Consider the following 55,734-nt stretch of genomic DNA (forward strand, 5'->3'; position numbering starts at 1 on the left):
GCAGATTGGGCAAGCAGGCAGCATCACCACGCATGGCTGTGGAAAGCTGTGCGAAGTCTCTTGCACCGCACCGAAATCCTCCACGCGATTGGCAGGCCCCCTTGCCTTTTCCTTCAAAACTCTGCCATTTTGCCCGTCCACATCGTCCGACCACCCTGACGGACAAGCATAACTTCCGGTCCTTCCGGACCGGCACGGTCGAAAGCGGTAGCGTCCATGCGTATTACTCTTGAGCGGTCCAACCTTCTTAAGTCGCTGAACCATGTTCACCGGGTCGTGGAACGCCGCAACACGATCCCGATCCTGTCCAACGTCTTGATGCGCGCCTCCGGCAACGAGCTGGCGCTGAAGGCGACCGACCTTGATCTGGAAGTCACGGAAGAAGTGCCGGCCATGGTGGAACAGGCGGGTGCGACCACCGTTCCGGCCCACCTTCTCTACGAAATCGTCCGCAAGCTGCCGGATGGCGCGGAAGTGCGCCTCACCACCAATCCGGATGGCGGCAGCATGATCGTCCAGTCCGGCCGCTCGAAATTCTCGCTGCAGTGCCTGCCGGAATCGGACTTCCCGGATCTGACGGCCGGCACCTTCAGCCACACGTTCAAGATCAAGGCGACCGAGCTCAAGATGTTGATCGATCGCACCCAGTTCGCGATCTCGACGGAAGAGACGCGCTACTATCTGAACGGCATCTTCTTCCACACGATCGAGGCCGGCGGCGAGCTGAAGCTGCGCGCCGTGGCGACCGACGGCCACCGCCTGGCGCGCGCCGATATCGTTGCCCCCTCCGGTTCTGAGGGCATGCCCGGCATCATCATTCCGCGCAAGACGGTTGGCGAGCTGCAGAAGCTGGTCGATGATCCGGAACTCGTCGTCACCGTCGAGGTATCGGATGCCAAGATCCGCCTGAACATGGGCACGATCGTGATGACCTCGAAGCTGATCGACGGCACCTTCCCGGATTACCAGCGTGTCATCCCGACCGGCAACGACAAGGAAATGCGCGTCGATTGCCAGAGTTTTACCCGCGCCGTCGATCGCGTCTCGACCATCTCCTCGGAGCGCGGTCGGGCGGTGAAGCTGGCGCTCAGCGAAGGCCAGCTGCTGCTCACCGTCAACAACCCGGATTCCGGTAGTGCCACGGAAGAAGTGGCGGTCGGCTACGAAAGCGATCCGATGGAAATCGGCTTCAACGCCAAGTATCTGCTCGACATCACCGCGCAGCTGTCCGGTGAAGATGCGATCTTCATGCTGGCGGATGCGGGTTCACCGACACTTGTCAGGGATACGGCGGGCGATGACGCCCTTTATGTTCTGATGCCCATGCGCGTTTAAGCTAAAATCAAGGGATCGGTTCGCCGGTCCCTTTTTTTGCCGCATTTTTGGATGCGACATTTTTCCTTGCTTTTGCGTCATCAAAAGCCACTTAGTTCAGTTAGGCCTGCCGGGAGATCAGAATGCAATTGCGTTTCAAGGAGCGGCTGGGCCGCAAGTTTGACGAGGAAATCCGCTTCTTCAAGGGCTGGATCGACGGACCCAAACGGGTCGGCGCTATTCTGCCCACCTCCGGCATCACGGCGCGGCGCATGGCAAGTGTCATCACGCCGAAGACGGGCCTGCCGGTGCTGGAACTCGGCCCCGGAACCGGCATCATCACCAAGGCCATCCTGCAGCGCGGCATCAAGCCGGAGAACCTGGTCTCGATCGAATTCTCGACCGACTTCTTCCAGCATCTCACCCGCAATTTTCCGGGCGTCCACTTCATCAACGGCGACGCCTTCGACCTTCAGAACACGCTCGGCAGCTTCAAGGACGTGCAGTTCGATGCGGTCATCTCGGCCATCCCCATGCTGAGCTTTCCGATGGAGCGGCGGATCGCGCTTCTGGAAGACCTGCTGGACCGCATGCCGCACGGCCGCCCGGTGATGCAGATCACCTATGGTCCCGTCTCGCCGATCGTCGCCAAGCCGGACAGCTACCGGATCAAGCATTTCGATTTCGTCGTGCGCAACATTCCGCCGGCGCAGCTGTGGGTCTACACCCGCCCCTGAGCGAGGCGCCTGCGCATGTTCGGCGTCTACATCACCCATCCGCAGGTCACCATCGATCCGGCGGTTCCGGTTCCGGACTGGGGACTGTCGGAGACCGGCCTTGCCCGCACCCGGCAGGCGGCGGCGCTTTCCTGGGTTCGGCACCTTCGCCGCATCGTCTCGAGTGCCGAACGCAAGGCGATCGAGACGGCCGAGATTCTGGCCGATGCCGCCGGAGTGGCGCCGGATATCGACCCAGCCATGCATGAAAACGACCGCTCCGCCACGGGCTTCCTGCCGCCGCCGGCCTTCGAAGAGGCCGCCGACTGGTTCTTCGCCCATCCGGACGACAGTTTCCACGGCTGGGAACGCGCGGTCGATGCGCAGGCGCGGATCGTGAACGCCGTCTCGAAGGTCTTGGCCGGGCACGACCCGAACCTGCCGATCGCCTTTGTCGGGCATGGCGGCGTCGGCACGCTGCTCAAATGCCATCTCGCCCGCCGGCCGATTTCGCGCGATTGCGACCAGCCCGGCGGCGGCGGCAATCTTTTCGCCTTCCGTCTCTCCCGCTCTCTTGCCGAGTGCCGCCTCGCATGCGACTGGACGCCGATGGAATTCTGGCAAGGAGACATATGATGACCGCACGCGACCGCTTGATCGTCGGGCTCGACCTTCCCACCATAACCGAAGCGGAAGCCGTGGTCGGTACCCTGGGCAACGAGGTCTCCTTCTACAAGATCGGCTACCAACTGGCTTTCGCCGGCGGCGTGGAATTTGCCCGCGACCTCGTGCGCGACGGCAAGCAGGTCTTTCTCGACATGAAGCTGCTCGACATCGACAACACCGTGGCAAAGGGCGTCGAAAACATCGTCAAGATGGGCGTCACCATGCTGACCCTGCATGCCTATCCGAAGGCGATGCGCGCGGCGGTGGAGGCGGCGAAGGGCTCGAACCTCTGCCTGCTCGGCGTGACCGTTCTGACCTCCATGGACGATGCGGACTTGCGCGAGGCGGGTTACGAATACGACCCGCACACGCTGGTGCTGACGCGCGCCGAACAGGCCCACGCCGCCGGCATGGGCGGCATCGTCTGCTCGGCGGAGGAATCGTCCGCCGTGCGCAAGATCATCGGCCCGGACATGGCGCTCGTCACCCCCGGCATTCGCCCGAAGGGGGCCGATGCCGGCGACCAGAAGCGGGTCGTCACCCCCTTCGATGCGATCAAGGCGGGCTCCAGCCATCTCGTCGTTGCCCGGCCCATCGTCAAGGCGACGGATCCGTTGTCCGCGGCGCGGGCCATCCTTGCCGAAATGAATGAAGCGCTCTGAAGAAAAGCCGCGAAAAGGGAGAGAAGCATGCCCAAGGGATACTGGATTGCCCGCGTCGATGTGCGCGATGCGGAGCGCTACAAGGATTATGTCGCCGCTGCCAAGCCGGCGTTCGAACACTACGGCGCGAAGTTTCTCGCCCGTGGCGGCCCCATCACCACGCTGGAAGGCCCATCGCGCGCCCGCAACGTGGTGATCGAATTTGCCTCGATGCAGGATGCGGTGGATTGCTACAATTCGCCGGTATACCAGATCGCCGCCAAGATCCGCCAGGAGGCGGCGGACTCCGACATGCTGGTGGTGGAAGGCGTCTGAACGCCTCCTCTCAGCACTTCCTTCACCAGCAACCGTTTTTGCTGCGCCGTGCGGCCTTTCGACCGGCGCTTGACACTTCACCTCGGCCACGCTTTGGGCTAGAGGAAATCTCATGATCCTTCTGGCTTTCGGAGCATTCCCATGACCATGTCCAATCTTCCGCCGCTCGTCACCGTGTTCGGGGGCTCGGGCTTCGTCGGCAGGCATGTGGTTCGGGCGCTCGCCAAGCGCGGTTACCGCATCCGTGTCGCCGTGCGGCGTCCGGATCTTGCCGGGTTCCTGCGGCCGCTCGGTTATGCGGGCCAGATCCAGCTGGTTCAGGCGAACCTGCGCTATCGCAAATCGATCGACCAGGCAGTGGCCGGCGCCGATTACGTCGTCAACTGCGTCGGCATCCTGTTCGAAAGCGGCAAGAACTCGTTTGACGCGGTGCAGGAATTCGGTGCCAAGGCTGTTGCCGAAGCGGCCCGCGCCGCCGGTGCGAAGCTGACCCACATTTCCGCCATCGGCGCCAATGCCAAGTCCGAATCCTCCTATGGCCGCTCCAAGGGCCGTGCGGAGGAGTCGATCCTGCAGACGCTGCCGGATGCCGTCATCCTGCGCCCCTCGATCGTCTTTGGCCAGGAAGACAACTTCTTCAACAAGTTCGCGGATATGGCCCGCACCATGCCCTTCCTGCCGCTGATCGGCGGCGGCCACACGAAGTTCCAGCCGATCTTCGTTGAAGACGTGGCCGAAGCGGTGGCCCGCTCGGTGGATGGCAAGGTCGAAGGCGGCAAGATCTACGAACTCGGCGGGCCGGAAGTCCTCACCTTCAAGCAGTGTCTCGAGGAAGTGCTGCGCGTGACCTATCGCAAGCGCGGCTTCATCTCGATCCCGTTCGGCATCGCCTCGACGATGGGCCGCGTCGCCTCGATGATCCCGCTGATTGCACCACCGCTGACCGCCGACCAGGTGACCCTGCTGAAGACAGACAACGTGGTGTCAGACGAAGCCATCAAGGACGGTCGCACGCTGGAAGGCCTCGGCATCAAGGGCACGCTCTTGTCCAGCATCCTGCCAAGCTACCTCGTGCGTTTCCGCATCCACGGCCAGTACACCAATGCCGGAAAGGCCGCCTGAGGCCATTGCAGGGGCCGCAATGGCGGCTCGCTGCGCTGCACAATCCAAGGCAGGGCCGGCGCCCTGCCTATTTTTTGTTAATCTAATGTGACACAAATGCCGCAGTCAGCGTCAAGCAGGCATTAACCGCGGATTCAACAACTTGCTCTATTGAATTCAAAGGTGGCGGCTCGTAAACCCGCACAACCGGTTCTGGAACAGTTGGCGCCGTGACATCTCTTTTTTCCTCCGAAAGGCAATCCTCCATGGGCAAGTCGATCGCACTGTTTTTTGCGTGTGCGGCAATGGTTATTCTTGCAGGCTCCTTCCTGGCACCGGGCACGGTTGCCGCCAACAAGGGCACCTGCGCCCCCGCTTACGGCGTCGACCCGTGCAGCACGGGCTCGATCAGCAACGCCTCGCGCTGATCCGTTTGATCTGGGCGGACCGCTGACGATCCGCCCTGTCCGCGGGTGATCACCCGAAGATCAAGAGGCCTGCCAGGCCGGCGAATCCGACCAGGATTCGCCAATAGGCGAAGGGCGCAAAGCCCCGGCTCGACACGAAGTTCAACAGACCCTTCACGACGACCAGCGCGGTGACAAACGCCGCCACGAAGCCGATCGCGATGATGCCGAGATCGTCGAAGCTCAGGATGTCCCGGTTCTTGTAGAGATCGAGCACAAAGGCGCCCACCATGGTGGGCATGGCGAGGAAGAAGGAAAATTCCGCCGCCGAGCGCTTGTCCGTTCCCATCAGCAGCGAACCGACGATCGTCGCCCCCGAACGGGATGTACCCGGAATCATCGCGAGGCACTGGAAGAGGCCGATCTTGAAGGCGAGCGACGGCGGATAGGTCATCGCATCCGTATAGCGCGGCTTGAAATTCATCCGGTCGACCGCCAAGAGAATGAAGCCGCCGAGGATCAGCATCACGCAGATCAGCATCGGCGTTTCGAACAGAACGGTCTTGATGAAGTCGTGCGCGAAGGCGCCGATCACGGCCGCCGGCAGAAAACCCATCAGCACCGTCAGCACGAAACGCCGCGAATGGGCGCTCGTCGGCAGCGTCAGGGCGACCCCGAGAAGCTTCTGGAAATAGACGAGCAGGATGGCGAGGATCGCGCCAAGCTGGATGAGGACGGCAAAGGTGTTGCCGGGTGATTCGAAGCCGAGGAAGTGGCCGGCAAGCAGCACGTGGGCTGTGGAGGAGACCGGGATGAATTCGGTCAGCCCCTCGATCAGGCCGAGAACCAGGGCGCTGACGATGGATTGGTCCGCCATTCTTGATCCTTTGTTAAGAGAGATGGGAATTATAGTGGGAGGAAAATGAGCGCTTCGACCTACTAAACCTTCGTGGCTGCCTTATGTCAGCCACATTCGGGCATTGGTGATCGCGTCCGTCGCAGGCTTATCATAACAATCTTCATTTTCGAGTATCAATGCCCACGCTTTATCACCACCCCATGTCCTCCGCCTCGCGTTTCGTCCGGTTGATCCTGGCCGAATACGGCTTCCAGACGGATTTCGTGGAGGAGCAGCCCTGGGAAAAGCGCCGCGAATTTCTCGCCCTCAATCCGGCCGGTTCGCTGCCGGTCTATGTCGATGACAGCATGCGCGTGCTGTGCGGACCGAGCGTGTTGCTGGAATTTCTCGACGAGACGCATGGTGTCCTGAAACGGGACCGCCGGCTTCTGGCCGAAGATCCGTTCCAGCGCGCCGAAATCCGCCGGCTGACCGAGTGGTTCCTGCAGAAGATGGAGCAGGACGTCACCAAGCCTCTGACGCGCGAGCGGGTCTACAAGCTGCAGATGACGGCGGCGCAAGGGGGCGGCGCACCGGACAGCAAGGTGCTGCGCACCGCACGCGCCAATATTCGCCAGCATATGAAGTACCTCGCCTGGCTCGCCGGATCGCGCACCTGGCTTGCCGGCGACCGGCTGAGCTATGCGGATCTTGCCGCCGCCGCCTCGATCTCGGTTCTCGATTATCTCGGCGAAATTGATTGGCAGGAGACACCGGTCGCCAAGGAATGGTATCAGAGGCTGAAATCGCGGCCCTCGTTCCGTCCGCTCCTGGGCGAACGTATCCGCGGCATCACGCCGGTATCTCATTATGCGGACCTCGACTTCTGATCAGGACAGACCGGCATCCGCACGACCGCCGAAAGCGGAGGAGCGGAAACGCAAGCTGACGGCCTTTCTGCGCCAGGAAGCGCTTGCCCAGGGGTTTGACCTCTGTCGCATCACCCTGCCCACCAGCATTCCCGAGGCGCCGGCCCGCCTTGCCGAGTTCGTCGCCGCCGGTCGCCATGGCACCATGGCCTGGATGGAGGAGACGCTGGAGCGGCGCGGCGATCCGCGCACGCTGTGGAGCGAGGTCCGCTCCATCGTCATGTTGGGCCTGAACTACGGGCCGGATGAGGATCCGCGGTCCATTCTCGACAAGCCGGACCGCGCCGCCATCTCCGTCTATGCCCGCAACCGCGATTATCACGACGTCATCAAGGGCCGGCTGAAGGAGATCGCCACGCGCTTTGCCGCGCGCGCCGGTGCGGATGTGAAGGTGTTTGTCGATACGGCCCCGGTGATGGAAAAGCCGCTCGCCGCCGCCGCCGGTCTCGGCTGGCAGGGCAAGCACACCAACCTCGTGTCGCGCAGCCACGGCTCCTGGCTTTTCCTCGGCAGCCTGTTCACGACGGAAGAACTGGAGATCGATGCGCCCGAGCGCGATCATTGCGGCTCCTGCCGCGCCTGTCTTGATGCCTGTCCCACCGCGGCCTTCCCGGCGCCCTACCAGATCGATGCGCGACGCTGCATTTCCTACCTCACGATCGAGCACAAGGGGCCGATCGATCCCACCTTGCGACCGCTGATCGGCAACCGCATCTATGGCTGCGACGACTGTCTTGCCGCCTGCCCGTGGAACAAGTTCGCGGCAGAGGCCTCCGAAATGAAGCTCAAGGCGCGCGAAGACCTGAAGGAGCCGTCGATCGCCTGTCTGCTGACGCTCGACGACGGCGCCTTCCGCAGCCTATTCAGCGGCTCGCCGGTCAAGCGCATCGGTCGCGACCGCTTTGTCCGCAACGTGTTGATCGCGGCTGGAAATTCCGGCCGAAGTGATCTGATCGCGCCCTGCATGCGTCTTCTTGATGACACCTCCCCCGTGGTGCGCGCCATGGCGGTGTGGGCCCTGTCGCGCCTGATGCCGCCGGAAGGCTTTGCGGCTCTGCGTGCCGGCAGGGTAGAGGATGAGGACCCGGACGTGCGGGCGGAATGGCAGATGGTGGAGCAGGGCTGATGCGGATGATGATCTTTGGAGCCGGTTATTCCGGCCAGGCCATTGCGGCGGAAGCGCTGAAGGCCGGGACACATGTCTCCGGCACCACCCGCAGCCCGGAAAAGGCGACGCTCCTGGCGCAACAGGGAATAAAGCCCTTTCTATTCGACGGAACGACACTCTCTCCCGCACTGCGCCAGGAGATGGCGGAGGTCACGCATCTCGTCCAGTCGATTGCGCCGGGTGCGGAGGGCGACAGCCTTCTCACCCTGAGCAAGGGCGATCTGCGGGCGCTGTTTCCGAGGCTCGAATGGGCGGCCTATCTCTCCACCGTCGGCGTCTATGGCGATCATGGCGGGGCGTGGGTGACGGAGGAAACGCCATGCCGCCCCGTGTCGCAGCGTTCGGTGGAGCGCGTGGCGGCGGAGGAGGGTTGGCAAGGAGCGGCAGAGGCCGCCGGCATTCCCGTTGCCATCCTGAGACTTTCCGGCATTTACGGTCCTGGCCGCAACGGCTTCGTCAACCTGGCGCAGGGCACGGCACGACGGCTGGTGAAGCCCGGTCAGGTGTTCAACCGCATCCGGGTGGAGGATATCGGCCGCGCCTGCCAGTTCCTGATCGAGCACCAGTTGGGCGGGATCTTCAACATCACCGACGCCGAGCCGGCGCCGCCGCAGGACGTGGTGACGGAGGCCGCCCGCCTGATGGGCGTCGAGCCGCCGCCGGAACAGGCCTTCGAAACCGCCGAGCTCAGCGCGATGGCGCGCTCTTTCTATGGCGAGAACAAGCGGGTCTCCAACGCCAGCATACGCAACCTGGGGTTTGAATTCCTGTTTCTGGATTACAGGGTCTCCCTCCGGCAGCTCTGGTCCGACGACGTCTGGAAGCCCTGATTTCCGGGCTTCTGCGGAGCCCAAAATAGGTGCCTTCTTCGGGTGAAAATTCCATTTTTGGCACATGACAGAGTGACAGTTTCTTTACCTCTGCGGCAATCTCGCCAAAATTTGCGCGATATCGGCAGAAAAACGACCGTCACGATAAAAATATTTCCGCCGATTTCGTGAGCGCGAATCCCGGCGCGATTCACCGGGAAGGATATTCCAATTCCGGTCTGTTTTTCCTAAACTTTTTCCACTTGCATCGCCGCCGATCATTAGCCGGCTTTTCATCACGAATCTTACAGTCTGAAACATTGCGTGATTGCAGAGTCCACGTTTCTGCCTTTTTTGCCCCTGCCTTAGCCCGCCGCACACGCATTTTTGGGCTCACCACAGGGGACAACAGGATTTGAAGTTCACACAACGCACACTCTTCGCCGCGGTTGCCATCGCATCCATTTCTTTTTTGGGAACCGCTCCCGCCAATGCCGCGCCAGGTTGTGGTCACGCCTCCTGGTATGCACTGACCTCGAAGACAGCGTCCGGCGAACGGATGAACCCGTCCAAGCTGACGGCCGCGCACAAGTCGCTCGGCTTCGGCACGAAGTTGAAGGTCACCAACAAGCGCAACGGCAAGAGCGTCGTCGTCCGCATCAACGATCGCGGTCCCTTCATCCGCGGACGCGTCCTGGATCTGTCGAAGGCCGCAGCGCAGAACATCGGCATGGTCGCCTCCGGCACGGCGCAGGTCTGTTACGAGGTGATTGGCTGAGGCGGGCACGATCGCCCGGCGAAACCCGAACAGCCTTGCCCTTGCGGCGGAAGGCGGATACACGCCGCCTGACAAGCAAGGAGATTGACGATGCGACTGGGCGGACGGATGGCGGCTGCCATCGAGGTGCTGGCAGATATCGAGGTGCGCAGGCGTCCCGTCGCCGATGCGCTGAAGGACTGGGGCCTTGCCCACCGCTTTGCCGGCTCCGGCGACCGCGCCGCGATCGGCAACATCGTCTATGACGCGCTGCGCATGCGCCTCTCGCATGCCTGGCTGATGGACAATGACAGCGAAACGGCCCTCGTTTATGCCGTCCTCCTGCGCCAATGGGGTTTTACGCCCGAAACGCTGGCCGCAGAACTGGCCGATGACAAATTCGCGCCAGAAGCGCCGGACCTTGCACCGCTTGCCGCCCGGGATCTCTCCGATGCCCCGCCGCATGTGCAGGGCGACATTCCGGACTGGCTGGTCGGTTCCTTCGAAGCGGCCTTTGGTGACCGCTGGCTCTCCGAGGCCGTGGCCATGGCCGGCCGCCCGACGCTGGACCTGCGGGCCAACACGCTGAAGGCCACGCGCGACAAGGTGGTGAAGGCGCTCGACCGCTCCGGCGCTGTCGCCACACGGCTTGCCCGGTTCGGCGTGCGCATTCCCGCCGGCGAAGGCGCCTCGCGCCTGCCGAATGTCACGGCGGAACTCTCCTTCCAGAAGGGCTGGTTCGAGGTGCAGGACGAAGGCTCGCAGATCGTCGCCGATCTGGTGCAGCCGGCTGAAGGCCAGCAGGTTCTCGACTACTGTGCCGGCGGCGGCGGCAAGACGCTCGCGCTCTCTGCCGCGATGAACAATAAGGGCCAGGTGCATGCCTATGACGCCGACCGGAAACGGTTGGCGCCGATCATCGAACGGCTGCGCCGCGCCGGGACCCGCAACGTCCAGGTCCATGACAATGCGCGGGACCTCGCCGCTCTGGAGGGCAAGCTGGATACGGTGCTGGTCGATGCGCCCTGCACCGGCACCGGCACCTGGCGCCGCCGCCCCGACACGAAGTGGCGCCTCACCGAGAAGAACATCGAGGAACGCCTCGACCAGCAGCGCGACGCGCTGTCGTCCGCCTCCCGTTATGTGAAGCCGGGCGGGCATCTCGTCTATATCACCTGCTCCATCCTGCCGCAGGAAAACGGCGGCCAGATCGAACGCTTCTGTGCCGAGAATTCGGAATTTTCCCCCGTCGACAGCCTCAGCACCTGGACATCACTGTTCGGCGCCGATGCGGCAAGACCCTATTCGACCGACGGTACCAGCCTGACGCTGACTCCCGGCTCGACGGATACGGATGGCTTCTTCTTCTGCAAGCTGAAGCGGAACGCCTGAAACCGGTCCTGCGGCTTGACGATCGTCAGGTTGCGGGACGCGCTTCAAACCGTTCTAAACTAGATTATTTGACACCAGTATCCGTATGCGCGATGACAGCGCGAACGGCCTCACGCTGCTGCAGGAGAGAATATGATCCGTAGAACGATTTTGAACGCGAGCTTCGGCTTGCTCGCCGCATCCGCCGCTTTCGTCGTCACCCCGGCCCTCGCGGCAGAACCGGCCGCGGTGCTGACGCATTACGCAGACCTGGGGCATGCCAAATTCGAGGATGCTCTGACCACGGCCAAGGCACTCGACACGGCCATCGACGCGCTGATCGCCAAGCCGTCACAGGAGACGCTTGCAGCCGCCCGCCAGGCCTGGATTGCGGCGCGCATTCCCTACCAGCAGTCGGAAGTCTACCGTTTCGGCAACCCGATCGTCGATGAGTGGGAAGGCAAGGTGAATGCCTGGCCGCTGGATGAAGGCCTGATCGACTACGTCGATGCCGCCTATGGTACCGAAAGCGACAGCAACGCCTACTACACCGCCAACGTGATCGCCAACAAGAAGCTGTCGATCAACGGCGAGGAGATCGACGCTTCCAAGATCACGCCGGAGTTCATCCGCAGCCTGCACGAGGCCGGCGAAGTGGAGGCCAATGTCGCCACCGGTTATCACGCGATCGAATTCCTGCTCTGGGGCCAGGACCTGCACGGGACGGGTCCCGGCGCCGGTGAGCGCCCCTACACCGATTACGACAAGGCCAATTGCACCCATGGCAATTGCGACCGCCGCGCCGATTATCTCAAATCCGCCTCCACGCTCCTGGTGCAGGACCTTCAGGACATGGTGGTGGCCTGGGCACCGGATGGCGAAGCGACGAAGGCGGTGACCGCCGATCCGAAGGCCGGCATCACCGCCATCCTCACCGGCATGGGGTCTCTTTCCTACGGGGAACTGGCCGGCGAGCGCATGAAGCTCGGCCTCTTGCTGCATGATCCGGAAGAAGAGCACGATTGCTTCTCCGACAATACCTATGCCTCGCATCTGAACGATGCGATCGGCATCGCATCGGCCTATAACGGCACCTATACCCGCGTCGACGGCACCAAGATGGCCGGGCCGTCGCTCTCCGAACTCGTCAAGGAGAAGGATCCGGCGCTGGACCAGGAAATGACGGCCAAGCTCGACAAGACGCTGGCCGCCATGAACGCCATGGCCGACCGCGGCAAGAAGGTCGAAGCCTATGACCAGATGATCGGTGAAGGCAATGCGGCAGGCAATGCCGTTGTCCAGGCTGCCATCGACGGCCTGATCGACCAGACGAAGACGGTGGAGCGCATCATCGCCAAGCTCGATCTCGGCGCGATCAAGCTCGAAGGCTCCGACAGCCTCGACAATCCGAACGCCGTTTTCCAATAATCAGCTTGGAGCAGGCCGCCCCCGTTCGCGGGCGGCCTGATAGTCTCATGCGCCAGTCTCAGGTCCGCACTCTCTTGCTCTCGGCGACAGCCGGTGCGTGCCTGCTTCTTCCCGCACTTGCCGATGAAGCCGGCCTGTTTCCCAAAACCCGCACCGATCTGTCCGTCAAGGACATGGCGCGGGTCGCCGCCGTCACACGGCCCACCACTGATTTTTCCAAGCCGGAAGACTTCGAGGCGATGCCAGGGGGTGCCGCCACCTCGACGGCGCTCGTCAACGGCGACGCGTTCTCGCATTTTTCCGCCAATATTAGCTTTGCCGAAGAAGAGCAGTTCAAGCTCGGCAATGCGCTCTTCACCAAACTCTGGGTCGCGGCCCCCTCCTCCACCCAGGCCTCCGACGGGCTGGGGCCCCTTTACAATGCCCGCGCCTGCCAGAGCTGCCATGTGAAGGACGGCCGCGGCCATCCGCCGGAAGGGGCAAACGACCGCACATCGATGTTCCTGCGCCTGGCGCGGCCCGCACGCACGCCGGAGGAAGAGGCACGCCTTGCCCGCCACGAGGTGCTGACCTTTCCCGACGCCACCTATGGCGAGCAACTGCAGGATCTTGCCGTTCCCGGCCTTGCGGCGGAAGGCGAGATGGAGATCGCCTATACGGAAGTTCCGGTGAGGTTGGCGGACGGCACCACTGTCTCGCTGCGCAAGCCCACCTATTCCGTGGCGGAGCTTGCCTATGGCCCGCTTGGGTCCGACACCACGCTGTCGCCGCGCATCGCCCCGCCGATGCTCGGCATGGGGCTGATCGAGGCGATCCCCGAGGCTGATATCCTCGCCCATGCCGATCCGGACGACCGCAATGGCGATGGCATTTCGGGCAAAGCCGCCATCACCCGCGATCACCGCACCGGCGCCCTTGCGCTCGGGCGTTTCGGTTTCAAGGCGCAGACCGCCAGCGTACGCGATCAGGTCGCCGCCGCCTTTTCCGGCGACATGGGGCTTTCCACCCCTGACCGGCCGAACCCGTTCGGCGACTGCACGATGGCGGAGACTGCCTGTCTTGCACTGCCAACCGGCGTGCAGGCACGGCTCGGCGACAGTGAGGCGCCCGATCCGGTGATGGATCTCGTGACCTTCTACTCGAAGAACCTGGCGGTGCCGATGCGCCGGAGCGTCGAGGCGCCGGATATGCTCGCCGGCAAACAGGTCTTCTATGCGATCGGCTGTGCCAGCTGCCACGTGCCGAAATTCGTCACCCGCCGCGATGCGGACAATCCCGCCCAGGCCTTCCAGCTGATCTGGCCCTATTCGGACTTTCTGCTGCACGACATGGGCGAAGGCCTCGCCGATGGAAAGCCGGTCGGTGTCGCAACCGGACGCGAGTGGCGCACGCAGCCGCTCTGGGGTATAGGACTGACCGAGACCGTCAATGGTCACACCTTCTTCCTGCATGACGGGCGCGCACGCAACCTCACCGAAGCCATTCTGTGGCACGGCGGCGAAGCGCAGGCAGCCCGGGATGCCTTTGCTGGCCTCTCCGCACAGGATCGCGCCGCGCTCATATCGTTTCTGGAGTCCCTTTGATGCGCAAGCTCATCTCCGCCCTCGCCCTCTCGGCCCTGTCTGCCACCGGCGCCTTCGGCCAGGACGCCAACCTTGCGCCGCCAAAGCCTATCACCCTGGAAGAAACGAAGACGCTGATGGCGCATGTGGTGGATGATTTCATCCGCCCCGGCTACCGCACGCTCTCGACCTCCAGCAGCCGGCTGACCAATGCGATGATGGAGCTCTGCTCCAAGCCCTCGGATGACACGCTTGCGGCGGCACGCGCCGCCTTTGAGGCGACCGCCATCGACTGGGCCCGTATCGAGGTGGTGCGGGTCGGGCCGGTGATCGAGGAGAACCGTTTCGAACGCATCCTGTTTTATCCGGACCGCAAGGGCACCGGCCTTCGCCAGGTGCAGGCGCTGCTCGCCAATCCGGATGAGAGCGCCACCTCGCCCGTCAGCCTGCGGGACAAAAGCGTTGCCATGCAGGGGCTCGGAGCGCTTGAATTCGTGCTCTACGGCACTGGTTCGGAAGAATTGCTGGCAAAGCCGGACAGTTTCCGCTGCCGCTACGGCCTCGCGGTTGCCGGCAGCGTGCAGCGGGTAGCCACCGAACTCTCACAGATCTGGGATGACCCGCAAGGCATCCAGAAGGACTGGAAGAACCCTGGACCGGACAGCGCCGCCTACCGCGACCAGAACGAGGCGGTGACCGGCGTGCTCGGCATCCTCGTCCATTCGGCGGAAGCGCTGCGCGACCAGCGGATCGAAAGCTTCTACAAGGGCGAGGACAACAACACCTTTGCCAAGCAGGCGCTGTTCTGGCGCTCCGGGCTGACCTTCCGCATGCTGACCGGCAATCTGATGGGCGTGCAGGCGCTCATCGACCGCTCCGCGATCCGTGACCTGCTGAACGACGATCAGCGCTCTATTGTCTCGTCGATCGATTTCGTGCTGAAATCCCTGATCAGGGTCTCGCAGAATATGGAGCCGAATGTGGAGATGGCCGTCAGCACCGAGGCTGAGCGCCAGAAGCTGGACTTTCTGCTGCTCAACACCCGCGACCTGATCCTGCGGCTCAACGACGATCTGGGCGGCGGGTTGGGGCTCGGCGCCGGCTTCTCCTTCTCCGATGGTGACTGAGCCGTGGCGATGAGAAGCGGCCTGATCGACAGACGAAGTTTTTCCCGGGCCGCCGGCATCGGCTTCCTGGGGTCGCTGCTGCCACACCAGCTTTTCGCGCTCCAGCAGGCCGAAGCCGTCTTCGCCTCCGGCTTTCGGGCGCCCGACGGCACCTATGGGATTGCCACCGTCAGCGTCCGTGGCGAGGTGATCGACCGGATCACGCTTCCGGCCCGCGCGCACGGGCTTTCCTATTGCAAGGCCACGGGCCGCGCCGTCGCCTTTGCCAGGCGGCCGGGCACCTTCGCGATGATCTTCGATCCTTCGGGCCGGGCAGAACCGGTGGTCATCCATGCGCCGGAGGACCGACACTTCTACGGCCACGGGCATTTTTCGCCGGATGGCCGCATTCTCTACGCCAGCGAGAATGATTTCGATGGCAACCGCGGCATGATCGGCCTCTATGACGCGACGGACGGTTTCCGGCGGATCGGCGAGTTCGACGCACACGGCATCGGTACGCATGACATGACCGTCTCCGATGAAGGCAAGCTTCTCGTGATCGCCAATGGCGGCATCGAGACGCATCCGGATTTCGGCCGCACCAAGCTCAATCTCGACCGCATGGAGCCGACGCTCGTCATCCTCGAGGCCGCCACCGGCACGCTTGTCCAGCGGCACACGCTGCCGGCACGCCTCAGCCGACTTTCCACCCGCCATCTGGACATCGATGCGAAGGGCCGCATCTGGTTTGCCTGCCAGTATGAGGGACCGCGCAACGACCTGCCGCCGCTGGCCGGCCATTTCGCCCCCGGCGAAGACCTGACCTTCCTGCAACTGCCGCAGCAGACGACGGAGCTGCTCGCCAATTATGTCGGCGCCATCGCCGTCAATCGCGGGGAAAACCTCGTCGGCCTTACCTCGCCGGTCGGCGGCGCGGCCGTCATCATCGATGCGCGCAACGGGCGCGTTCTCGCCGAACAGGTGATCCGGGATGCGGCGGGCGTGGCCCCCGCACCGGAAGGCATCGCCGTCTCCTCCTACACGGGCGAACTCTGCCGCACCCGCTCCAATCTCGCCTGGGACCAGCATCTCATCCGCATCGGCTGATGCCTCTGGCGGAGGGGCCGGCCACGCCCTAGATCTGAGCCATGAAAAAGATCCTGATCCACCTGCTGTTCATCGCGCTCGTCACCGGGCTCGGCGCGCTCATCGGCGTCGCCAATGTCCCGGGCGAGTGGTACCAGTCGCTTGCCAAACCGCCCTTCAACCCGCCCAACTGGATTTTCGGCCCGGTCTGGACGGCGCTCTACGTGCTGATCGGTATTGCCGGCGCCCGCACCTGGCTTGCGGCACCGGCCTCGGCCTGCATGCAGATGTGGTTCGGGCAGATGGCGCTGAACTTCCTCTGGACCCCTGCCTTCTTCGGCGCCGAGAGCACCGCGCTCGGCCTTGCCGTGATCCTGCCGCTGCTGTTGTCGATCATCGCCTTCATCCGCATGAGCTGGAATCCGGACCGGCTGAGCGCCATCCTGTTCCTGCCCTATCTCGCCTGGGTGGGGTTCGCGTCCCTCCTCAACCTGTCGCTCTTCCTGCTCAATTAGCCATGAGCCGATGCGAGGCTTGCGGGTGAGCGTCCGGCATGCCAGTTTCGCATCTGCAAAAGGGTGGCAGGCATGGACGGAATTGATGCGGGCGATTTCCGCGAACGGGTGAAGCGCAGTTTCGAGAGGCAGGAGGCCATGCGCACCATCGGCGCGGAGCTGACGCGCGTCGAGCAGGCGATGATCGAGATCGAAATGCCCTTCGATGCCAAGCTCACCCAGCAGCACGGTTTCCTGCATGCCGGCGTAATTGCCGCCGCGCTCGATTCCGCCTGCGGTTACGCCGCCTATACGGTGATCGAGCCGGAGGCCTCCATCCTCACCATCGAGTTCAAGATCAACCTTTTGTCGCCGGGCCGCGGCGAACGGTTTCTGTTTCGCGGCGAGATCACCAAACCCGGCTCCACCATCATCGTCGCCGATGGCCGCGCCTATGCGTTAAGCGACGGCCCCGCCAAGCTGATTGCCTCGATGACCGGCAGCATGATGGTGATCCGCGGCAGACAGGATGTCACCGGATGAGCTTCGACCTGAAGTCCGTGGCGAACAAACGCCTGCTCTTCGTCATGGCGGTCGATGCCGAATATGGCCCGCATCTGAAGGCTCGGTTTTCGCCGCTAATGACCGGCGTCGGCCCGGTCGAGGCGGCGATTTCCCTGACGCGGACGCTCTCGCATCTGGCGCTTGACGGTGCGCTGCCCGATCTCGTCGTCTGCCTCGGTTCCGCCGGCTCGCGCATACTCGAACAGACAGAGGTCTACCAGATCACGTCGGTCTCCTACCGCGATATGGATGCCTCGCCGCTCGGTTTCGAGAAGGGCCGCACGCCCTTCCTCGATCACCCGGCGACGATCCCACTGCCCTATCGCATCCCCGGTGTGCCGGAGGCGCGTCTTTCGACCGGCGCCAACATCGTCTCGGGCGATGCCTATGACGCGATCGATGCGGATCTCGTGGAGATGGAAACCTTTGCGGCGCTCCGCGCCTGCCAGAGTTTTGGCGTGCCGCTGATCGGCCTTCGCGGCATCTCGGACGGCAAGGCGGAGCTTCGCCATGTCTCCGACTGGACCGAATATCTGCACGTCATCGACGAGAAGCTGGCAGACGCCGTCGATCGCTTGACGCAGGCGCTGCAATCCGGCGATTTGCGGATCTGACGCAGTTGCCAAAACGAGCATTCTTCATTAAAGGCTCGCCATGACCCAGATCGCCCATCACGACCGCCTCCTCATCATCGATTTCGGCTCCCAGGTGACGCAGCTGATTGCGCGGCGCCTGCGCGAATTGAACGTCTATTGCGAAATCCACCCCTACCAGAACGTCACGGACGACTTCCTGGCATCGTTCAAACCGAAGGCCGTGATCTTCTCCGGCGGTCCGGATTCGGTGACGCGCGAAGGCTCGCCTCGCCCGCCGCAATCGGTCTATGGGCTCGGCGTTCCGGTGCTCGGTATCTGCTACGGCCAGCAGGTGATGATGCAGGATCTCGGCGGACAGGTGGACGGCGGCAAGATTTCCGGCGGTGGCGGTACGGCAGAATTCGGTCGCGCCTATGTGACGCCGGTTGATGAGACCGATCCCTTCCTCGCCGGCTGGTTCGGGCAAGGCCGCGAGCAGGTCTGGATGAGCCATGGCGACCATGTGAGCCGCATTGCGCCGGGCTTTGAGGTCTACGGCACGTCGCCCAATGCACCCTTTGCCATCACTGCCGATCCGAAGCGTCACTTCTACGCCGTGCAGTTCCACCCGGAAGTCCACCACACGCCGAACGGCAAGACGCTCTACGAAAACTTCGTCAAGCTGGCGGGTTTCAAGGGCGACTGGACGATGGGCGCCTACCGCGCCGAGGCGATCGCCAAGATCCGCGCCCAGGTGGGCGACAAGCGCGTGATCTGCGGTCTCTCCGGCGGCGTCGACAGCTCGGTGGCCGCCGTCCTCATCCACGAGGCGATCGGCGAGCAGCTCACCTGCGTCTTCGTCGATCACGGCCTTCTGCGCCAGGGTGAGGCCGAAGAGGTCGTCACCATGTTCCGCGACCATTACAACATCCCGCTGATCCATGCCGACGAGCAGGAGCTGTTCCTCGGCGCGCTGGAAGGCGTGACCGACCCGGAAGTCAAGCGCAAGACCATCGGCAAGCTCTTCATCGACGTGTTCCAGAAGCACGCCAACTCGATCGACGGCGCCGAATTTTTGGCGCAGGGCACGCTTTATCCGGACGTGATCGAAAGCGTCTCCTTCTCGGGCGGTCCGTCCGTCACCATCAAGAGCCACCACAATGTCGGCGGCCTGCCGGAAAAGATGGGCCTGAAGCTGGTCGAGCCCTTGCGTGAACTCTTCAAGGACGAAGTGCGCGCGCTTGGCCGCGAACTCGGTTTGCCGGACAAGTTCATCGGCCGCCACCCCTTCCCCGGCCCCGGCCTTGCGATCCGGTGCCCGGGCGAAATCACCCGCGCCAAGCTCGAGATCCTGCGCAAGGCGGACGCCGTCTATATCGACCAGATCCGCAAGCACGGTCTTTACGACGAGATCTGGCAGGCCTTCGTCGCGATCCTTCCCGTGCGCACCGTCGGCGTGATGGGCGATGGCCGCACCTACGACTACGCCTGCGCGCTCCGCGCCGTCACCTCCGTCGATGGCATGACTGCGGACTATTACCCCTTCACCCACGACTTCCTGGGCGAAACGGCAACCCGCATCATCAACGAGGTCGAAGGCATCAACCGCGTGACCTACGACATCACATCCAAACCGCCCGGTACGATCGAGTGGGAATAAGCGGAGCATCCTGTCTGAGGATCTCGGACATGGTGTCTTCGTTTCAACGGTCGTGACGTCGCGATTGATCCGTCATGATCGCGTCGCTCTCGTCGCCAGACCCGTCAACGGTCTTGGCGCTCCCGAGCGGGCGGGCCAGGCTGGAGACGGTCCGGATCAGGCGAGCAACTGCGCGGGGATACCCAGTGCTGGACCGGCCTCCGCCAGCCGCTGGTCGAGCGTATACACGGTCGCGCCATGCTCGGCCGCGATGGCGAGATGCAGCGCGTCTCCCGCCCGCAAGCCAAGCACATGGTGATCAGCGAACCTTGCCGCTGCCCTGAACTGACCGACTGTCACGGGCAAGACTGTGAAACTTTCGGCAACCAGCATGTTGAACATGGCCAGTATTGCAGCGCGTTGCTCAAGGGTGATCTGTCCGGTCCGCAGCTTGATCGCCAAGGCAGACGACATCTCGGTGACTGTCCAGTCGCTGATCGAGAGCCGCGCCAGGTCCTGCTCCGCGAGCCAGCCCTGGATGTGCGGCGTCAGCGCTTCGTTGGAGGGCGCCGCAACGATCAGCGACGTGTCGAGATAAAACATCAGGAGCGATCGCCATCCCGCATCGACCGCACGAGATCGGCTGCAGTCTGGGACGGGGGAGTCATCGTCGCCGTCAGCGATTGAAGCAGTGCCGCATCAATCGGCTTGCGCGGCCTCTCCACCGCGGTCAGGCGTGCTACCGGCTTGCCGTGGCGGGTGATATCGATCGAGTCGCCCGCTTCGACCCGGTCGATCAGTTCGCTGAGATGGGCTTTGGCATCTGCGAGATTGATCGAAGGCATGTCACGCTCCTGACCATGTAATAGTCATATAGCCGATCAAGCGGATAGATTCCAGCTGGGCTTGCCGGTTTGCCTCTTCACCTGGATCAACCGGCCCGCGGCGGGTCCAGCGGCGAGAGGTCGAGCGGCTTGACGAATTGCCGACGGAAGGTCTGCAGCGCCTGTTTGCGGGCCAGCTTCGGATCCTGAAAGCCGCCGATATCGCCAAACCAGGAGCGCAGCATGCTGAGCGCCATCCGGTAACGGCCATCGATGCGGGCGCCATCCGCCGTCACGCCCGCATAACTGATCGGGATGGTGCGCGAGGCAATCTGAAAGCGCGCCTGCAGTTCCGCCTCCTCATCGCGGCCATGTCCCGCAACGACGGATTTCAGGTGCTTGCCGACCGGACGGGTGTGATGAACCGCCACCGCATCCAGGATCGCCGAACGATAGGGGCCACTCTCCGGCCAGCGGCACCAGACATAATCGAGGCCGAAGCCGGTCATGGTATTCTCAAACAGCGGCAGCGCCCGCTTCAGCATCGCGCGGTTCAGGCAGGGCACCATGATTTCCACCAGATTGGTGTAACGCAGGCGAAAGGCACGGCACTGCAGCAGCGGAAAATAGCTGTAATAGCTGCCTTGCGTCAGCGCCGGCTGGCTGAGCGCCAGTTCGTAGCGACGTGACAGCGCGAAGATCTGCTCGATCGCCGCGCCGGTCGTGGCAATGTCATCATCCGGCAGCCAGACATAATCATAGGCGTCGAGATCGAGTGCCAGTTGCTGAAAGCTCCTGTAGAGCCCATCCCATTTGCCACCCTTGACCAGAACGGCAAAGACGCCCTCTTCCGGGCGATGCCGTTCGAAGGCGGCTTGCGAATAATAGCTCACCAGGCAGTCGAAGGATCGCTCGGCATAGGGGCGATCAAGCCAGGCGGCATGCAACGAGGTGTCGCCGGCCCGAACGGCCACGAGATGTTTCTTGCCGCTGTCGCTCATGCCTTCACCCCGCCGCCCGTCTTGAGCGGCAGGCTATATCGCCGCGCCCAATACTTGGCAATGCGGGCGTATCACAGCGCTTGGTAGACGAAATGGTCGAAATCGGCAGGTCTTGCCCGCCCGGTGATGTCGAAGGCCAGCAGGCCGATGAAGGCACCGGTGAAGGAGCCGTGCTCACCCCGCCCGCCCTCGTCCGAGATGACCCCGGCATCCAGCACCGGACCGATCGGCTGCCAGTCGTGACTGCCCTCGCTGCGCCAGAAGAATTGCAGGTCGTTGTCCCGCACCTCCGCGGCGAGATGCACCGGACCATCGGGGATCGACACGCCGCTTTCGACCGGAAACGCCATGCGCCCATGCGGAAAATCGCCGGGGCAGGAGAAGATCGTCACCACGCGGCCCAGTTTCTCGTGCATCGTCACCACCAGCGCATGGAACTTGTGCCGGTTGTAATAATGCGTCAGCCCCGCGGCCTGCTGATAGGTCTCCGGCGCGAACTCAACCACCGTCTCGGCGCGAAAAGAGTGGTGTTCCTGCCGGCGCGCCACCAGGGCCTGCTCGAACCAGGAACCAAGGCTTTCGCGGCCATGCAGCCGCAAATGCCCTGCCCGGTCCGTCAGCGAGAAGATCCGTTCCGGTTCCGGCGTGCGCAGCCACTGGAAATCCTGCGGCAGAAGCTTGCTGTCGAAGTTATAGATCACCCGCGCCGGCTTTCCCTCCGGCATGGCATCGGTCGGTGCAGCCACGTCCACTGACGGCACGACGCCGCCGCCGGCCAGATAAAGCCAGTCGTCTTCCCGCCATTCGCATTTCTGCAGCGCCGTTTCGCGACCGAGCGTGCATCGGCGATGCGGCGGCAGCGGTCGGCCGCAGAGATGCGTGTGATAGGCCTCGCCCTCCGGCGTTTCGACATATTGTCCGTGGCCGGCCCGCTGCAACACGGCGTCGTGCGCATCCTTCGACGTAATCAGATGCCGGTCGGGATGCATCTCGTAGGGTCCCTCGATCCGCCGCGAGCGGGCCATGGTCACCGCGTGGTCATAGCCCGTGCCGCCTTCGGCCGTCGTCAGGTAATACCAGCCATTGCGCTTGAAGAGATGCGGCCCTTCCACCAGCCCGAGCGGGCTTCCGGCAAAGATGTTGCGCACCGGCCCCTTCAACTCACGCGTCTCCGCATCCCATTCCTGCAGCAGGATGCCATCGAAGGCCGGATGTTTCGGCGTACCGCCAAAGCTCTCCGTGCGGTGGTTCCACTGCATGTTGAGAAACCATTTTCGCCCGTCGTCATCGTGAAACAGCGAGGGATCGAAACCGGAGGAATTGACATACACCGGTTCCGACCAGTCCGCCTCGATGCTTCCCGCCGTGACGATATAGTTGTGCGCATCCTTGAAGTTGCCGTCGAAGCGCTTCACGTCGGTATAGACCAGCCAGAACTGCCCGTCCGCATAAGAGAGGCACGGCGCCCAGATGCCGCAGCTGTCCGGGTTGCCGCGCATGTCGAGCTGGCTTTTGCGCTCCAGCGGGCGGCGCACCAAGGTCCAGTTCACCAGATCGCGCGAATGATGGATCTGCACGCCCGGATACCACTCGAAGGTGGAGGTCGCGATGTAATAATCCTCGCCGACACGGCAGATGGATGGATCGGGGTTGAATCCCGGCAGAATGGGGTTCTTGATCATCGGGTGCTCCTCCGGCTCGCATGAAAAAAGCCGGCCGCGCCTCTCCCGAAGGACGCGACCGGCTCCCCACTCTCAACGCAACAGCGCAAGCGCCTCATCGACACCCAGCGCCGCCGGTTGGGTGCAGGTCGTGGCGAGGTCCACGAAGCACCCGTCCTGACCGGATTTCAGAATGCTCGTCATCACGTCGATGCCGTGCAAGGTCCGCTCAAGGGAACAACGCGGATCGCGACCCGAAAGCAAGGCCATCGCCATGTCCGCCAGGCCGGCCGTGCGGTAATTCGCGCGCGGGCCCTGCGGACTTTCCTGGTTAGCCTTGCCGAACGGATGATCCCATTCCTCCAGTGGTTGAATATCCTTGTTTTTACCTGAAGCTTCAACCTTTCCGCCAAAGAAATTTGGATCCGGAACGAAAATAGATCCCTCGGTGCCGTATAGTTCCATATTGTTATGACGATGTGACCACACATCCCAACTTGCAGACAGGGTCACCGTTGCACCGCTGGCGAATTCCAGCAGTGCATGAATATTGGTGGGCGTCTCGACGGGGATGACCGTTCCTGCCAGGGGCTGACTGGTGATGGTGCGGGTCGGGTTCGCCATGGAGGTCAAAGCCGCGACACGCTTCACCGGCCCGATCAGGTTGATCAGGTTGGCGATGTAATAGGGGCCGAGATCGAGGATCGGCCCGCCGCCGGCGAGGAAAAAGAAGCCGGGGTTCGGGTGCCACATCTCCATGCCGGGGCTCATCACGTGGCAGGTTCCCGACGTGATGCGGCCGATGCCGCCTTCGTCGATATATTTGCGGGCCAGCTGGTGCGCCCCGCCGAGGAAGGTATCGGGCGCACAGCCAATCGCGAGGTTCTTCGCTTTGGCAAGCGACCGCAGTTCCTCACCCTCTTCCAGGGACAGAACCAGCGGCTTTTCCGAATAGACGTGCTTGCCCGCCTCCAGAATCGCCTTGGAGACGGAGAAGTGCGTGGCGGGAATGGTGAGGTTGACGATGACGTCCAGGTCGTCGTTCTTCAGAAGGTCGTCCACGCTCTGCGCCTTCACCCCGTATTCCTCGGCCCTCAGCTGGGTCGCATTGGGATTCAGGTCCGCGCAGGCGAGCATTTTCAGCCCCTTGAACATCGGCGCGAGCGAGAGATAAGTCGTTGAAATATTGCCGCATCCAATGATGCCGACACCAAGTTCCTTGGCCATGTGGCGCTCCGGAGAAATCTGTTTCAGTAGGTTTCGAAGGCAGCAAGCGAGCGGCTGATCAGCCGGTCGAGATCCTTCGGATTGTCGTGTTCGAGGACAAAATGTTTGGCGGGCGTCTTGCGGAGCGCATCCATCAGGTCCTTCCACGGCACCGTGCCATGCCCCACATCCGCCCAGCCGTCCTCATCGGTATTTTCGCCGGCCGGCGCGATGTCCTTGACGTGCACGGCGCGGATGCGCTTGCCGTAGCTTTCGATCCAGGCGAAGGGATCGGCCTTGCCGCGCACCACCCAGGCAATATCCGCTTCCCAGGCGAGATCCGGCCCGCCGGCAAAGATCTGTTCCTGCGGCGTCGAGCCGTCGGCCAGCGTCTGGAATTCAAAATCGTGGTTGTGCCAGCCGAACACGTAACCGGCATCCTGGTATCGCTTGCCGGCCTCCGCCAGCCGCTGGCCGAAGGCGAACCAGCCACCGGCATCGCTGGGGCGCTGGTCGGGCATCAGGAAGGGGCAATAGATCGCCTCCATGCCGAGGATCTTGGCGATCTGCAGGGCGCGTGCCGGCTCGCGCTCCAGCATGTCGAGACCGAAATGGCCGGTCGGCATGGTCAGCCCGCCCGCCTCAAGGTCTGCCTTCAGCGCGTGCAGTCCTGCTTCGTCAAGGTTTGCATAGATGCCGCCATAGCCTTCCACCTGGGAATATCCGGCCTGCGAAAGCTTGATCAGCACCTCCGACAGCGTCGGAAAATTGCGGGCGCTGTAAAGCTGGAAGCTGAGTTCGGTCATCATTGTCCTCCCGGGCCATATGGCCCTTCATTGCCAAGGAATTCACCCCGCCATGCTGCAGGCGTGAAGATCGTAGAGGGTGAATGTGGGTTCGCCTTCACTGTCGGAAGACGGGGTGAACGTCACGCGGCGGCTTTCCCCCGCCGCGAGATCAAAGGCGTTGTCGGAAAAGCGGCCCGGCCGGTCGCTTTCGATGACGACGTAAAGGCCAAGACCGGCCGCCTGCACCGTCACGTCATAACCGCCGGTCGGCGCCGGCTGAACGTCGAGGGCAAGCCCTGCCGGCTGAAGGTCGAGGGCCTTGTAGGTGCCGGTCACGTGATGGCCCTCGCCCCCCATGCCGTTGCTCGCGGTGAAACGCCAGGCGAGCAGGCAATCGGCCGGGATTTCGGCGAGATCCAGCGTGGTCGCCACCACCGCCGCATCCGGGGAGCAGAGAATGTCGAGGCTCTGAAATTCGCGCCGGTCTCCGGAGAGGGTGAGCAGCGACAGGGTCAGCGTCACGGTCACATCGCTTGCCGTGTCGTTCACCACCGACATCTGAATGGAAGTTCCGTTGTCGGAGGGAATGGCCGCCACATTCACCGGCTGGAAGAAGCGTCGCGCCATGTAATGCAGGACTTTCCAGCTGCCGCCATAGTCGAGGCTCGACCAGGAAGCGACCGGCCAGGTGTCGTTGAGCTGCCAGTAGAGTGTGCCCATGCAATGGGGTTTCAGCGACCGCCAGTAATCCACGGCGGTGCGGATGGCGAGGCCCTGCTGGACCTGGGACAGGTAGACGAAGTTGGCAAAGCCTTCCGGAAATCGGAAATAACGGAACATGGTGGCGGCGATGCGTTCGTTGCCACCGACATTCTTCTGGTGCAGTTCCATCACCGGCGAGGCGATGTTCATGTCGCTCTCGCTCGCATAGGTGCGGATGACCGGCAGCGAGGTGTAGGACTGGAAGCCGAATTCCGAGCAGAAGCGCGGACGAACCTTGCGGTAGTCCTCGAACGGCTTGTTCTCGTGCCAGACGGACCAGTAATGCATGTCGCCGGAACCGTCCGCATGCCACGCATCGCCATAGTCGAGATAGCCGGAGGCGGGGCTGGAGGGCCACCAGAGCGCATCCGGCGCCACCTTCAAGAGCGCCTGTTCGATGGTGCGGTTTAGCCGGTCGTAGGACACGAGGTACCGGTCGCGGTTCTCGATCGATGGCTTGAACCAGGTCAGCGCGCCGACCAGTTCGTTGTCGCCGCACCACAGGACGATCGAGGGATGCGAGATCAGCCGGCGCACCTGATCATCCACTTCCGCCGCGACATTCTCCAGGAAATCCGGCGTCGAAGGGTAAAGATTGCAGGAGAACTGGAAATCCTGCCAGACCATCAGGCCCATTTCGTCGCAGAGATCGTAGAACCAGTCCGCTTCGTAGAAGCCGCCGCCCCAGACACGGATCATGTTCATATGGGCATCGACGGCGGACTGCAGCAGGTCGCGGGTCTTCTGCGGGCTCGTCAGCGAAAACAGCGCGTCGGCCGGAATCCAGTTCGCGCCTCGGCAAAAGATCTCGCGGCCGTTGAGACGAAAGGCAAACCGGCTTCCCGCTTCGTCCGGATCGGTTAGCAGTTCGGCGGTGCGCAGGCCGATGTTGCGGGTGACGGTTTCCGATGCCGTCTCGACCGAGAGTGTATAGAGCGCCTGCTCGCCGCTGCCGGCGGGCCACCAGAGGCGCGGCGCATCGATATGAAAGACGTGACTGACGGTCGTCTCACCCGGCCGCACGCCGACATCGAGCCGCACCTCGTCATCGCCCAGCGACAGGATGAGCGGCGTTGCTCCCATCTGCTTGGCATGAAGCGTGACGGTCACCGTCACATCAACGCCGTCCTCGCCATGATGCTGCCGGGTCGTGACGTGTTCGATCCGCGCCGCTTCAAGCTTGCGCAGCGCGATCGTGCCATAAAGGCCCAGCGGTGCCAGCGCGATATTCCAGTCCCAGCCGAAATGGCACTGCGGCTTGCGCAGCATGTTGCCATTGGCAATCGGCGAGTTGCCCTCGTGATAGGGCACATAGAACGGCTGCCGGGCCTGGCGCTTTTCCCCTTCGCGGATGCTGGAATAAAAGACAATGCGGATGCGGTTGTCGCCCTGGCGCAAGACATCGCTGACATCCGGCCGGTAGCGGCGAAAGCAGTTATCCGCTTCCAGCACCACCTGTCCGTTGATCTCGATCGTCGCCACCGTATCGAGGTCGGTCACGTCGAGATACCAGTCGCCGTCGGTCTCGGTCAGCTCGAAATCCTGCTCGATCTGCCAATCCTGCTCGGCGACCCAGCGCAGGTCGAGTTCGTTGCGGCCGACATAAGGATCCGGAATGAAGCCAGCATTTTTCAGCGCCGTATGCACATCCCCCGGTACCGGCATCAGCGCCACGGTCTGCTCGTCCAGCGATGAAAGCCGCCAGGTGCCTGCGAGGTCAAGGCTGGTCATGATGTCACTCCTGTGGGCCTGCGCATGTGGGGCGAAAGACCCCCTCTGGCTGCCGCCATCTCCCCCACAAGGGGGGAGACGACGCGCCGCGCCGTCCTGCCCACATCAGGGGTCGGCGGTGCGACCGGGTTAGCCCCTCCCCCCTGTGGGGAGGGGTTGGGGAGGGGTCTTTTCCTGTCGCCAATCGCATCAGATCCGGTCTTCCGTCTCGGCATCGAAGAGGGAGGCCATGCTCATGTCGAAGGCCATGCGGACACGGGCGCCCGGCGCATAGCGGCGTGCGCCGCCGATGCGCACCGACATCAGGTGACCGGCATGGTTCAGCCAGAGAAGATTGTCGGCCCCCATCGGTTCCTCGATATCGACCACCGCCTCATGCACTTCCTGCTGCTGCGTCTCGTCATCGACGGCAATATGTTCCGGCCGCACGCCGAGCACCACCTTGCGGCCCGCCTTCAGCGGTTCGGACGTGTCGTAGCCCGCGAGCGAGAAATCGACGCCATGGGTGCGGAAGACCGCACGACCGGCCACCTCGGCGATTTCGCCCTGCAGGAAATTCATTGATGGCGACCCGATGAAACCGGCGACGAACAGGTTCTTCGGTCGGTTGTAGATGACGATCGGGTCGTCCAGCTGCTGGATGACCCCGCTCTTCATGATGGCGATGCGGTCGGCGAGCGTCAGCGCCTCGATCTGGTCATGTGTAACGTAGATCATCGTGTTCTTGAGGCTCTGGTGCAGCCGCTTGATCTCCACACGCAGTTCGGAACGCAGCTTGGCATCGAGGTTAGACAGCGGCTCGTCGAAGAGGAAGACATCGACATCGCGCACCAAAGCACGGCCGATCGCGACGCGCTGGCGCTGGCCGCCGGAAAGTTCCGCCGGCTTGCGCTTCAAAAGCGGGCCGATCTGCAGGATCTCGGCGGCACGCGCCACCCGCTTGTCGATCTCCGCCTTCGGCACCTTGGCCACCTGCAGGCCGAAGGAGAGGTTCTTCTCCACCGTCATCTGCGGATAGAGCGCATAGGACTGGAACACCATGCCGATGCCGCGGTCCTTCGGTTCCTCCCAGGTGACATTGCGATCCTTGATGAAGATCTGCCCCTCGGTCGGCTCCAGCAGGCCGGCAATGCAGTTCAAAAGCGTGGACTTGCCGCAGCCGGACGAGCCGAGCAGCACGATGAACTCGCCATCGCGAATATCGAGGTTGAGATCCTTCAGAACCGTGATGGCCCCGAACGACAGCGAAAGATCACGAATGGAAACACTGTTGGCCATGGAAATCAGCCCTTTACTGCGCCGGCGGCAATACCGCGGACGAACAATCTGCCGGAGACGAAATAGACGATGAGGGGAACGGCACCGGTCAGAAGCGTGGCGGCCATGTTGACATTGTATTCCTTCACGCCCTGCACCGAATTGACGATATTGTTGAGCTGCACCGTCATCGGGTAGCTGTCCGGGCGGGTGAAGACGACGCCGAACAGGAAGTCGTTCCAGATGCCGGTGACCTGCAGGATCATCGCCACGACGAAGATCGGCAGCGCCATCGGCAGCATGATGCGGACATAGATCTGCCAGAACCCGGCACCATCGATGCGCGCCGCCTTGAACAATTCCTCCGGCAGCGCGGTGAAATAATTACGGAACAGCAGCGTCAGGATCGGCATGCCGAAGATGGTGTGCACGATGACAAGCCCGGTCAGCGTGCCGTAGATGCCGAGTTCGCGCAGCAGGATGACGATCGGGTAGATCATCACCTGGTAGGGAATGAAGGCGCCGACCACCAGGATCGAGAAGAACAGGTCCGCACCCTTGAAGCGCCAGTTGGCAAGAGCGTAACCGCTGACTGACGCAACGGCGATGGACACGACCACCGATGGCAGCAGGATGCGGACCGAGTTCCAGAACCCGCGCGAAAGACCGTCGCAGTTCAACCCGGTGCAGGCGCTCGCCCAGGCCTTGGCCCAGGGTTCGAACGTGATTTCCATCGGCGGCGAGAAGATATTCCCGAGTCGGACTTCCGGCATCCCCTTCATCGAGGTCACCATCATCACGTAAAGCGGCAGAAGATAATAGAGCGCCGCCAGGCCCAAGAGGCCGTACAGGATGATGTTGCGGCGCGACAGAACCTTGCGCGGACGGCGGCCGCGCGGGCCGGAAACGTCGGGGGCGACGGCATCGAAACTCGCCGCGGTGGTGTTGAGAGCGGTCACGTTAGCCACGCTTCTTGCCTCCGAATTCGAGATAGGCCCAGGGGATGATGATGATGGCGACCGTGATCAGCATCATGGTGGAAGCGGCAAACCCCTGCCCCAGGTTCTGCGCCTGGAACATGTAGTCGTAGACGTATTTTGCCGGCACTTCCGACGCGATACCGGGCCCGCCGCTGGTTTGCGCCACCACGAGGTCGTAGACCTTGACGATGCCGGAGGCGATCAGCACCAGCGTGGTGATGAAGACGGGCCGCATCATGGGAATGACGATCAGCAGGTAGGTCTTCCACATCGGGATGCCGTCCACCCGCGCCGCCTTCCAGATGTCCTCGTCGATGCCGCGCAGGCCCGCCAGCATCAGGCACATCACCAGCCCCGTGCCCTGCCAGAGGCCGGCAATCAGGATGCCGTAGATGACGATATCGGCATTGTAGAGCGGATCGAAGGTAAACGTCGTCCAGCCGAGCGACCGGACGATCGACTGGACGCCGAATTCCGGATTGAGGATCCACTGCCAGACGAGGCCCGTCACGATGAAGGACAGAGCGAAGGGATAGAGGAAGATCGTTCGGAAGGTGTTCTCGAAACGGATCTTCTGGTCCATCAGGGCCGCCAGGACAAAGCCGATGACCAGGCTGAAGATCAGCGTCAGGATACCGTAGATCGCGAGATTCTGGATCGAGATGATCCAGCGCGGCGCCGACCACAGGCGCTCATACTGGTCGAGCCCGACGAAGGACAGGCGCGGCAGGAGGCCGGATCGGGTAAAGGAATAGACGACCGTCCAGATCGTGCCCCCGAGAAAGACCACGAGCGCGATCAGGATCATCGGAGTGAGGGCGATCTTGGAATTCAGATTGCGAAAAAGCTGGTTCGGTCGGCCTTTATGCGCGAGACCCGCCATCTTTTTATCCTTCTCAATCGCGGCGAAGCGAGGAGGCGCAGATGGTCGGTCCGGCGCCGTCTCGGCACGTCGGGTCTGCCATCCAGGCCAGCAAGGTTCGGCCGAGGTTGCCAATGGACCGGCCGGTGCTGGGCTTGCACCGGCCGGCTTCCGTCACCGGGACGCGTGTCAGTCGGCGGCGGCAATGATATCGGAGAACCGTTTCTGCGCGGCTTCCGGCGTCATTGATTCATTGGCGAAGAACTGCGAGAACAGGTCTTCCTTCTGTTTCTGGGTATCCGGCGAGAGAAGCTGGTCGGTGCTGGAGAGGATGTTGCCCTTCGCCAGAACCTCGAGACCCTTCTTCATGCAGTCGTTGGCAGCGGACAGATCCACGTCACCCCGCACCGGCAGCGAACCTTTCTTCAGGTTGAAAGCAACCTGGGTTTTCGGATCGACGATCACCTCGGCCAGCGTCTCCTGCGCCTTGGACTTTGCCTCGTCCTTCAGCAGCGGGAAATAGAAGGCGTCGCCGCCGGCCGTCAGATACTGGTTCAGGCCAAGACCGGGCAGGCAGGTATAATCCGTTCCGGCCACCTTGCCGGCCAGCTGGAATTCGCCCTGCGCCCAGTCACCCATGATCTGGCCGCCGGCCTTGCCGGTCACGACCATGTTGGTCGCCTGGTTCCAGTCCTGCACATTGGTGCCCTTGGCGAGCTTGCGCGCCTCGTCGGCCGCCTTGAAGATCGCCGCCATTTCCGGGCCGGCAGCTGCCTTGGCATCCTTGTCCTTGAAGACCTTCATGTAGAGGTCCTTGCCGCCCAGCGAAATGATGAGCGTATCGAAGGCGCCCGTCGCCTGCCAGGGCTGACCACCCATGGCGAGCGGCTGGATGCCGGCCTTCTGCAGCGCGGGGCCGGCAGCGACGAACTCGTTCCAGTTCTTCGGCACCGGAACACCGGCGGTCTTGAAGGCGTCGTTGGACAGCCACAGCCACTGCCAGGAGTGGATGTTCACCGGCGCGCAATAGATCTTGCCGTCGATGGTGCAGCTTTCCAGAAGGCTCGCCGGTTTGATGATCTCTTTCCACTTGCCCTTTTCGGCAACGCTGGTGAGATCCCGCATCAGGCCAGCCTGCGCCAGTTCCTGCGCCTGACGACCATGGTTGAACTGGGTGGCACCCATCGGATCGCCGCCGGTGATACGGCTGATCATGATCGGTCGGGCGGTGCCGCCGGACCCGGCAATGGCTCCGTCGACCCATTTGTTGCCGGTCGCATCGAACGCCTTTGCCAGTTCCTTGACGGCTGCGGCTTCTCCGCCGGATGTCCACCAATGGGTGACTTCGAGGTCCGTTGCGCTTGCGTAGGTGGCCGGCAGCATCACGCTTGCCATGGCCATGGCTTTCATTGCACGCATATTCATGAGTCTCCTCCCTCACTGAAACGTTGCCGTAAAAAAGCTATGACAAGAAATCGCGGGGCGCAACCGTGTCTGGTGAAAATTTATTTTGATCAGTCGAAATACAACTTTAAATGTTCATCCAGACCTAAGCCGAGCTTGTGATGATGTCTCATCAATTCGGAATATACGCCTGAATAGCCCCGTTTTTCGGCCTATTTGTGCTCTCCCGCTTCTCGCATCCGCAAAATCAATGCCGCGCATGCGTTGTGCTATCCAGGGTCGCAAAAATTCCATCGCCCCTCAAAAAGGACTCGACATTTTTACTGCAACGTTTCAGTTTTTCAAAAATGAGGCTGCCATCGGGAGGAGGCATCCGTTTCCAGGCGAGCGAAAAATCATCTATAGTCTCCGGCCTGACTCGGGTGGACGACGCATGGACGACAATACGATCACAAAAGCCAGGCGATCGCCGGCGCCGGCCACTATGCGCCCGACGCTGAAGACGATCGCCTTCATGACGGGTCTCGGCATCACCACCGTGTCTCGCGCCTTGAAGGACGCGCCGGATATCGGTGCGGAAACCAAGGAACGGGTCCGCCTCGTGGCAAGCCAGCTTGGCTACCAGCCCAACCGGGCCGGTGTGCGCCTGCGGACCGGAAAGACCAATGTCATCGCGCTTGTGCTGAGCATTGATGAGGAGCTGATGGGCTTCACCAGCCAGATGATGTTCGGCATTTCCGAGGTTCTGGCGGGGACGCAGTATCACCTCGTGCTGACACCGCACATGCACCAGAAGGATCCGATGGCGCCGATCCGCTACATTCTCGATACGGGTTCTGCCGATGGCATGATCATCTCGCGAACGTCGCCGGATGATCCGCGGGTCGCCCTGATGATGGAGCGGAATTTTCCGTTTGCCACGCATGGCCGCACCGATATGGGCATCGTCCATCCTTTCCACGATTTCGACAACGAGGCCTATGCCTTCCAGGCGGTACAGAAGCTCGCCTCACTGGGGCGCAAACGCATTGCACTGCTCGCGCCGCCGGCAAAACTGTCCTACTACCTGCACACCCGCATCGGCTTCGAAAAAGCGCTTGCCGCCTTTGGCGCCACGGAAGTGGCGATGGGCCGCATCACCAGCGAAGCCTCACTCGACGAGGTGCGCACCCAGATGCAGGTGCTGATGCAGTCCGCCGATCCGCCGGACGGCGTCATCTCCATCAGCGGCAGCGCCAGCATCGCGCTTGTCGCCGGTCTGGAGGCCGCGGGGCGTCGGCTGGGGATCGATGTGGATATCGTCTCGAAACAGTCGGCGGAATTCCTGAACTGGGTGCGGCCGGAAATCTACACGGTCAACGAAAGCGTGCGTCTGGCTGGCCGCGAACTGGCCAAGGCGGTGATCGCCCGCATCGATGGCGTAGCGCCGGATCTCCTGCAGAGCATCAGCGATCCGGTCTGGTCGACCATGGCGCCCCGGTGAGCCCTCGGATCAGGCCTTGATGGCAAGCCGCACACCGCCCCAATGGCGTCCGTTGACGATGACGGGCGCGGAAATGTCCTTCATCAGCACGAACTGGCCGCCGCCCATGTCGCGGCGATAGGTCTGCAGCAGGAACGGTTCCGTGCTGCGGCCGGCCGCAAGTCCCACCCGGTCATTGAAGATGCGGCGGTTTCGGCAGTTGGCCGTATTCCATGTCGCATCGCCGCGCCGTTGTGGCTGCGAGAATTTGCGATTGTGGGTCGGCAGGTAACCATTGTTGTCGACGGCAGCGCAGAAGGCGATCCGCTCGTCGCCCTCGACGACACGCTCCAGGATGGCGGGCAAGACGGCGTCGGTGAACTCGGTGAACCGTGTCATGTACTGGACGGGATCCGTGCCCTGGATGGCACGGTAATCCCTGTCAAAGAGCGCGCCCGTGTCGATACGGCCGGTTCGAACCGATTGCTCGAAGAGCTGGCTGATGGTGTCGGCCACGCCCATGACCTGCTCGATATACGGTGTATCCGGTGTGCGAATGCCGGCACTGGCGGTTGCCTGGATCATCCGTTCGGAGATCGTCACCACATCGCCGACACGCGCCGACGTCTGCTGCAACTGATCGTTGGATTTCAGGACGGCGCTGGCGGTGGCAGCGATGCTGCTGGCAAATTCGCTGCACTGCCGGTCGACGGCTTCCGTCGTGCTTGCAAGCGTGGAGGCACCGTCCAGGATCTTCGACATCACCTCTTCCACCTCGTGGAAGGAGCCCTGCACGTCCTGCGCCGTGGTCTTGACGCCCTCCGCCGACACGCGCGCGCCTTCGCCGGCCGCGATCAGCTTCTCGATGCGCTGACTAAGGTGCAGAAGGGTTTCTTGGATGGAGGATGTCGTCTGCGAGGTCTGCAGGGACAAAGCCCGCACTTCCGCGGCCACGACGGCAAACCCCTTGCCGGCATCCCCGGCGCGGGCCGCTTCGATCGCGGCATTGAGGGCGAGAAGGTTGGTCTGGCGCGCGATGGTGCCGATCTCTTCCGCCAGCTTTCCCACATCGGCGAGCGCCGAGGAAAACGAACGGATCTCGACGCCCATTCCGCGCGACGCGTCCACCATATGGTCGATCGCATCGATGGAGCCGTTCAACTGCTGGGCCTGAAGGGTGAGAACCTGACGGGCATTGGTCGCGAGCTTGTCCGTCTCGCCCAGCGCATAGGCGATCTGGCGGTTGGCGTCGGCGATCGACTGAGCCGATCCGGTGATCCGCGTCAGAAGTTTCGCCTGCTCGGAGGATTGCGACGCCGTGTCCTGGATCGCGCCGGCAATATCCACCAGGTGAATGCCCAGCGCTGACGCTTCGGCAGCAAGCCGCGTCACGGCCTCTTGAAGAACGTCGTTCCGATCGGTTCCGCCCGTGGAAAAGGACGCCTGCATAACAGTTGCGTGCATAGTACCTCTCTCCCAATGCGGGAGATTGTGCACGCACAGCGTTAACGAGTGGTTGCGAGCCTCACTATACAACCGGCGTTAGGGGCGGCCCGGAGCCCGGATGGCCTGGGCCGCAACGCCTTCAGGATTAGCGACGCTCAAACGCGTTCGGGTCGATACCCAATGTCACCAGATCACGCTTGGCCGGTTGGCGGCCCGCTTCGAGGGCGGCGGACGCATGGGCGGCAGCACCGAAAACAGCCAGGGCACGACCGAGGAAACCACCACGCATGCTGTTGTTTTTCGTAGACATTGTCATCTCCTTTTGTCTGTCCCAAATATCGGACTGATCGCCGGATTCCGCAATGCACAAGAACCGATGGGAGGCATGCAGCGAGCGCATGCGAGTAGCCACAAGCTTTACCATTTGGTAATTCCTCGCGCGTGGAGAGATGCTAGTCTCCTGCCGATCGAGAGGGTGATGCATGACGACGATCTACGGAATCAAGAACTGCGACACGATGAAAAAAGCCCGGACCTGGCTGGACGGGCACGGCATTGCCCATCGTTTTCACGACTACAAGGCAGAAGGGATCGACCGCGCGCATCTCGAACGCTGGTCGGACGACAAGGGCTGGGAGACGCTTTTGAACCGGGCCGGCACCACCTTCCGCAAACTTTCCGATGCCGAGAAGGCGGATCTCTCCCGCGACAAGGCCATCGACCTGATGCTGTCACAGCCTTCGCTCATCAAGCGTCCCGTTCTGGAGACCGACGGCGGGATCACCGTCGGCTTCAAGCCGGAGCTCTATGCCGCGCTGTTTTCCCGCTGACGCGTTTTCCAAGGAAAGCACCCCATGTCCAGGACCACGCGCGGCACCCAGATGCTCGGCAAGGCCGGCATCGCCTTTACCGTCCACACCTATGACTACGACCCGAATGCGGAGCGCATCGGCCTGCAGGCGGCGGAAGCGATCGGCGAGCCACCGCACCGCGTGCTGAAGACGCTGATGGCGGAGGTGGATGGCAAGGCGGTCTGCGCCGTCGTGCCGTCGGACCGCGAGGTGTCGATGAAAAAGCTGGCCGCGGCCTTCGGCGGCAAGTCGGCGGCGATGATGAAGCCGGCGGCGGCGGAGAAGGCAACCGGCTACGTGGTCGGCGGCATCAGCCCCTTCGGCCAGAAGAAGAGCGTGCCGACGGTGATCGAGGAAGCCGCCATGGCCGAACCTTATGTCTACATGAACGGCGGCCAGCGGGGGCTGCAGGTGCGGCTGTCGCCGCAGGATGCCAAGAACGTGCTCAATGCCATCGCCGCCTCGGTTGTTGCCGAGGCCTGAACGGCGGACTATGTCTGTGAGACATCACGATCCTCAAAGACAGGCTTTCTTTCCATGACGATCCATTCCGCCATCAACACGCCCATCGATCCGGTGAAACTCGACAAGCTGGCGGAAGTCGCCGTCAAGGTCGGCCTGCAGCTGAAGGCAAACCAGGATCTCGTCATCACCGCGCCGATCGCGGCCCTGCCGCTGGTGCGCGAGATCACCAAACATGCCTACATGGCCGGCGCCGGTCTCGTCTCCACCTTCTATTCCGACGAGGAGACGACGCTCGCCCGTTACCGCCACGCACCGGATGCGAGCTTCGACAAGGCGGCGAGCTGGCTGTATGACGGCATGGCCAAGGCTTACGAGGGCGGCGCGGCTCGCCTTGCCATCTCCGGCGACAATCCGATGATGCTCGCCAACGAGGACCCGCAGAAGGTGGCGCGCGCCAACAAGGCAAATTCTATCGCCTACAAGCCGGCGCTCGAAAAGATCTCGAACTTCGACATCAACTGGCACATCTGCTCCTATCCCAACCCCTCCTGGGCGCGGCAGGTGTTTCCGGATCTGCCGGAAGAGGAAGCCGTGCACAAACTGGCGGAAGCGATCTTTTCCGCCTCGCGCATCAACACGCCCGACCCGATCGCCGCCTGGGCCGAGCATAATGCCAACCTGAAAAAACGCTCCAGCTGGCTGAACGGCGAACGTTTTGCTGCCCTGCATTTCACCGGCCCCGGCACGGACCTCACCGTCGGCCTGGCGGACGGCCACGAATGGCACGGCGGCGCCTCCACCGCCAAGAACGGCATCACCTGCAACCCGAACATTCCGACCGAGGAAGTGTTCACCACGCCGCACGCGCTGAAGGTGGAGGGTGTCGTTTCTTCCACCAAGCCGCTGTCGCACCAGGGCACGCTGATCGACAATATCCAGGTGCGGTTCGAAGCGGGCCGGATCGTCGAGGCAAAGGCGTCCAAAGGCGAATCGGTGCTGAACAAGGTGCTCGATACCGATGAGGGTGCCCGCCGTCTGGGCGAGGTGGCGCTTGTGCCGCATTCCTCGCCGATCTCGGCGTCGGGGATTCTCTTCTACAACACGCTGTTTGATGAGAACGCCTCCTGCCACATCGCGCTTGGCCAGTGCTATTCGAAGTGCTTCCTCAACGGCGCCTCGCTGACGCCGGATCAGATCAAGGCGCAGGGCGGCAATTCCTCGCTGATCCACATCGACTGGATGATCGGCTCCAACCTCGTGGATATCGACGGTATCCGCGCCGATGGCTCGAAAGTCCCCGTCATGCGCAAGGGCGAATGGGCCTGAGCCGACCGTTTCTCTGATCTGCCCCGTCGCGGAGGAGCGGCGGGGTCTTCGTTTGTTTCGCATTCCATCGGCGGCCCGCATCGAACAAGCATGCCAAGCGGTCGCCCTCACACATCCCCTGGGAGGATCTCATGTTGCGTTTCGGAATTCTGTCCACCGCGCGTATCGGCCAGAACGCGGTAGTCCCGGCCATCCAGGACGCGGAAAACTGCGTCGTCACCGCCATTGCCAGCCGCGATGTCTCCCGCGCCCGTGCCATGGCCGACCGCTTTTCCGTGCCGCATGCCTTCGGCTCCTATGAGGAGATGCTGGCCTCGGATGCGATCGACGCCGTCTACATTCCGCTGCCGACCAGCCAGCATGTGGAATGGACCATTAAGGCCGCCAATGCCGGCAAGCACGTGCTCTGCGAAAAGCCGATCGCGCTGAAGGCTGCCGAGATCGATCAACTGATCGCCGCGCGCGACCGAAATAAGGTGTTGATCGCCGAAGCCTTCATGATCACCTATGCGCCGGTCTGGCGGAAGGTGCGCGAACTTCTGGCCAAGGGCGCGATCGGTCGCCTGCGCCATGTGCAGGGCGCCTTCACCTATTTCAACCGAGATCCCGGCAACATGCGCAATATTCCGGCACTCGGCGGCGGCGGCCTGCCGGATATCGGCGTCTATCCTACGATGGCCACGCGCTTTTCCACGGGCAAGGAGCCGCTCCGCGTCCAGGCAACCACCGAACGCGACACGGAATTCGGCACCGACATCTACTCGTCCGTGAAGGCCGATTTCGGTGATTTCGACCTCTCCTTCTACATCTCCACCCAGATGGCACATCGCCAGGTGATGGTCTTCCACGGCACCGACGGCTTCATCGAGGTCAAATCCCCGTTCAATGCGGATCGCTACGGCGCCGAAGAAGTGGAACTGACAGACCAGTCGCATGGCCGCTCCGAAGTCTTCCGCTTCCAGGACAGCCGGCAGTACAAGCGCCAAGCGGAAGCCTTCGCGACAAAGGCGATGGGCGGCGAAGCGGAGGTGGTGTCGCTGGAAAGCTCGCGCTTCAACCAGCGCTTCATCGACGCGGTCTACCGCGCCAGCGACAAGGACGGCTGGGAAACTGTCTGAGCCTCAGCGGCTCTCGTTGTCCCTCCGCCGATGGCGGAAGACGAAGCGGGAATAGCCAAAATAGGTATAGGCCATCGCGCCCAGCGAGGCGAAGACCACGGCCACCACCGGCTGCAGCATCGGCAGCCGGTGGATGAGCAGTGAATAGATCGCATAGTTCAGGAGCGCCGAGGTGACCCCCACCGCCCAATAGCGAAAACCTTCCGCCACCAGCGAATGCTGCGACCGGCCGAAGGTAAAGGTGCGGTTGATGAACCAGGTGAAGGCCATGGCCGCAAGGATCGCCGGGATGCGTGCGGCAAACGGGCTGAGACCGGCAAGAATCAGGCCTTGCGTCAACCCGGCATCAATGACGAAGCCTGTCCCCCCGGCAAACAGGAACCAGATCAGCTTTCTCACGCGGCCCGCGCCCCGCTTGCCGGATTGACCTTGTCGCTGGATGAGGCCTCGCGTTCCCCCAGCCGGTCCGGCTGGTTGAGATAGGCAAGCCGCAGCATCTCGTTGCGGCCGCGCGCCACCGAATCCAGGATAACGCCGGCGGTCAGGGCGACGGAGGAGAGGCTGATCAAGGCCAGCGACAGCATCCAGGTCGGCATGCGCGGCACGAGCCCCGTCTCGAAATATTCGATCAGAACCGGGATCGAGAGCAGGCTTCCGCTCGAAAACAGGACCGCGGCAATCAGGCCGAAGAAGATGAAGGGCCGGGTTTCCTTCATCAGCATGGCGAACATGCGCAGGATGCGAAAACCGTCGCGGAAGGTGGAGAGTTTCGAGAACGACCCCTCCGGCCGGCGCCCGTAATTCAGCTCCAGCTCCGCCACCGGCAGTTTCAGCCGCGAGGCGTGCACCGACATTTCCGTCTCGATCTCGAAGCCGCCCGAGACCGCCGGGAAGCTTTTCACATAGCGGCGGGTAAAGGCGCGGTAGCCGGAAAAGATGTCGGAAAAATCCGGCCCGAACATCTGCCGGTAGAGAATGTTGAACAGCCGGTTGCCGGCGGCATGGCCCTGGCGCCCCGCATCGTCATGCACGCCGCGCCGTGTGCCGACCACCATGTCCACCCGCTCCGTCAGAAGCGTGCGGATCAGTTCCTCGGCATCGTCCGGCGCGTAGGTGCCGTCGCCATCGGCCATCACGTAGATGTCGGCGTCGATATCGGCAAACATGCGCCGCACCACATGGCCTTTGCCCTGGCGGCGCTCGCGGCGCACCTCGGCCCCGGCCAGCATCGCGGCAAGCGCCGTCCCATCGGTGGAATTGTTGTCGTAGACAAAGATGCGGGCCGTTGGCAGCGCCAGCCGGAACCCCCGCACGACCGAAGCGATGGTGGCCGCCTCGTTATAACAGGGAAGAAGAACGGCGATCGAAAGATCACCCGTTGCGGCCTGGTCCATGACGTTTACCCGCTACTCGGTACAGTGCGGGCCGAAGTCTTCCGGCCCCGCGCGCTTTACTATTTCTTGAGAAGGTTAAGGCTAGGTTTCCGGGGACAAGATGTGGCCTGCCGGCCCGGCCGCCGAGGACCAGAATATGACAGCTTTCCTGCGACACAGCCCCGTTGTGCCTGACCAGCGCCGCCGCCCGGCAGGGTTCTGGGATCGCTTTTTCCCCTCGCTTCTGGCCTATGCCATCGTGGTGATCGCGGCCCTGCTCGTTTTCCACGTGCCGAGCGCCACCGATTATGTCGGCAAGGACAATGACGACGTGATGCGGCTTGTGGAGGTGCGCGACTGGCTGTCCGGGCAGAGCTGGTTCGACCTGATGCAATACCGCCTCGGTCTGGAGGGCGGCACGCTGATGCACTGGTCGCGGCTGGTCGATCTGCCGATCGGCGGTCTGATCCGGTTTTTCTCGCTGTTTGCCGCCTCGCCCGAACAGGCGGAAGCGCTGGCGCTCACCGTCTGGCCGCTGCTTCTCGGTGCTCTGTTCATTGCGGCTGCCGGCTTCGGTGGCCGGCGCATGGGCGGCGTTTCCACCATGCATATCGGCTTCGGCCTCGCCTCGCTCTTCGTCTTCACCTCGGTGCGCTTCTATCCGGGCTCGATCGATCACCATAACCTGCAGCAGGTGCTGATGGTGTTCCTGGCCGCCTGCCTGATCGACCGCCGCCGGGGGGGACTGAGCCATGTCATGGCCGGCGTCACGGCGGCGATTGCGATTGCCATCGGCGCGGAAACCGTGCCGATCGTCGCGGTCGCCTGCGCCTGTGTCGCCGTGCAATGGGCCTGGCATGGCGAAGCCTTCGGGGCTCCGGCCCGTGCCTTCGGCCTCTCGCTGAGCCTCTCCATAACCGCACTCTTCGTCGCGACGGTGCCCCCGGCACATTATGGCATGGTGACCTGCGACAACCTCTCGCTTGGTTTCTATTCGCTGACAGCCCTTGGCGGCGCCGGCCTGTTTTTGCTGGCACTTGGGGTGAAGGGCGCAAGCCAGAAGCAGCGTTTCCTCGCTCTCGGCGGCCTCGGCATCGCCATGCTCGCCGCCGCCGTCCTCATTGCGCCGCAATGCCTCGGCAGCCCGCTCTCCGGCCTCGATCCGATGCTGCGCGACCTTTGGCTCAACAATGTGACCGAAGCCCAGCCCTTCCTGTCGCAGCTCAGGTATGAACCCTCGACCGTCGGCGGCTTCTATGCGGTCGGCCTGTTTGCCATTGCGATCTGCGCGTTCCGTGTCCTCGACCGGGAGAAGACCGAGATCCATCTGGTGCTCCTGGCGCTGATCGGGATCGCCTGGATCATCTCGCTCATCCAGGTGCGCGGGTCATTCCTGGCCAACGCCCTCACCATCCTGCCGCTATCGCTGATCATCGATGATCTTCGCCGCCAGTCACATGCGGAGCCGGAAAACATCAATGCCGGCTTCGTCTATGTCATAACGGTGCTGATGTCGGTGCCGGTCGTCTGGGTGTTCTTTGGCGCGGTCTCTACCAAGGGCATCGGCAACTCCATCAGCATCAGCGCGCTCACCGAGGCGAGCGCCCCGAAACGGACGGCGGAAGCCTGCACCAGCCGCACCGATATGAAGGCGCTGGCTGCCCTTCCCCCGGGCGTGATCGCCGCACCCTCCGAAAGCGGCGCAACCATCCTGCGCTACACGGCCCACCGCGTCCTCTCGGCTCCCTATCACCGCAACCAGGGCGGCATGCTGACGGAACTGCATATCGGGCTGGCAAGCGCCAAGGAGGCGGAAGCGTTCCTGAGGGGCGCACAGGTCACGGTGCTCGCCTTCTGCGCGACCGATCCGCAGACGCAGGCCCTCAAGCGGCTGAAGCCGGATGGTTTGTATGCCGATCTCTCCAACGGCAAGGTTCCGCCCTATCTGCAGGCGCTTCCTGTTACCGATCCGGACGGCTTCCGGCTCTATCGGGTCATCAGCCGCTGATCTTTGTTGAAAGCACGTACTGCCGCCTGTATCCAAGCAGGAGGAGCATCGCCACCGACAGCATGAGACCGGCGTTGACGCCGCCGATTGCCAGAAGCAGCGGCCAGAGCGAGAACTGACCCGAGACGACCACGCTGATGGCAAAAAGGACCGGGATCGCGACGGCGAGGCTGATGATGACGAAAAGCGAACGCAGGTGAGCCGCGGCAGTCCCCAGCAGGCAGGCAGTCAGAAGCACCACGGGCAAAGATCCTTCGTCTGGACGTCTGCCCCCTCCCATAACGGCAAAATCCCAACAAAGCCCCGCTGCCGGCCTCAGCCTGCCGAAAACCGCGGATCAGCCTTAAGGCCAGATGAAGCATGAGGATTAACGCTTGCCTTACGCACGGATTTTGCAACCTGCACAGGGTGAAACCTCGACTCAAATCGGCTAGAACAGATCCATGAACAGGCCCTTTTTCAGCGAGACCCAGACCAACCTTGCCGAATTGTCGGTGTCGGAACTCTCCGGCTCGATCAAACGGACGGTCGAGACCGCTTTCGATCATGTGCGGGTGCGCGGCGAAATCTCCGGCTATCGCGGCCCGCATTCCTCCGGTCATGCCTATTTCGCGCTGAAGGACGACAAGGCGCGCATCGATGCGGTGATCTGGAAAGGCTCCTTCTCCAAGCTGAAATTCCGTCCGGAAGAGGGCATGGAGGTGATTGCCACCGGCAAGGTCACCACCTTCCCCGGCTCCTCCAAATACCAGATCGTCATCGAGACGCTGGAACCGGCGGGTGCCGGGGCGCTGATGGCGCTGATCGAGGAGCGCAAGAAGAAGCTTGCCGCCGAAGGCCTGTTCGATCCGGCCCGCAAACGGCCGCTCCCCTTCCTGCCGACGGTGATCGGTGTTGTCACCTCTCCGACCGGCGCCGTCATCCGCGATATCCTGCACCGCATTTCCGATCGTTTTCCGGTGCATGTCATCGTCTGGCCGGTCAAGGTGCAGGGCGAAGGCTCCGGCGACGAGGTGGCCAATGCCATCCGCGGCTTCAATTTTCTTGATCCGCTGGGGCCTGTGCGGCGGCCGGACGTTCTGATCGTGGCACGTGGCGGCGGCAGCCTGGAGGACCTCTGGAGTTTCAACGACGAGGCCGTGGTGCGCGCGGCGGCCGACAGCGCCATCCCGCTGATTTCCGCCGTTGGCCACGAAACGGACTGGACGCTGATCGACCATGCTGCGGACGTGCGGGCGCCGACGCCGACAGGGGCTGCGGAAATGGCCGTGCCGGTGAAGGCGGAACTCGAAGCACAACTCGCGAACCTGTCGGCTCGGCTGCGGGGCGCCTCCAGCCGCCAGATGGACAATCGCCGCCAGGCGCTGCGTTCGCTGATGCGGGCGCTTCCCTCGCTCGACCAGTTGCTCGCCCTTCCCCGCCGGCGTTTCGACGAGGCCGCCGCCGGTCTCGGACGCGGGCTGGAGCGTACGGCGATTGCCAAACGTCGCCAATTCGAACGGGCAACCGCCGGCCTGAGGCTCGACCTTCTCTCAAACCGCATCGCGGAACGCCGCCGCCATATCGGCGAACAGGTGCTGCGCCAGGATCGCTGCCTGGAGCGGCAGTTGCTCGGCGCCCGCAGCCGCATCCAGCGCGCCGAGGCGCAACTGTCAGGATTGCCGCAGCGCCTCACCGGCCAGATCGCCCGGGAGCGGCAACATACGGCAGCGCTGGCGCGGCAGGCGGAAACGGCGATCCGTCACGCCATGGCGCGCCACCGGGCAACGCTTGTGGCACAGGACCGGGTGCTGCAGTCGCTGTCTTACAAGAACGTGCTGAAGCGCGGTTTCGCCGTCATCCGCGGCGAGGACGATACTCCTCTCACACGCGCCGCGGCGGTTGCCAGCGGGCAGACCCTTTCCATCGAGTTTGCCGATGGGCGCGTGGCGGCCACCGCCGGTGACGGTATCGAACCGCCGGCCTCGCCCGGGCCCACGGCTCCGCCCGCTCCCCGCAAACGCGCGCCCAAGCCAGCAACTCTGGACAAGAAGCCGGAACAGGGGACCTTGTTCTGAACCATGGCCCTGCGGTTTCTCGTCGTTCTCGCACATCCGCTGCCGGAGAGTTTTGCCGCTTCGGTGGCCAATGCCGTCGTCGAAACCCTGCGGCAGAACGGCCATGCCGTGGACCTGCTCGACCTTTACGGCGAGGATTTCGACCCCAGGCTGTCCGTCCGTGAGCGCCGGACCTATTTCGACACGCCGTCCGATACGAGCGCTGTTGATCCGGTCATTGCCCGGCTGCAGGCCGCTGACGGGCTGATCCTCGTCTTTCCGCAGTGGTGGTTCAACTTTCCGGCCATCCTCAAGGGTTTCTTCGACCGCATCTTCGCACCCGGCGTCGCCTTCCATCACGACCAAGCGGGTGGACGCATCCGCCCTGCGCTCGGCAATATCAAGCATCTTTATGCCTTCACCACCACCGGTTCGCCCTGGTGGGTGGTGAAACTCTATATGGGCGACCCGGTCCGGCGCCTGCTGAAACGCGGCATCGCCGCCTTCTGCGCACAGCACCTCGATTTCAGGATGCTGGCCCTGCACGACATGGACCGCGTCACCCAACGGACGCTCGCGACGCATCTGCAGCGGGTCCGCCGCATGGTGGAGCGGCTCTGATGTCCTCCTTCCGCGTGTCGCAGGCCTGGCAGGCGAGCTATGCCGATCCGATCACCGTGCGCGAAGGCGACGTGCTGACCCTGACCGGCCGGACGGATCTCTGGGAGGGCCATCTCTGGCTCTGGGCCCGCAATCCGACGGGCCAGGAAGGCTGGATACCGGACCGCCTGGTGGCGCAGGACGGCGAAACTGCCCGGGCCGCTTTCGATTATTCGGCGCAGGAACTGACCTGCGAGGCCGGTGCGATTGTCTCCGGCACATGGCATCTTAATGGCTGGATCTGGTGCCGGCGGGCCGACGGCGCCGAGGGCTGGGTACCGGAAAAGCACCTCGCCCCCTGCTGAGCCGATCCTCGATCCGCTCCAACATGGCCGTCCAATCGTCAGCACGCGTCGTCCACCTGATGGCCGAAAACGTCCGCTCTTCGTCCGAAACCCTGCTTTTGCGGCTGGCCTAGAAGCCTAGACTGCGGCTATCCTAACCAACACGGAGAGCCGAAAATGTCCGACACCGCCCTCATCGTCATCGACGTGCAGGAGTCCTTTCGCCATCGCCCCTATTGGGACGAAGCCGATCTTTCCCGTTATCTGGAGCGCCAGCAGGCGCTGATCGATGGTGCCGCCATACGCAACCTGCCGATCCTCCAGGTCTTCCACGTGGAAGATACCGGCCCCTTCTCCAAGGAGAGCGGCCATGTGCGCACCTTCGAGGGCCTCAGCATCGCCCCCACCCGGATCTTCGAGAAGCGCCGCCATTCCGCCCTTGTCGGCTCCGGCCTCGATGTCTGGCTGACGACACACGGCATCCGCAACCTGATCATCTCCGGCATCCGCACCGAACAGTGCTGCGAAACCACCACCCGCCACGCTTCCGATCTCGGCTTCAAGGTCACCTATGTCGCCGAGGCGACGCTGACCTTTCCGATGACAGACGCGGACGGCATCACCCGCTCGCCGGCAGAGATCCGCCGCCACACGGCCATGGTTCTGAAGGATCGGTTCGCCCGCATCGCCTCCGTCGAAGACGCGCTTGGCGAGACAAGGCTTGCCGCATGAGCACGCCCGGCACCACCGTCCCGGTCCTCATGGTGGTGCCGCCGCATGCGCTGCTGCTCGATATCGCAGGGCCGATGGAGGTCCTGCGCTACGCCAACCAGCATCAGGATGCGCTCCGCTTCGACTATTCCTATGTCTCCGCTGAACCGCAGCAGGTGACCTCCATCGGCCTGTCGCTGACCGGCCTTCAACCGCTGCCGGAGGCCTTGCCGGAGAACGCGCTCCTCGTCGTCTCCGGCGCCACGACGCTGGTGCCGCACCCGGCGGAGACCGCCATCGAGCGCGCCCGTCTTGCCCGCTGGATGCGCCAGGTGGTGCGGCCGGACACGCGCATCGTCAGCATCTGCTCCGGCGCGCTTCTGGTGGCGGAAGCCGGGCTGCTGGAAGGCCGCGCCTGCACCACGCATGCCGATTGCATCGCCGATCTGCGCCGCCTCGCGCCCACCGCGACCGTGCTCGAAAACCGGCTTTATGTCGAAGACGGGTCGGTGTTTTCCAGCGCCGGCATTTCCACCGGCATCGACCTCATGCTGCACATCGTCGCCCAGATGACCTCCGCCCCGGTCGCGCTCGCCGCGGCACGCAAAATGGTGATCTATCTGAGGCGGAGCGGCAGCGATCCGCAGATTTCGCCCTGGCTCTCCGGCCGCAACCACGTGCATCCGGCCATCCACGCCGTGCAGGATGCGATCATGGCCGACCCCGCCGCCGACTGGTCGGTGGCGCGGCTCGCGAACATCGGCCATCTCAGCGAACGGCATTTGTCGCGCCTGTTTCGCGAACACACCGGTCTCTCGATCATCGATTACGTCAACCTGATGCGGGTCACGCTGGCGCGCGACATCATCAGCCAGTCGATGCTCGATCTCGAAAATGTCGCCGCCCGCACCGGCTTTGCCTCGGCGCGCCACCTGCGCCGCATCTGGCGCCAGCATTACGACCAGCCGCCCAGCCTTATCCGGGCAAATCAGGTGCGCGCAAGCGTCATGCGTTTATCCACCTGATCCTCCCATCACGCGAATTGAATGGTGCATTGCTGGCCGGAGGGTTAGGCTCGCCCCATATCCTCTTATCTGTCTGCCCCATCACGAGGTCTTCATCATGCATTTGCGCCCGCTTGGCCGCACCGGCCTGTCCATCGCTCCTGTCGTTTTCGGCGGCAATGTCTTCGGCTGGACGGCCGACGAGAAAACCTCGTTTGCCCTGCTCGACCGCTTTTTCGAGGCAGGCTTCAACTGCATCGATACGGCGGACGTCTATTCCGCCTGGGTGGACGGGCACGAGGGCGGCGAAAGCGAACAAGTCATCGGCCGCTGGCTGAAGCGCGGTACGGTTTCGCGTGACAAGGCGGTGATCGTCACCAAGGTCGGGTTCGATAATCGCGGAGAAAAGACCGGCCTCTCCAAGGGCTGGATCGAACAGGCGATCGATGCCTCCCTGAGACGCCTCGGCACGGATTACGTCGATCTCTACCTCGCCCACAAGCCGGATGCGGATGTCGCCATCGAAGAGACGCTCGAAGCCTTCGACAAGCTGAAGAGAGCCGGCAAGGTGCGCGCCATCGGCTGCTCCAACTATGATGCCGGCCAGCTCCAGGCCTCGCTCGATGCCGCCGCCAAGTCCGGCCTGCCGCGCTATGACGTGCTGCAGCCGGAATACAATCTCTACACCCGCGAAAAATTCGAAGGCCCGCTCGCGGATCTCTGCATCGCGCAGGAAATCGGCGTGATCAGCTATTACGCGCTCGCCGCCGGCTTCCTCACCGGCAAGTACCGCAAGGCGGCGGATACGCAAGGGGTCGCCCGCTCTTACCGCGTCGGTGCCTATCTGGACGACAAGGGCCACCGGGTGCTCGCCGCGCTCGATGCGGTGGCCGAAGAAACCGGCCAAAGCCTTGCCGCGATTGCGATCGCCTGGGTTGCCGCCCGTCCCGGCATCACCGCGCCAATCGCCTCCGCCACCTCGCTGTCGCAGCTCGACGCGATGATTGCCGCGGGCACACTGACATTGACCGACGCGCAGATGCAGCGCCTGAACGAGGCAGGCGCATGAGCGGCGATCTGATCATTCGCGACGCCGAGGCCGGCGACGAAGCCGCCTGGCGACAGCTCTGGGCCAGTTACCTCGCCTTCTACAAGGTCACGCTGGCCGATGATGTGACCGACTATACCTGGGCCCGTATTCTCGATCCCGCCTCGCGCGTGGCCATGCGGGTTGCGGAGGTGGATGGTCGGCTGGCCGGTTTTGCCATCCACCATTTTCACGATTCCACCTGGGTCAAGACGCCGGATTGCTATCTGGAGGACCTCTTCCTCGACGCGGCGTTTCGCGGCAAAGGCATCGGCCGTGCCCTGATGGAGGATCTCGTGGCGCTCTCCCGCAAAAACGGCTGGTCGCGCCTTTACTGGCATACGGACGAAGGCAACACGACGGCACGCAAACTCTATGATTACTTCGTGCCCTCCGACGGCCACGTGCGCTACCGCATCAAATTTTGAGAGGATGCACTCCATGAAAACCCGACATCTCGGTTCGCTCACCACCTCGGCGCTCGGCCTCGGCTGCATGGGCATGACGCATGCCTACAGCCCTTCGACGGACGAGACGTCCGCGCTTGCCACGCTCGCCCGCGCGGTGGAGCTTGGCGTGACCCTCTTCGATACGGCCGAAGTCTACGGTCCCTTCACCAATGAGGAACTGGTCGGCAAGGGCCTCAAACCCTATCGCGACCAGGTGCTGATCGCGACCAAGTTCGGCTTTACCATCGGCGACGAGGCCAAGGCCGCCCGCCCCTCCGGCACCGACAGCCGGCCCGAACATCTGCGCGCCGTGGCGGAAGCCTCGCTGAAGCGGCTGGGCGTCGAGGTGATCGATCTCTTCTACCAGCACCGCGTCGATCCGGACGTGCCGATCGAAGAGACGGTCGGCGCCATGGCCGATCTCGTGAAGGCGGGCAAGGTGCGGGCGCTTGGGCTCTCCGAAGCCAGTGCCGCAACGCTGCGCCGGGCGCATGCCGTGCATCCGATCGCCGCAATCCAGAGCGAATATTCGCTGTGGACCCGTGACCCGGAAGAAAACGGCGTTCTGTCCACCTGCCGCGAACTCGGCATCGGCTTCGTTCCCTTTTCGCCGCTCGGGCGCGGGGCGCTCACCGGCGCGCTGAAGAGCCTCGACGGCCTTGCCGATAACGATTTCCGCCGCGGCCTTCCCCGCTTCCAGGGCGAGAATTTCGACGCCAACCTGGCGCTGGTGCAGCTCCTCGAACAGATGGCCGAACAGAAGGGCGTTACTGCCGGCCAGCTGGCGCTCGCCTGGGTGCTGGCGCAGGGCGATTTCATCGTGCCGATCCCCGGCACCACGAAGATCGCCAACCTGGAAAAGAACGTCGCCGCGGCCGCGATCACCCTCACCCCCGAAGAGGTGAAGGACCTGGGCGACCTTCTTTCGCCCGCCAAGGTCAAGGGCGAACGCTATCCTGAAAGCATGGCGAAGATGGCGAACAAGTGAGGTGATGAGGGGGCGTCCGGTCTTTAGCGACCGACACATTGCCCCGCTATGCGCGCAAACGCTCATGCGCGATGGCGGCACCGTCTCTTATGGCGCCACCAGCCCTCCAAGCCGTCATCCTCGGGCCTGACCCGAGGATCCACAACGCTTGCTCATCGCCCGCCACCCCCCTCTGCCCTGCCGGGCATCTCCCCCACAAGGGGGGAGATCGCATCGTGGCATCGCTTTCCCATGCCATGTAACTGCAATCGAGGACACCACTTCCACTTCACGGTCGATCGAGCGACCAACCGTTCTGCCGATCTCCCCGCGTTTGGTGGGGTGAGGAGGGGTTCGCGAAGCGAAGCAATCGATCCAGTGAATCGATTGCAGGGACGAACGCCGGCAGGACAGAGGGGGGTATGGTGCCGGTACACCAACATATGTTGTCATCAAGCACCAAAAGACCCCTCCCCACACTCCCCACAAGGGGGAGGGCTTAACCCGGCCGACCCGCCGTAGCCAATCGAAGCACCGGCGGGCGCCGCCTGCGGTCTCCCCCCTTGTGGGGGAGATGGCGGCAGCCAGAGGGGGCGTTTTGCCAAAGCGCCGATTTTGTTAACCCACCGTTCCAAAACATCTTTTCGCAGATCCTCGGATCACATCCAAGCGCAAATACAAAAAAATCGCCCCCGCAATTTCCCCACCCCCAAACCTCATGCCTACAATTCCCTCGTCCCGCAGCGGATACACCGGCAGGCGTGCCGGCGATGCGGGGCCGGTTCGGGTCACGAGGACAAGACGCAAAGCCTCATGACCTGAGTCCGCCAACAGGGTCCCCCTCCGGCGACCGGGTGGAGGCAGTGCGCGTCGGACGTCAGCGCAGTGTCTCCAGAGTTCCCAGCGCAGCGCGCCGGACGTGCCTCATGTGGCACACAAGGGGGTGGAGGTCGAAGGGCGCATCGCCCGTTGTCCGCCCGCGCCGTCTGATGAGGACGCACGCCGGGAACGGCGATGGCAAACGTCACCCGCCCATCCATCCAGTCAGAGGGACCAAACCGGCGGATAAAAATGCCGAACGGGGTGCTGAGAGGTGCCACATTATTACTAGCTTACGAGGCAGCTGTCAGCGCCCCGGCCGAATGAACCATCTCCGAAGGGAGATGCGGAAACGAAGGACGATCACAGCACGGGCCGAACCGGCCGCGTGAACGCATTTGTATTCCGTCATCGCGCAAGTCACCAACTATTCATGCCCACTTAAGCATATGTTTATTTTCGCGCCTTTTAATGATTGCTTATTTCACGGGGATAATCTGCATGAAAATCATACTCGGTACAATCTCCGGCAAGCTTCTGCTTGTGACAGGCACGGCCATTGCCATCGTCGTTTCGGCCTATACCGGCTTTACCGGCTGGGAAGCCAAGAAGAGAACCGAAGCCGAGGTCTTGACGCTGGCGACGGAGAAAGCCGCTATGGTCTCGCAACGTGTTACCACGCAGATCACGGAGGCTGTCTCTGCCGGCACGACACTCGCAGCCAGTATTTCCGGTTACATCGAAAAAGGCAGCCGTCAGCGCAGCGATGTGATCGCTCTGACAGAAGCGATCGGCCCTCAGTACAAGAACCTGTTCGGTGCCTGGATGTGTGAAATTCCAGGCGCGCAGTCCGGCAAACCGCTGACGGGGACAGAGGGATTGAATGCTTCCGGCGTGTTTACCGCGTATTGGACAAAGGATGAGAGCGGTGCAATGGGCTTCTCCACCTGGGAGATCAAGCCAGAGGACGAGTACTTTGCCGGCCCCGTAAAATCCGGCGCAAGCCTCGTGACGGAACCGTATCTCGCGTCAATCGGTGCGCTCATCACTTCCGTTTCCGTGCCTGTGAAGGTGGACGGCAAGCTCGTCGGTCTGGCAGGTGTTGATATCAAACTCGACAACCTCGTCAATTCGCTGGCAGCCCTCAAACCCTTTGAAGGTGGTAATTCGATGCTGCTGGCCAACAATGGCAAGTGGTTGGCCCATCCCGACAAGGACCAATTGATGAAGGTTTATGCCGATCCGGGCGCTACCGAAGTCAAGGCCGCGCTGATTGACGGCAAGATGCGTGTGATCCGCGGCTTTGAAGATGGTCGCGTCCGGCTTGTCTATCCCTTGACCACCTCCGGCATGAATACGACCTGGGCCGCGGTCCTCGATGTTCCGGCTCAGGTCTTCTCCGCCCCCGTGTTTGAGGCTGTCCGCAATGCTGTGATCAGCGGCGTCATCATTCTCGTCGTAGCCCTCGGTATCGTCTATGCCGCGTCGGTCGCCCTTGTCCGGCGACCGTTGAACGGCGTGCTGTCAGTCGTTGGCCGCTTGACGCAGGGGGACTATGAGACGCCGGTCGAGTACGTCAAGCGCACCGATGAGACGGGCATGCTGGCGCGTGCCCTGGAACAGTTCCGCCACGACCTGAAGAATGGCGTGACCGCGCGCCGGGAGCAGGAAAAGCTTGAACGGGCTATGCAGAGCGAACGCGAACAACAGATGGCGATCGACAATGCCAAGGCCGAGGACCTCCGTCACTTCGTGCATCAAGTCCAGACGGGTTTCACCGCCCTGGCTCGTGGCGATCTGACGGTGCGCATGAACGAGGCGGTTGCGCCCGAATTCGAAGGCATTCGCGAGAATTTCAACAGTTCCGTTGCCTCGCTCGAACAGGCCGTCGGCGGCGTTATCGTAACGGTTGCCACTATCCGCTCCGGCCTCGGCGAAATCTCGGTCGCCTCCAACGATCTTGCGCGCCGCACCGAACAACAGGCGGCCTCGCTCGAGGAGACCATCGCTGCGCTGGCCGAGGTCTCTCGCGGCGTCAACTCCACGGCGGATGGCGCTTCCAAGGCGCAGGCGATCGTCGGCACAGCAAGGTCGAATGCGGAGAAGGGCGGCGATATCGTGTCGCGTGCCATCGATGCCATGTCCGCGATCCAGGGATCGTCCGAAAAGATCGGCAACATTATCGGCGTGATCGATGAGATTGCCTTCCAGACCAATCTCCTGGCCCTGAATGCGGGCGTCGAGGCGGCACGTGCCGGTGAAGCCGGCAAGGGCTTTGCCGTGGTTGCCCAGGAGGTCCGGGAACTCGCACAACGCTCGGCCACCGCCGCCCGCGAGATCAAGGAACTCATTTCCACCTCCAGCGCCCAGGTGCAGTCCGGCGTCGATCTTGTTAAGGCATCCGGCGGGTCTCTCGCAGAGATCGTCGCGCAGGTCGTCTCCATGAGCGACACCATGGACCAGATCGCGCACGCCGCGCGCGAACAGGCCGCCAGCCTGCGGGAGGTGACGGCCGCCGGCGACAACATGGACAAGGTCACGCAGCAGAATGCAGCCATGGTCGAGGAAACCACCGCCGCCGCCCAGAACCTGTCGCACGAGACCGACAATCTTGCCACCATGGTCCAGCGCTTCCGAACCAGCGTCACCTCGGGACAGGGCGCCGCCGCACGTTACGCTCTCGCCTCCTGACCGCCGATAGGCAGAAAAAAAGCCGCCGGTGCAGAGGCGCCGGCGGCTTATTCATGGGATTGATTTTTGCTTGGCGTCAGGCGCGCAAGGTTCCGCCGGTCGTCTTTTCGACATTGCCGACGATCTTCTTCGTCAGCGCGTCGAAATCCTCGTCGGTCAGCGTCTTGTCGGTCGGCTGGATCAGCACCTCAATGGCAATCGACTTCTTGCCCTCGCCGAGCGAGGCGCCCTCGAAGACGTCGAAAACGTTGACACCGGTGATCAGCTTGCGGTCGGCACTCGTTGCCGCCTTGATGATCGAACCGGCATCGACGGCCTTTTCCACCACGAAGGCGAAATCGCGCTTCACCATCTGGAACGGCGAGAGCTCCAGCGCCGGCTTGGTGCGCGTCGCCTTCTTCTTCGGCTCCGGCATGGCATCGAGATAGACCTCGAAGCCGCAGAGCGCTCCGGAGACATCGAGTGCCGAGAGCGTGTTCGGATGGAACTCGCCGAAATGGCCGAGCACCACCTTCGGCCCCATCTTGATCGTGCCGCAGCGGCCCGGGTGATACCAGGCGGGACCGCCCTGCTCCACCTGCACATTGCCCATCGGCAGGCCACAGGCCTCGATCACCGCCAGCGCATCGGCTTTCGCATCATAGACGTCGACCGGCTTGCCGCCGCCCTTGGCCGCATTCGACCAGGACCGGCCGGCACCGGCGAGCGTTGCCGTGCCACGGCGGATGCCGCCGGCGACGCGGCGCTGCTTGTCCGGCGTGTCACCCTCATAGGTGCCGGAGACTTCGAAGATCGCCACATCGCCATAGCCCTTGTCGGCATTGCGCTGGGCAGCGGTCAACAGCCCCGGCAGCAGCGACGGGCGCATGTCGGACATATCGGCGGCAATCGGGTTTGCCAGCTTCAGCGAAGGCTGTCCGCCGCCGAAGAGCTTTGCCTGATCTTCGGGAATGAAGGACCAGGTGACAGCCTCCAGCATGCCGCGGCTTGCGAGCGCCCGCTTGGCGGTGCGCGTGCGGATCTGCAGCGTCGTCAGGATGCGGGCATTCACCGTCTCCTTGGCGGGAAGCGGTTCCGGCTTGATGTTGTCGACGCCGTGGATACGCATGATCTCTTCGACGAGATCGGCCTTGCCTTCGACGTCCGGACGCCAGGAGGGTACCGCGACCTGCACCTGGGTATCGTCACCGGACAGGATCTCGAAGCCGAGACCGGTCAGGATCTGCCGGCTTTCCTCGACCGACACCGTGAGGCCCGTCAGGCGCTTGACTTCGGAGAAGGGGAAATCGACCACCTTGCGGTCATGGCCCTTGTAGCCGGCGACCTTGGCCTTGGCGGGCGTTCCGCCGCAGAGTTCAACGACCAGTTCCGTCGTGCGCTCCAGGCCCGGCATCATGTATTCCGGATCGACGCCACGCTCGAACCGGTAGCGCGCATCGGTGATGATGCCGAGGCTACGGCCGGATTTCGCGATGTTGATCGGGTCCCAGAGCGCCGATTCGATCAGCACGTCCACGGTGTTCTCGTCGCAGCCGGAATGTTCGCCGCCCATGATGCCGCCGATCGATTCGACGCCATTGTCGTCGGCGATGACCACGGTGTTCGGGGTCAGCTTGTAGGTGCGGGTGTCGAGCGCCAGGATCTCCTCGCCGTCCCCGGCCCGGCGAACCGTAAGATTGCCTTTCACCTTCGCCGCGTCGAAGACATGCATCGGCCGGCCCTGGTCGAAGGTCATGTAATTGGTGATATCGACCAGCGCGTTGATCGGGCGAAGGCCGATCGCCTTCAGGCGCGTCTGCATCCAGGCCGGGCTCGGGCCGTTTTTCACGCCGCGCACGAGGCGCAGCGCAAAACCGGGGCAGAGGCGCTCGTCGTCGAGATCGATTGTGACATCGACCGGCGTTTCGCCCTCGATCGGCAGAGCGGGCACCTTCGGTGCCTTCAGTGTCCCGAGGCCGGAGGCGGCGAGATCGCGGGCAATGCCGTAAACGCTGGTGCAATCCGGGCGGTTCGGCGTCAGGTTGATCTCAATCATCGGATCGTCGAGGCCGGCATAGGCGGCAAAGGCGGTGCCGACCGGCGCATCGACCGGCAGATCGATGATGCCGTCATGATTGTCGGAGATGTTGAGTTCCTTCTCCGAACACATCATGCCGTGGCTTTCGACACCACGGATATTGCCGACGGACAGCGTCACGTCGATGCCGGGAACATAGGTGCCAGGCCGCGCCAGCGCGCCGACAAGGCCCGCCCGCGCATTCGGCGCGCCGCAGACGACCTGCACCGGTTTACCATCACCCGTATCGACCATCAGCACCTTCAGCCGGTCGGCGGAGGGATGCTTTTCCGCGGAAAGGACCTTGGCGATGACAAACGGCTTGTAGGCCGCCCGGTCATCGACATCCTCGACTTCGAGGCCGATCGCGGTGAGGCGCTCGCAGACCTGCTCGAGGTTTGCGTCCGTATCCAGATGTTCCTTCAGCCAGGAGAGCGTGAATTTCATAGGTAGTTTCCACCATTACCAAAGCGCAATCCGCGGTGAGCGCCTGTGCTATTTAAAACGTGAACGGCAACATCTCTCGAAGTTTGCCGGAAGTGATCTTTGTTTTCTCAAAGCAGTCGCGACGCATCGCCATCTCGAGCTTGGAGTATTTTTCGGCTCTGGCATCAGAACCTGGATCGGCTGACAGGCGATACAGAGCCGTGAATTCCGCACATGCCAAAAGGACTTCGTCGGACGCAATCAAGTGCAACTCCGCCAACTTCTTCTGATAACACTGGACCTCTTCCTTACCGTTTGCAGAGTGAGAAACGTCCGCAATGGCCAACACATAATCCCTGTAGACTGAGCGACGGATCTCAATCAGCGCATGTTTTCGATCGACCCGCTTGTTCCAAGCATAGGTGCAAATCGCTGCAAGCGCAGTTACTATCGAAACAAGAACAGGAACCCAGTTGAGCAAAGACATGAAAGGGTCCTAGGCCGCCTTT

55 protein-coding genes (1 of these 55 running past the window's edge) are annotated in these 55,734 nt (G+C 62.9%); 35 read left to right on the plus strand and 20 right to left on the minus strand.

What is annotated here, in order from left to right; translation table 11 throughout:
* Positions 1-216: 216 nt before the first annotated feature.
* The 7 genes from dnaN (at position 217) to G6N78_RS04200 (ending at position 5,202) form a co-directional block, all read left to right on the plus strand.
* The gene (dnaN, locus tag G6N78_RS04170) at positions 217-1,335 is read left to right on the plus strand and encodes a DNA polymerase III subunit beta (protein WP_165215998.1); all 1,119 of its coding nucleotides are present in this window, start codon (positions 217-219) and stop codon (positions 1,333-1,335) included.
* A 122-nt stretch (positions 1,336-1,457) separates the two neighbouring features.
* A complete protein-coding gene (gene pmtA / locus G6N78_RS04175) occupies positions 1,458-2,051 on the plus strand; it encodes a phospholipid N-methyltransferase PmtA (RefSeq protein ID WP_165215999.1) in 594 nt (197 codons plus the stop codon).
* 15 nt (positions 2,052-2,066) lie between these two features.
* Positions 2,067-2,666 (plus strand): histidine phosphatase family protein, encoded by a 600-nt coding sequence (locus tag G6N78_RS04180; protein WP_165216001.1) that lies wholly within the window; start codon positions 2,067-2,069, stop codon positions 2,664-2,666.
* Positions 2,666-3,358: an orotidine-5'-phosphate decarboxylase gene (pyrF, locus tag G6N78_RS04185; protein WP_165216003.1), complete on the plus strand. Its 693-nt coding sequence runs from the start codon at positions 2,666-2,668 to the stop codon at positions 3,356-3,358. Before G6N78_RS04180 ends, pyrF begins: the two co-directional genes overlap by 1 nt.
* Before the next feature lie 27 nt (positions 3,359-3,385).
* The gene (locus G6N78_RS04190) at positions 3,386-3,673 is read left to right on the plus strand and encodes a DUF1330 domain-containing protein (protein WP_165216004.1); all 288 of its coding nucleotides are present in this window, start codon (positions 3,386-3,388) and stop codon (positions 3,671-3,673) included.
* Between the two features lie 141 nt (positions 3,674-3,814).
* Positions 3,815-4,795, plus strand: a complete 981-nt coding sequence (locus tag G6N78_RS04195; protein WP_165216006.1) for a complex I NDUFA9 subunit family protein — start codon at positions 3,815-3,817, stop codon at positions 4,793-4,795.
* 245 nt (positions 4,796-5,040) lie between these two features.
* Positions 5,041-5,202, plus strand: coding sequence for a hypothetical protein (locus G6N78_RS04200; protein ID WP_165216007.1), 162 nt, complete (start codon positions 5,041-5,043; stop codon positions 5,200-5,202).
* Between the two features lie 49 nt (positions 5,203-5,251).
* Here the strand turns inward: G6N78_RS04200 and G6N78_RS04205 are convergent, their stop codons facing one another.
* Complete coding sequence (locus tag G6N78_RS04205) at positions 5,252-6,058, minus strand: undecaprenyl-diphosphate phosphatase (protein WP_165216009.1); 807 nt, start codon at positions 6,056-6,058, stop codon at positions 5,252-5,254.
* 158 nt (positions 6,059-6,216) lie between these two features.
* Between G6N78_RS04205 and G6N78_RS04210 the strand changes: the two genes are divergently transcribed.
* The 13 genes from G6N78_RS04210 (at position 6,217) to guaA (ending at position 19,531) form a co-directional block, all read left to right on the plus strand.
* Positions 6,217-6,909, plus strand: a complete 693-nt coding sequence (locus G6N78_RS04210; protein ID WP_165216010.1) for a glutathione S-transferase family protein — start codon at positions 6,217-6,219, stop codon at positions 6,907-6,909.
* Positions 6,890-8,074 (plus strand): tRNA epoxyqueuosine(34) reductase QueG, encoded by a 1,185-nt coding sequence (gene queG, locus G6N78_RS04215; RefSeq protein ID WP_165216012.1) that lies wholly within the window; start codon positions 6,890-6,892, stop codon positions 8,072-8,074. Before G6N78_RS04210 ends, queG begins: the two co-directional genes overlap by 20 nt.
* Positions 8,074-8,946 carry an SDR family oxidoreductase gene (locus tag G6N78_RS04220; protein ID WP_165216013.1) on the plus strand — a complete coding sequence of 291 codons (873 nt, stop codon included), beginning with the start codon at positions 8,074-8,076 and terminating at the stop codon, positions 8,944-8,946. Before queG ends, G6N78_RS04220 begins: the two co-directional genes overlap by 1 nt.
* Positions 8,947-9,340: 394 nt before the next feature.
* A complete protein-coding gene (locus G6N78_RS04225) occupies positions 9,341-9,703 on the plus strand; it encodes a septal ring lytic transglycosylase RlpA family protein (RefSeq protein WP_165216015.1) in 363 nt (120 codons plus the stop codon).
* Positions 9,704-9,793: 90 nt separating this feature from the next.
* Positions 9,794-11,074, plus strand: a complete 1,281-nt coding sequence (locus tag G6N78_RS04230; RefSeq protein ID WP_165216016.1) for an RsmB/NOP family class I SAM-dependent RNA methyltransferase — start codon at positions 9,794-9,796, stop codon at positions 11,072-11,074.
* 132 nt (positions 11,075-11,206) lie between these two features.
* The gene (locus tag G6N78_RS04235) at positions 11,207-12,481 is read left to right on the plus strand and encodes an imelysin family protein (protein WP_165216017.1); all 1,275 of its coding nucleotides are present in this window, start codon (positions 11,207-11,209) and stop codon (positions 12,479-12,481) included.
* A 47-nt stretch (positions 12,482-12,528) separates the two neighbouring features.
* Positions 12,529-14,064 (plus strand): di-heme oxidoreductase family protein, encoded by a 1,536-nt coding sequence (locus tag G6N78_RS04240; RefSeq protein WP_165216018.1) that lies wholly within the window; start codon positions 12,529-12,531, stop codon positions 14,062-14,064.
* Positions 14,064-15,170 (plus strand): imelysin family protein, encoded by a 1,107-nt coding sequence (locus G6N78_RS04245; protein WP_165216019.1) that lies wholly within the window; start codon positions 14,064-14,066, stop codon positions 15,168-15,170. Before G6N78_RS04240 ends, G6N78_RS04245 begins: the two co-directional genes overlap by 1 nt.
* Positions 15,171-15,179: 9 nt before the next feature.
* Positions 15,180-16,259: a DUF1513 domain-containing protein gene (locus G6N78_RS04250; protein WP_165221262.1), complete on the plus strand. Its 1,080-nt coding sequence runs from the start codon at positions 15,180-15,182 to the stop codon at positions 16,257-16,259.
* A gap of 41 nt (positions 16,260-16,300) precedes the next feature.
* Positions 16,301-16,753 (plus strand): TspO/MBR family protein, encoded by a 453-nt coding sequence (locus G6N78_RS04255; protein WP_165216020.1) that lies wholly within the window; start codon positions 16,301-16,303, stop codon positions 16,751-16,753.
* A 72-nt stretch (positions 16,754-16,825) separates the two neighbouring features.
* Entirely contained in the window at positions 16,826-17,275 is a 450-nt protein-coding gene (locus G6N78_RS04260; RefSeq protein WP_165216021.1) for a PaaI family thioesterase, read from the plus strand.
* A complete protein-coding gene (locus G6N78_RS04265) occupies positions 17,272-17,910 on the plus strand; it encodes a 5'-methylthioadenosine/S-adenosylhomocysteine nucleosidase (protein WP_165216022.1) in 639 nt (212 codons plus the stop codon). Before G6N78_RS04260 ends, G6N78_RS04265 begins: the two co-directional genes overlap by 4 nt.
* Before the next feature lie 40 nt (positions 17,911-17,950).
* Positions 17,951-19,531 carry a glutamine-hydrolyzing GMP synthase gene (gene guaA, locus G6N78_RS04270; protein WP_165216023.1) on the plus strand — a complete coding sequence of 527 codons (1,581 nt, stop codon included), beginning with the start codon at positions 17,951-17,953 and terminating at the stop codon, positions 19,529-19,531.
* Positions 19,532-19,687: 156 nt separating this feature from the next.
* Here the strand turns inward: guaA and G6N78_RS04275 are convergent, their stop codons facing one another.
* The 11 genes from G6N78_RS04275 to G6N78_RS04325 form a co-directional block, all read right to left on the minus strand.
* Positions 19,688-20,113 (minus strand): type II toxin-antitoxin system VapC family toxin, encoded by a 426-nt coding sequence (locus G6N78_RS04275; protein WP_165216024.1) that lies wholly within the window; start codon positions 20,111-20,113, stop codon positions 19,688-19,690.
* Entirely contained in the window at positions 20,113-20,355 is a 243-nt protein-coding gene (locus tag G6N78_RS04280; protein WP_165216025.1) for a type II toxin-antitoxin system Phd/YefM family antitoxin, read from the minus strand. The genes G6N78_RS04275 and G6N78_RS04280 overlap by 1 nt, the downstream gene beginning before the upstream one ends.
* A gap of 86 nt (positions 20,356-20,441) precedes the next feature.
* Positions 20,442-21,335 carry a hypothetical protein gene (locus G6N78_RS04285; RefSeq protein WP_165216027.1) on the minus strand — a complete coding sequence of 298 codons (894 nt, stop codon included), beginning with the start codon at positions 21,333-21,335 and terminating at the stop codon, positions 20,442-20,444.
* 71 nt (positions 21,336-21,406) lie between these two features.
* A complete protein-coding gene (locus tag G6N78_RS04290; RefSeq protein ID WP_165216028.1) occupies positions 21,407-23,017 on the minus strand; it encodes a glycoside hydrolase family 43 protein in 1,611 nt (536 codons plus the stop codon).
* Positions 23,018-23,089: 72 nt separating this feature from the next.
* Positions 23,090-24,223, minus strand: coding sequence for a Gfo/Idh/MocA family protein (locus tag G6N78_RS04295; RefSeq protein WP_165221265.1), 1,134 nt, complete (start codon positions 24,221-24,223; stop codon positions 23,090-23,092).
* A 23-nt stretch (positions 24,224-24,246) separates the two neighbouring features.
* On the minus strand, positions 24,247-25,008 hold the full coding sequence (locus G6N78_RS04300; protein WP_165216030.1) for a sugar phosphate isomerase/epimerase family protein: 762 nt from the start codon (positions 25,006-25,008) through the stop codon (positions 24,247-24,249).
* A gap of 42 nt (positions 25,009-25,050) precedes the next feature.
* Complete coding sequence (locus G6N78_RS04305; RefSeq protein WP_165216031.1) at positions 25,051-27,483, minus strand: beta-mannosidase; 2,433 nt, start codon at positions 27,481-27,483, stop codon at positions 25,051-25,053.
* A 189-nt stretch (positions 27,484-27,672) separates the two neighbouring features.
* A complete protein-coding gene (locus tag G6N78_RS04310) occupies positions 27,673-28,761 on the minus strand; it encodes an ABC transporter ATP-binding protein (protein WP_165216033.1) in 1,089 nt (362 codons plus the stop codon).
* Between the two features lie 5 nt (positions 28,762-28,766).
* Positions 28,767-29,708: a carbohydrate ABC transporter permease gene (locus G6N78_RS04315; RefSeq protein ID WP_165216034.1), complete on the minus strand. Its 942-nt coding sequence runs from the start codon at positions 29,706-29,708 to the stop codon at positions 28,767-28,769.
* The gene (locus tag G6N78_RS04320) at positions 29,701-30,603 is read right to left on the minus strand and encodes a carbohydrate ABC transporter permease (RefSeq protein ID WP_165216036.1); all 903 of its coding nucleotides are present in this window, start codon (positions 30,601-30,603) and stop codon (positions 29,701-29,703) included. Before G6N78_RS04320 ends, G6N78_RS04315 begins: the two co-directional genes overlap by 8 nt.
* Positions 30,604-30,771: 168 nt before the next feature.
* Positions 30,772-32,007: an ABC transporter substrate-binding protein gene (locus G6N78_RS04325; protein WP_165216037.1), complete on the minus strand. Its 1,236-nt coding sequence runs from the start codon at positions 32,005-32,007 to the stop codon at positions 30,772-30,774.
* A gap of 412 nt (positions 32,008-32,419) precedes the next feature.
* On the opposite strand from G6N78_RS04325, the gene G6N78_RS04330 reads away from it, so the two are divergent.
* Positions 32,420-33,469 (plus strand): LacI family transcriptional regulator, encoded by a 1,050-nt coding sequence (locus G6N78_RS04330; RefSeq protein WP_234905875.1) that lies wholly within the window; start codon positions 32,420-32,422, stop codon positions 33,467-33,469.
* A 9-nt stretch (positions 33,470-33,478) separates the two neighbouring features.
* Here G6N78_RS04330 and G6N78_RS04335 read toward each other — a convergent pair whose 3' ends face one another.
* Both G6N78_RS04335 and G6N78_RS04340 read right to left on the minus strand, forming a co-directional pair.
* Positions 33,479-34,912, minus strand: coding sequence for a methyl-accepting chemotaxis protein (locus G6N78_RS04335; protein WP_165216040.1), 1,434 nt, complete (start codon positions 34,910-34,912; stop codon positions 33,479-33,481).
* Positions 34,913-35,039: 127 nt separating this feature from the next.
* Positions 35,040-35,204, minus strand: coding sequence for a hypothetical protein (locus G6N78_RS04340; protein WP_165216041.1), 165 nt, complete (start codon positions 35,202-35,204; stop codon positions 35,040-35,042).
* A 172-nt stretch (positions 35,205-35,376) separates the two neighbouring features.
* On the opposite strand from G6N78_RS04340, the gene G6N78_RS04345 reads away from it, so the two are divergent.
* From G6N78_RS04345 to G6N78_RS04360, 4 genes are all read left to right on the plus strand, one after another.
* Positions 35,377-35,724, plus strand: coding sequence for an ArsC family reductase (locus G6N78_RS04345; RefSeq protein WP_165216043.1), 348 nt, complete (start codon positions 35,377-35,379; stop codon positions 35,722-35,724).
* 24 nt (positions 35,725-35,748) lie between these two features.
* A complete protein-coding gene (gene ybaK / locus G6N78_RS04350; RefSeq protein WP_165216047.1) occupies positions 35,749-36,228 on the plus strand; it encodes a Cys-tRNA(Pro) deacylase in 480 nt (159 codons plus the stop codon).
* A gap of 54 nt (positions 36,229-36,282) precedes the next feature.
* Positions 36,283-37,536 (plus strand): aminopeptidase, encoded by a 1,254-nt coding sequence (locus G6N78_RS04355; protein WP_165216048.1) that lies wholly within the window; start codon positions 36,283-36,285, stop codon positions 37,534-37,536.
* A 131-nt stretch (positions 37,537-37,667) separates the two neighbouring features.
* On the plus strand, positions 37,668-38,654 hold the full coding sequence (locus G6N78_RS04360) for a Gfo/Idh/MocA family protein (RefSeq protein ID WP_165216049.1): 987 nt from the start codon (positions 37,668-37,670) through the stop codon (positions 38,652-38,654).
* Between the two features lie 3 nt (positions 38,655-38,657).
* Here the strand turns inward: G6N78_RS04360 and G6N78_RS04365 are convergent, their stop codons facing one another.
* Positions 38,658-39,053, minus strand: coding sequence for a GtrA family protein (locus G6N78_RS04365; protein WP_165216050.1), 396 nt, complete (start codon positions 39,051-39,053; stop codon positions 38,658-38,660).
* Positions 39,050-40,048 (minus strand): glycosyltransferase, encoded by a 999-nt coding sequence (locus tag G6N78_RS04370; RefSeq protein ID WP_165216051.1) that lies wholly within the window; start codon positions 40,046-40,048, stop codon positions 39,050-39,052. The genes G6N78_RS04365 and G6N78_RS04370 overlap by 4 nt, the downstream gene beginning before the upstream one ends.
* 136 nt (positions 40,049-40,184) lie before the next feature.
* Between G6N78_RS04370 and G6N78_RS04375 the strand changes: the two genes are divergently transcribed.
* Entirely contained in the window at positions 40,185-42,035 is a 1,851-nt protein-coding gene (locus G6N78_RS04375) for a hypothetical protein (protein WP_234905876.1), read from the plus strand.
* Here G6N78_RS04375 and G6N78_RS04380 read toward each other — a convergent pair.
* Positions 42,025-42,276: a hypothetical protein gene (locus G6N78_RS04380; RefSeq protein ID WP_165216053.1), complete on the minus strand. Its 252-nt coding sequence runs from the start codon at positions 42,274-42,276 to the stop codon at positions 42,025-42,027. The two genes, G6N78_RS04375 and G6N78_RS04380, sit on opposite strands and share 11 nt — an antisense overlap.
* A 202-nt stretch (positions 42,277-42,478) precedes the next feature.
* On the opposite strand from G6N78_RS04380, the gene xseA reads away from it, so the two are divergent.
* From xseA to G6N78_RS04425, 9 genes are all read left to right on the plus strand, one after another.
* Positions 42,479-44,092: an exodeoxyribonuclease VII large subunit gene (gene xseA, locus G6N78_RS04385; RefSeq protein ID WP_165216054.1), complete on the plus strand. Its 1,614-nt coding sequence runs from the start codon at positions 42,479-42,481 to the stop codon at positions 44,090-44,092.
* Between the two features lie 9 nt (positions 44,093-44,101).
* Positions 44,102-44,692 (plus strand): NAD(P)H-dependent oxidoreductase, encoded by a 591-nt coding sequence (locus G6N78_RS04390; RefSeq protein ID WP_165221271.1) that lies wholly within the window; start codon positions 44,102-44,104, stop codon positions 44,690-44,692.
* A complete protein-coding gene (locus G6N78_RS04395) occupies positions 44,692-45,036 on the plus strand; it encodes an SH3 domain-containing protein (RefSeq protein WP_165216056.1) in 345 nt (114 codons plus the stop codon). Before G6N78_RS04390 ends, G6N78_RS04395 begins: the two co-directional genes overlap by 1 nt.
* A 156-nt stretch (positions 45,037-45,192) precedes the next feature.
* Entirely contained in the window at positions 45,193-45,747 is a 555-nt protein-coding gene (locus G6N78_RS04400) for an isochorismatase family protein (RefSeq protein WP_165216057.1), read from the plus strand.
* A complete protein-coding gene (locus tag G6N78_RS04405; RefSeq protein ID WP_165216059.1) occupies positions 45,744-46,751 on the plus strand; it encodes a GlxA family transcriptional regulator in 1,008 nt (335 codons plus the stop codon). Before G6N78_RS04400 ends, G6N78_RS04405 begins: the two co-directional genes overlap by 4 nt.
* 97 nt (positions 46,752-46,848) lie before the next feature.
* The gene (locus G6N78_RS04410) at positions 46,849-47,799 is read left to right on the plus strand and encodes an aldo/keto reductase (protein ID WP_165216060.1); all 951 of its coding nucleotides are present in this window, start codon (positions 46,849-46,851) and stop codon (positions 47,797-47,799) included.
* Positions 47,796-48,245, plus strand: a complete 450-nt coding sequence (locus G6N78_RS04415; protein WP_165216062.1) for a GNAT family N-acetyltransferase — start codon at positions 47,796-47,798, stop codon at positions 48,243-48,245. The genes G6N78_RS04410 and G6N78_RS04415 overlap by 4 nt, the downstream gene beginning before the upstream one ends.
* A gap of 13 nt (positions 48,246-48,258) precedes the next feature.
* On the plus strand, positions 48,259-49,254 hold the full coding sequence (locus G6N78_RS04420; RefSeq protein ID WP_165216063.1) for an aldo/keto reductase: 996 nt from the start codon (positions 48,259-48,261) through the stop codon (positions 49,252-49,254).
* 1,299 nt (positions 49,255-50,553) lie between these two features.
* A complete protein-coding gene (locus tag G6N78_RS04425) occupies positions 50,554-52,743 on the plus strand; it encodes a methyl-accepting chemotaxis protein (protein ID WP_234905877.1) in 2,190 nt (729 codons plus the stop codon).
* 76 nt (positions 52,744-52,819) lie between these two features.
* Here G6N78_RS04425 and pheT read toward each other — a convergent pair whose 3' ends face one another.
* The 3 genes in view from pheT to G6N78_RS04440 are tightly spaced (at most 52 nt apart) and all read right to left on the minus strand, a layout consistent with a single transcriptional unit that may run on beyond the window.
* A complete protein-coding gene (gene pheT, locus G6N78_RS04430; protein WP_165216064.1) occupies positions 52,820-55,246 on the minus strand; it encodes a phenylalanine--tRNA ligase subunit beta in 2,427 nt (808 codons plus the stop codon).
* A gap of 52 nt (positions 55,247-55,298) precedes the next feature.
* Positions 55,299-55,712, minus strand: a complete 414-nt coding sequence (locus G6N78_RS04435; protein ID WP_165216066.1) for a hypothetical protein — start codon at positions 55,710-55,712, stop codon at positions 55,299-55,301.
* Between the two features lie 9 nt (positions 55,713-55,721).
* Positions 55,722-55,734, minus strand: partial view of a DUF2442 domain-containing protein gene (locus tag G6N78_RS04440; protein ID WP_165216067.1) — the 3' end only. 266 nt of this gene lie beyond the right edge of the window; 13 of the gene's 279 nt are visible here — the last part of the coding sequence; its start codon lies beyond the right edge, outside the window; its stop codon occupies positions 55,722-55,724.

It is taken from the genome of Allorhizobium pseudoryzae (genome assembly GCF_011046245.1).
Taxonomy (GTDB): domain Bacteria; phylum Pseudomonadota; class Alphaproteobacteria; order Rhizobiales; family Rhizobiaceae; genus Neorhizobium; species Neorhizobium pseudoryzae.

What these genes read in the sequence shown, in the direction of transcription:
- dnaN (WP_165215998.1), top strand. Translation starts at nt 217, where the DNA reads ATGCGTATTACTCTTGAGCGGTCCAACCTTCTTAAGTCGCTGAACCAT.
- pmtA (WP_165215999.1), top strand. Translation starts at nt 1,458, where the DNA reads ATGCAATTGCGTTTCAAGGAGCGGCTGGGCCGCAAGTTTGACGAGGAA.
- G6N78_RS04180 (WP_165216001.1), top strand. Translation starts at nt 2,067, where the DNA reads ATGTTCGGCGTCTACATCACCCATCCGCAGGTCACCATCGATCCGGCG.
- pyrF (WP_165216003.1), top strand. Translation starts at nt 2,666, where the DNA reads ATGACCGCACGCGACCGCTTGATCGTCGGGCTCGACCTTCCCACCATA.
- G6N78_RS04190 (WP_165216004.1), top strand. Translation starts at nt 3,386, where the DNA reads ATGCCCAAGGGATACTGGATTGCCCGCGTCGATGTGCGCGATGCGGAG.
- G6N78_RS04195 (WP_165216006.1), top strand. Translation starts at nt 3,815, where the DNA reads ATGACCATGTCCAATCTTCCGCCGCTCGTCACCGTGTTCGGGGGCTCG.
- G6N78_RS04200 (WP_165216007.1), top strand. Translation starts at nt 5,041, where the DNA reads ATGGGCAAGTCGATCGCACTGTTTTTTGCGTGTGCGGCAATGGTTATT.
- G6N78_RS04205 (WP_165216009.1), bottom strand. Translation starts at nt 6,058, where the DNA reads ATGGCGGACCAATCCATCGTCAGCGCCCTGGTTCTCGGCCTGATCGAG.
- G6N78_RS04210 (WP_165216010.1), top strand. Translation starts at nt 6,217, where the DNA reads ATGCCCACGCTTTATCACCACCCCATGTCCTCCGCCTCGCGTTTCGTC.
- queG (WP_165216012.1), top strand. Translation starts at nt 6,890, where the DNA reads ATGCGGACCTCGACTTCTGATCAGGACAGACCGGCATCCGCACGACCG.
- G6N78_RS04220 (WP_165216013.1), top strand. Translation starts at nt 8,074, where the DNA reads ATGCGGATGATGATCTTTGGAGCCGGTTATTCCGGCCAGGCCATTGCG.
- G6N78_RS04230 (WP_165216016.1), top strand. Translation starts at nt 9,794, where the DNA reads ATGCGACTGGGCGGACGGATGGCGGCTGCCATCGAGGTGCTGGCAGAT.
- G6N78_RS04235 (WP_165216017.1), top strand. Translation starts at nt 11,207, where the DNA reads ATGATCCGTAGAACGATTTTGAACGCGAGCTTCGGCTTGCTCGCCGCA.
- G6N78_RS04240 (WP_165216018.1), top strand. Translation starts at nt 12,529, where the DNA reads ATGCGCCAGTCTCAGGTCCGCACTCTCTTGCTCTCGGCGACAGCCGGT.
- G6N78_RS04245 (WP_165216019.1), top strand. Translation starts at nt 14,064, where the DNA reads ATGCGCAAGCTCATCTCCGCCCTCGCCCTCTCGGCCCTGTCTGCCACC.
- G6N78_RS04250 (WP_165221262.1), top strand. Translation starts at nt 15,180, where the DNA reads ATGAGAAGCGGCCTGATCGACAGACGAAGTTTTTCCCGGGCCGCCGGC.
- G6N78_RS04255 (WP_165216020.1), top strand. Translation starts at nt 16,301, where the DNA reads ATGAAAAAGATCCTGATCCACCTGCTGTTCATCGCGCTCGTCACCGGG.
- G6N78_RS04260 (WP_165216021.1), top strand. Translation starts at nt 16,826, where the DNA reads ATGGACGGAATTGATGCGGGCGATTTCCGCGAACGGGTGAAGCGCAGT.
- G6N78_RS04265 (WP_165216022.1), top strand. Translation starts at nt 17,272, where the DNA reads ATGAGCTTCGACCTGAAGTCCGTGGCGAACAAACGCCTGCTCTTCGTC.
- guaA (WP_165216023.1), top strand. Translation starts at nt 17,951, where the DNA reads ATGACCCAGATCGCCCATCACGACCGCCTCCTCATCATCGATTTCGGC.
- G6N78_RS04275 (WP_165216024.1), bottom strand. Translation starts at nt 20,113, where the DNA reads ATGTTTTATCTCGACACGTCGCTGATCGTTGCGGCGCCCTCCAACGAA.
- G6N78_RS04280 (WP_165216025.1), bottom strand. Translation starts at nt 20,355, where the DNA reads ATGCCTTCGATCAATCTCGCAGATGCCAAAGCCCATCTCAGCGAACTG.
- G6N78_RS04285 (WP_165216027.1), bottom strand. Translation starts at nt 21,335, where the DNA reads ATGAGCGACAGCGGCAAGAAACATCTCGTGGCCGTTCGGGCCGGCGAC.
- G6N78_RS04290 (WP_165216028.1), bottom strand. Translation starts at nt 23,017, where the DNA reads ATGATCAAGAACCCCATTCTGCCGGGATTCAACCCCGATCCATCCATC.
- G6N78_RS04295 (WP_165221265.1), bottom strand. Translation starts at nt 24,223, where the DNA reads ATGGCCAAGGAACTTGGTGTCGGCATCATTGGATGCGGCAATATTTCA.
- G6N78_RS04300 (WP_165216030.1), bottom strand. Translation starts at nt 25,008, where the DNA reads ATGACCGAACTCAGCTTCCAGCTTTACAGCGCCCGCAATTTTCCGACG.
- G6N78_RS04305 (WP_165216031.1), bottom strand. Translation starts at nt 27,483, where the DNA reads ATGACCAGCCTTGACCTCGCAGGCACCTGGCGGCTTTCATCGCTGGAC.
- G6N78_RS04310 (WP_165216033.1), bottom strand. Translation starts at nt 28,761, where the DNA reads ATGGCCAACAGTGTTTCCATTCGTGATCTTTCGCTGTCGTTCGGGGCC.
- G6N78_RS04320 (WP_165216036.1), bottom strand. Translation starts at nt 30,603, where the DNA reads ATGGCGGGTCTCGCGCATAAAGGCCGACCGAACCAGCTTTTTCGCAAT.
- G6N78_RS04325 (WP_165216037.1), bottom strand. Translation starts at nt 32,007, where the DNA reads ATGAATATGCGTGCAATGAAAGCCATGGCCATGGCAAGCGTGATGCTG.
- G6N78_RS04330 (WP_234905875.1), top strand. Translation starts at nt 32,420, where the DNA reads ATGGACGACAATACGATCACAAAAGCCAGGCGATCGCCGGCGCCGGCC.
- G6N78_RS04335 (WP_165216040.1), bottom strand. Translation starts at nt 34,912, where the DNA reads ATGCACGCAACTGTTATGCAGGCGTCCTTTTCCACGGGCGGAACCGAT.
- G6N78_RS04340 (WP_165216041.1), bottom strand. Translation starts at nt 35,204, where the DNA reads ATGTCTACGAAAAACAACAGCATGCGTGGTGGTTTCCTCGGTCGTGCC.
- G6N78_RS04345 (WP_165216043.1), top strand. Translation starts at nt 35,377, where the DNA reads ATGACGACGATCTACGGAATCAAGAACTGCGACACGATGAAAAAAGCC.
- ybaK (WP_165216047.1), top strand. Translation starts at nt 35,749, where the DNA reads ATGTCCAGGACCACGCGCGGCACCCAGATGCTCGGCAAGGCCGGCATC.
- G6N78_RS04355 (WP_165216048.1), top strand. Translation starts at nt 36,283, where the DNA reads ATGACGATCCATTCCGCCATCAACACGCCCATCGATCCGGTGAAACTC.
- G6N78_RS04360 (WP_165216049.1), top strand. Translation starts at nt 37,668, where the DNA reads ATGTTGCGTTTCGGAATTCTGTCCACCGCGCGTATCGGCCAGAACGCG.
- G6N78_RS04370 (WP_165216051.1), bottom strand. Translation starts at nt 40,048, where the DNA reads ATGGACCAGGCCGCAACGGGTGATCTTTCGATCGCCGTTCTTCTTCCC.
- G6N78_RS04375 (WP_234905876.1), top strand. Translation starts at nt 40,185, where the DNA reads ATGACAGCTTTCCTGCGACACAGCCCCGTTGTGCCTGACCAGCGCCGC.
- xseA (WP_165216054.1), top strand. Translation starts at nt 42,479, where the DNA reads ATGAACAGGCCCTTTTTCAGCGAGACCCAGACCAACCTTGCCGAATTG.
- G6N78_RS04395 (WP_165216056.1), top strand. Translation starts at nt 44,692, where the DNA reads ATGTCCTCCTTCCGCGTGTCGCAGGCCTGGCAGGCGAGCTATGCCGAT.
- G6N78_RS04400 (WP_165216057.1), top strand. Translation starts at nt 45,193, where the DNA reads ATGTCCGACACCGCCCTCATCGTCATCGACGTGCAGGAGTCCTTTCGC.
- G6N78_RS04405 (WP_165216059.1), top strand. Translation starts at nt 45,744, where the DNA reads ATGAGCACGCCCGGCACCACCGTCCCGGTCCTCATGGTGGTGCCGCCG.
- G6N78_RS04410 (WP_165216060.1), top strand. Translation starts at nt 46,849, where the DNA reads ATGCATTTGCGCCCGCTTGGCCGCACCGGCCTGTCCATCGCTCCTGTC.
- G6N78_RS04415 (WP_165216062.1), top strand. Translation starts at nt 47,796, where the DNA reads ATGAGCGGCGATCTGATCATTCGCGACGCCGAGGCCGGCGACGAAGCC.
- G6N78_RS04420 (WP_165216063.1), top strand. Translation starts at nt 48,259, where the DNA reads ATGAAAACCCGACATCTCGGTTCGCTCACCACCTCGGCGCTCGGCCTC.
- G6N78_RS04425 (WP_234905877.1), top strand. Translation starts at nt 50,554, where the DNA reads ATGAAAATCATACTCGGTACAATCTCCGGCAAGCTTCTGCTTGTGACA.
- pheT (WP_165216064.1), bottom strand. Translation starts at nt 55,246, where the DNA reads ATGAAATTCACGCTCTCCTGGCTGAAGGAACATCTGGATACGGACGCA.
- G6N78_RS04435 (WP_165216066.1), bottom strand. Translation starts at nt 55,712, where the DNA reads ATGTCTTTGCTCAACTGGGTTCCTGTTCTTGTTTCGATAGTAACTGCG.